The 40,388-nt window shown below is 60.6% G+C and carries 33 protein-coding genes and 3 pseudogenes (1 of these 36 running past the window's edge); 6 read left to right on the forward strand and 30 right to left on the reverse strand.

The annotated features are described in order from the left end of the window. Positions 1-94 precede the first annotated feature (94 nt). A complete protein-coding gene (locus SFLMC1_RS08390) occupies positions 95-1,732 on the reverse strand; it encodes an amidohydrolase (RefSeq protein WP_226814200.1) in 1,638 nt (545 codons plus the stop codon). A gap of 168 nt (positions 1,733-1,900) precedes the next feature. Between SFLMC1_RS08390 and SFLMC1_RS08395 the strand changes: the two genes are divergently transcribed. Then, on the forward strand, positions 1,901-3,364 hold the full coding sequence (locus SFLMC1_RS08395) for a M20 family metallopeptidase (protein ID WP_152073376.1): 1,464 nt from the start codon (positions 1,901-1,903) through the stop codon (positions 3,362-3,364). Between the two features lie 92 nt (positions 3,365-3,456). On the opposite strand, the gene SFLMC1_RS08400 is transcribed toward SFLMC1_RS08395, so the two are convergent. The 13 genes from SFLMC1_RS08400 to SFLMC1_RS08460 form a co-directional block, all read right to left on the reverse strand. Then, positions 3,457-3,957, reverse strand: a complete 501-nt coding sequence (locus tag SFLMC1_RS08400) for a DUF2752 domain-containing protein (protein ID WP_152073375.1) — start codon at positions 3,955-3,957, stop codon at positions 3,457-3,459. Continuing rightward, complete coding sequence (locus tag SFLMC1_RS08405; RefSeq protein ID WP_152073374.1) at positions 3,950-4,558, reverse strand: DUF4234 domain-containing protein; 609 nt, start codon at positions 4,556-4,558, stop codon at positions 3,950-3,952. Before SFLMC1_RS08405 ends, SFLMC1_RS08400 begins: the two co-directional genes overlap by 8 nt. A 194-nt stretch (positions 4,559-4,752) precedes the next feature. Then, positions 4,753-6,072 carry a zinc-ribbon domain-containing protein gene (locus SFLMC1_RS08410; protein WP_187323919.1) on the reverse strand — a complete coding sequence of 440 codons (1,320 nt, stop codon included), beginning with the start codon at positions 6,070-6,072 and terminating at the stop codon, positions 4,753-4,755. Positions 6,073-6,218: 146 nt separating this feature from the next. After that, complete coding sequence (locus SFLMC1_RS08415) at positions 6,219-7,241, reverse strand: YitT family protein (protein ID WP_152073372.1); 1,023 nt, start codon at positions 7,239-7,241, stop codon at positions 6,219-6,221. Between the two features lie 207 nt (positions 7,242-7,448). Beyond that, complete coding sequence (locus SFLMC1_RS08420) at positions 7,449-7,973, reverse strand: Asp23/Gls24 family envelope stress response protein (RefSeq protein WP_152073371.1); 525 nt, start codon at positions 7,971-7,973, stop codon at positions 7,449-7,451. A gap of 44 nt (positions 7,974-8,017) precedes the next feature. Beyond that, the gene (locus SFLMC1_RS11330) at positions 8,018-8,395 is read right to left on the reverse strand and encodes a DUF2273 domain-containing protein (protein ID WP_226814198.1); all 378 of its coding nucleotides are present in this window, start codon (positions 8,393-8,395) and stop codon (positions 8,018-8,020) included. Then, on the reverse strand, positions 8,388-8,933 hold the full coding sequence (locus tag SFLMC1_RS08430; RefSeq protein ID WP_187323920.1) for a hypothetical protein: 546 nt from the start codon (positions 8,931-8,933) through the stop codon (positions 8,388-8,390). The genes SFLMC1_RS11330 and SFLMC1_RS08430 overlap by 8 nt, the downstream gene beginning before the upstream one ends. Positions 8,934-9,098: 165 nt before the next feature. Further along, positions 9,099-9,905: a YebC/PmpR family DNA-binding transcriptional regulator gene (locus tag SFLMC1_RS08435; protein WP_152073370.1), complete on the reverse strand. Its 807-nt coding sequence runs from the start codon at positions 9,903-9,905 to the stop codon at positions 9,099-9,101. Positions 9,906-10,070: 165 nt separating this feature from the next. Beyond that, a complete protein-coding gene (locus SFLMC1_RS08440; protein ID WP_226814197.1) occupies positions 10,071-12,254 on the reverse strand; it encodes a DUF6020 family protein in 2,184 nt (727 codons plus the stop codon). A 142-nt stretch (positions 12,255-12,396) separates the two neighbouring features. Then, the gene (lgt, locus tag SFLMC1_RS08445; RefSeq protein WP_152073369.1) at positions 12,397-13,218 is read right to left on the reverse strand and encodes a prolipoprotein diacylglyceryl transferase; all 822 of its coding nucleotides are present in this window, start codon (positions 13,216-13,218) and stop codon (positions 12,397-12,399) included. Between the two features lie 109 nt (positions 13,219-13,327). Then, complete coding sequence (locus tag SFLMC1_RS08450) at positions 13,328-13,606, reverse strand: NifU family protein (protein ID WP_118377469.1); 279 nt, start codon at positions 13,604-13,606, stop codon at positions 13,328-13,330. Positions 13,607-13,790: 184 nt separating this feature from the next. Beyond that, positions 13,791-14,315 carry a deoxycytidylate deaminase gene (locus SFLMC1_RS08455; RefSeq protein ID WP_117584124.1) on the reverse strand — a complete coding sequence of 175 codons (525 nt, stop codon included), beginning with the start codon at positions 14,313-14,315 and terminating at the stop codon, positions 13,791-13,793. Positions 14,316-14,399: 84 nt separating this feature from the next. After that, complete coding sequence (locus tag SFLMC1_RS08460) at positions 14,400-15,251, reverse strand: type III pantothenate kinase (protein WP_152073368.1); 852 nt, start codon at positions 15,249-15,251, stop codon at positions 14,400-14,402. 229 nt (positions 15,252-15,480) lie between these two features. On the opposite strand from SFLMC1_RS08460, the gene SFLMC1_RS08465 reads away from it, so the two are divergent. Further along, complete coding sequence (locus tag SFLMC1_RS08465; RefSeq protein WP_152073367.1) at positions 15,481-17,184, forward strand: OPT/YSL family transporter; 1,704 nt, start codon at positions 15,481-15,483, stop codon at positions 17,182-17,184. A 200-nt stretch (positions 17,185-17,384) separates the two neighbouring features. Here SFLMC1_RS08465 and SFLMC1_RS08470 read toward each other — a convergent pair whose 3' ends face one another. Further along, on the reverse strand, positions 17,385-20,234 hold the full coding sequence (locus SFLMC1_RS08470) for a CAP domain-containing protein (RefSeq protein ID WP_187323921.1): 2,850 nt from the start codon (positions 20,232-20,234) through the stop codon (positions 17,385-17,387). Positions 20,235-20,381: 147 nt separating this feature from the next. Here SFLMC1_RS08470 and SFLMC1_RS08475 point away from each other — a divergent pair, with 147 nt between their 5' ends. After that, the gene (locus SFLMC1_RS08475) at positions 20,382-20,684 is read left to right on the forward strand and encodes a hypothetical protein (protein WP_152073365.1); all 303 of its coding nucleotides are present in this window, start codon (positions 20,382-20,384) and stop codon (positions 20,682-20,684) included. Here the strand turns inward: SFLMC1_RS08475 and SFLMC1_RS08480 are convergent. Then, positions 20,663-20,854 carry a hypothetical protein gene (locus SFLMC1_RS08480; RefSeq protein WP_152073364.1) on the reverse strand — a complete coding sequence of 64 codons (192 nt, stop codon included), beginning with the start codon at positions 20,852-20,854 and terminating at the stop codon, positions 20,663-20,665. The genes SFLMC1_RS08475 and SFLMC1_RS08480 overlap by 22 nt on opposite strands. A 305-nt stretch (positions 20,855-21,159) precedes the next feature. Here SFLMC1_RS08480 and SFLMC1_RS08485 point away from each other — a divergent pair, with 305 nt between their 5' ends. Further along, complete coding sequence (locus SFLMC1_RS08485) at positions 21,160-22,299, forward strand: DUF389 domain-containing protein (protein WP_152073363.1); 1,140 nt, start codon at positions 21,160-21,162, stop codon at positions 22,297-22,299. Between the two features lie 125 nt (positions 22,300-22,424). Here SFLMC1_RS08485 and SFLMC1_RS08490 read toward each other — a convergent pair whose 3' ends face one another. The 13 genes and pseudogenes from SFLMC1_RS08490 to SFLMC1_RS08535 form a co-directional block, all read right to left on the reverse strand. Then, positions 22,425-22,874, reverse strand: coding sequence for a hypothetical protein (locus SFLMC1_RS08490; RefSeq protein WP_152073362.1), 450 nt, complete (start codon positions 22,872-22,874; stop codon positions 22,425-22,427). 189 nt (positions 22,875-23,063) lie between these two features. Further along, on the reverse strand, positions 23,064-23,285 hold the full coding sequence (locus SFLMC1_RS08495) for a hypothetical protein (RefSeq protein WP_152073361.1): 222 nt from the start codon (positions 23,283-23,285) through the stop codon (positions 23,064-23,066). A gap of 245 nt (positions 23,286-23,530) precedes the next feature. Further along, a pseudogene (locus SFLMC1_RS11335) lies at positions 23,531-23,746 on the reverse strand (3-hydroxyacyl-CoA dehydrogenase family protein); the annotation flags it as partial. Between the two features lie 15 nt (positions 23,747-23,761). Beyond that, positions 23,762-24,490, reverse strand: coding sequence for a 3-hydroxyacyl-CoA dehydrogenase NAD-binding domain-containing protein (locus tag SFLMC1_RS08500; RefSeq protein ID WP_226814195.1), 729 nt, complete (start codon positions 24,488-24,490; stop codon positions 23,762-23,764). Between the two features lie 416 nt (positions 24,491-24,906). Then, entirely contained in the window at positions 24,907-29,676 is a 4,770-nt protein-coding gene (locus SFLMC1_RS08505) for a 2-hydroxyacyl-CoA dehydratase (protein ID WP_152073360.1), read from the reverse strand. Positions 29,677-29,687: 11 nt separating this feature from the next. Next, the gene (locus SFLMC1_RS08510) at positions 29,688-30,398 is read right to left on the reverse strand and encodes a TetR-like C-terminal domain-containing protein (RefSeq protein ID WP_152073359.1); all 711 of its coding nucleotides are present in this window, start codon (positions 30,396-30,398) and stop codon (positions 29,688-29,690) included. A 249-nt stretch (positions 30,399-30,647) separates the two neighbouring features. Beyond that, the gene (locus tag SFLMC1_RS11340) at positions 30,648-30,773 is read right to left on the reverse strand and encodes a hypothetical protein (RefSeq protein ID WP_261981436.1); all 126 of its coding nucleotides are present in this window, start codon (positions 30,771-30,773) and stop codon (positions 30,648-30,650) included. Positions 30,774-31,244: 471 nt separating this feature from the next. Further along, a complete protein-coding gene (locus tag SFLMC1_RS08515) occupies positions 31,245-32,102 on the reverse strand; it encodes an HAD-IIB family hydrolase (protein WP_152073358.1) in 858 nt (285 codons plus the stop codon). A 115-nt stretch (positions 32,103-32,217) separates the two neighbouring features. Then, on the reverse strand, positions 32,218-33,480 hold the full coding sequence (locus SFLMC1_RS08520) for an MFS transporter (RefSeq protein WP_152073357.1): 1,263 nt from the start codon (positions 33,478-33,480) through the stop codon (positions 32,218-32,220). A 100-nt stretch (positions 33,481-33,580) separates the two neighbouring features. Beyond that, positions 33,581-34,243, reverse strand: a complete 663-nt coding sequence (locus SFLMC1_RS08525) for a TetR/AcrR family transcriptional regulator (protein ID WP_187323922.1) — start codon at positions 34,241-34,243, stop codon at positions 33,581-33,583. A 32-nt stretch (positions 34,244-34,275) separates the two neighbouring features. Next, a pseudogene (locus SFLMC1_RS11455) lies at positions 34,276-34,428 on the reverse strand (P-II family nitrogen regulator); the annotation flags it as partial. Positions 34,429-34,547: 119 nt separating this feature from the next. Next, positions 34,548-35,567 (reverse strand): putative ABC transporter permease, encoded by a 1,020-nt coding sequence (locus tag SFLMC1_RS08530; RefSeq protein WP_226814194.1) that lies wholly within the window; start codon positions 35,565-35,567, stop codon positions 34,548-34,550. 3 nt (positions 35,568-35,570) lie between these two features. Beyond that, on the reverse strand, positions 35,571-36,107 hold the full coding sequence (locus tag SFLMC1_RS08535) for an HD domain-containing protein (protein WP_152073355.1): 537 nt from the start codon (positions 36,105-36,107) through the stop codon (positions 35,571-35,573). A 228-nt stretch (positions 36,108-36,335) separates the two neighbouring features. Between SFLMC1_RS08535 and SFLMC1_RS08540 the strand changes: the two genes are divergently transcribed. Continuing rightward, positions 36,336-38,117 (forward strand): 1-deoxy-D-xylulose-5-phosphate synthase, encoded by a 1,782-nt coding sequence (locus SFLMC1_RS08540; protein WP_152073354.1) that lies wholly within the window; start codon positions 36,336-36,338, stop codon positions 38,115-38,117. A gap of 289 nt (positions 38,118-38,406) precedes the next feature. On the opposite strand, the gene SFLMC1_RS08545 is transcribed toward SFLMC1_RS08540, so the two are convergent. Further along, positions 38,407-39,609 (reverse strand): iron-containing alcohol dehydrogenase, encoded by a 1,203-nt coding sequence (locus tag SFLMC1_RS08545; protein WP_152073353.1) that lies wholly within the window; start codon positions 39,607-39,609, stop codon positions 38,407-38,409. A 272-nt stretch (positions 39,610-39,881) separates the two neighbouring features. On the opposite strand from SFLMC1_RS08545, the pseudogene SFLMC1_RS11460 reads away from it, so the two are divergent. Beyond that, a pseudogene (locus tag SFLMC1_RS11460) lies at positions 39,882-40,388 on the forward strand (glutamate ABC transporter substrate-binding protein) (it continues 493 nt past the right edge of the window).

Raw genomic sequence — 40,388 nt, forward strand, 5'->3', positions numbered from 1 at the left:
TTCATGCCCTCCGGTCCGCCCCGGGAGCCAGGTTGACTAATTCGGGCCCGGCATTCAGAAAAGTCAGTGCAGCAAAATGGCGATGCGGATGGGGTTAGCGCTCGTAGATTAAGTTACCTGCCAGGTAGGTGGCCTGAACCTTGGTAGCCTGGAGCTCTTGTGGGGCAACGGTGAGCGGGTTTTGATCCAGGACTACCAGATCGGCGTATTTGCCGGGCTCCAGGCTGCCGAGGTTTCGCTCGTCGCCTGCCGCGTAGGCGCTGCCCAGGGTGTAGTTGCGCAGAGCTGTAGCCGCGTCAATGCGTTCGCTGGGGAGCCAGCCGCCCTCAGGCCAGTGGCTGCGAGGGTCTTGGCGCGTGATGGCCGTGTAGAACACGTTCATGCTGGTAACGGCTGTGATGGGGCTATCGGTACCGAAAGCTTGGCGGATGCCGCGCTGCTTATAGGTCGCAAACGGCCACATGATGCGGCTGCGCCCCAGGCCCAGATCGCGCTCCGGGCCACCCGGGTCGAGCGTGATGTGGCAGGGCTGGCTCGAGGCAATGATATTGAGCTTGTGCAGACGGTCGATGTCCTGAGGCAGCAAATTCTCCAGATGCTCGAGCGTGTTATGACCGTGCGGGGGCAGACCGTAGAGCTCTGCCGCCTCCTCAAAAATATCGAGCGCAGCATGGATGGCACCGTCGCCGATAACGTGGATGCGCACGGTGTGGCCACGCTCGGCTGCCGCCAGAACCAACTTGCGCATGCGCTCGACAGGAACCGTCAGACGGCCCCGGTCACCCGGGAAGCGCGGATTGGTATACGGCTCGGTGAGATATGCCGTGTGTGCACTCGACACACCATCGAAGAATTGTTTAAAACCAGGTGCCGAGAGCAGCGTGTTGTTCGCGTAGCGGGTCTGGAGTTCTTCCAAGCGCGATTGGTCATCCAGCAGCGTGGGGAACAGGTGAGCGCGAATGCCCAGCTTGCCGGCGGCCTGCAACTTGTCGTAAACATCGTCGCGAATAAAATCGCAGCCCGGCATGGGCATGAGCGACATATCGCAGATTGAGGTGATGCCTTGCTCGGCCATACGCTTCATCTGGTCGGCGTAAGCGCTCGCGATGCGGTCCTCGCCCAGCCACTCCAGGCAGCGCGGCAGCAGCTGCATAGCAGCTGCCTCGTGGACAATACCCGTAAGCTCACCGTTTGAGTCTTTGTCGTAACTGCCACCCGCCGGAGGCTCGCTGTCGCGCGTCACGCCGAGGGCTTCGAGCGCGCGGCTGTTGAGCCACAGGGTATGCCCATCGCCCGAATACATAACACAGGGGCGATCGGGAAAAGCAGCATCGAGCGACGCCTTGGTGGGGTGCTCGGGCGGATCCCAACGGTAATCGCGCCAGCCCTGCGTCACGACCCAGGCGTCGTCGGGCAGGCCCTGAGAAAACTCAAGCGCGTGCTGCACCAGCGCCGCCTCTGACGTGCCCATATCCATGAGCATGTACGGCGAGGAGCCAACCGAAGTATGGAAGAAATGCAGGTGCGCATCGTGGAAACCGGGGCAGACAAACTGCTCGCCGTAGTCGACAATCGGCGTGGTGGCAGGGGCGGCGGCAATCACGTCATCAGGCGCGCCGATCGCAACGATGCGATCGCCTGCAATGGCAATCGCCAGTTCGCGGGCGGCATCGATGCCATCTTGCGCGGTAAAAACATTCTTGGATCGGATAATCCGAACGATATGCTGCATGGGCATCCCCATCTCTGGCAGGAAATTCAACACCCCCGAGTGTACTCCCCCACTCCTGTTACAAAACCCCAAGCGGCAAACGGCACCTTTGCCACGCCAAGTGGCAGGTGGCATACTGGAGAGAGCCTGTACGATTTTGCGATCGAGCTAGCAAGGAGCAAATCGACTATGACGAAGACCAAGGCACAGCAGATTATGGCGGCAACCGAAGTTCGCGCGGCAGATGACGTCACCGCAGCCATCCGGGATATCGCCGTCGAGTTTGAACCCTATATCATCAAGCAGCGCCGGCACTTCCACAAGCACCCGGAGCTGAGCCTTGCCGAGGAGCGAACGACCTCCGACATCGCCAACCAGCTCGACGCCATGAATATCCCCTACGAGCGTCCGCTCAAGACAGGCTTGGTGGCAACGCTTCGCGGCACCGCGCCCGACGCCTATCGCGAGGACGGCACGCCGCGCCGCCGTATCCTGCTGCGCGCCGATATCGACGCCCTGCCCGTCACCGAGCAGACCGGCGAGGAGTTCGCCAGCGTCAATGAGGGTTGCATGCACGCCTGCGGTCACGACTGCCATATCGCCATGATGCTCGGCACGCTGCAGATCCTGCGCCATATGACCGACGACATCCACGGCGAGATCCGCATCGTCTTCCAGCCCAGTGAAGAAAACGGCCAGGGCGCAAAACTCATGATCGGCACGGGTGTGCTCGACGGCGTCGACGGCGCCTACGCCGCGCACATCTGGAGCGAGGTCGACGCCGGCACCGTGAGCTGCGAGCCCGGCCCGCGCATGGCCAATACCGACTGGTTCCGCATCGACGTTCGCGGTACCTCATGCCACGGCGCCATGCCCCAGCGCGGCCACGACGCCGTTATGGTGGCGGCAGAGATTGTCAACGCCCTGCAGACCATCGTCTCACGCGAAATCAGCCCCTACGAGCCTGCTGTCATCACTGTCGGCGAGCTGCACGGCGGCACCGCACGCAACGTCATCGCCGGCACAGCCTACCTCGCCGGCACGGTGCGTACCTATGGCGATTCGACGCACGAGGAAATGCCCGAGCTCATGCGCCGCATCGTGGAGCACACTGCGGCGGCCCTGGGCGCCGAGGCCGAACTTACCGACTACACCATCGCCAACTATAAGGTCGAAAACGACGTCGCCTCGAGCGAGCGTTGTCGTCAGGCCGTGGTCAAGTGCCTGGGTGCGGCCGGCGAAGGCCATTACCGTGGCACGCTTTCGGGCGAGGACTTCTCGGAGTACCTGCGCCGCGTACCGGGCGTGCTCGCCTTTGTCGGTACGCGCAATCCCCAGATCGGCGCCACCTATGCCCAGCACTCCTGTTTCTACAAGATCGACGAGAGTGTGCTCGCCAAGGGTTCCATGGTAGCCGCCCAGTATGCCATCGACTTTTTGGTCGAGCCCACGCAAGAGGAGCTCGACGGCCCCACGATCACCGCGGTTGCCGAAACCAACCCCGACTTGGCCGCCAAACTGCGCTCTGCCAAGGCAACGGCCGCTGAGGCGCGCGACGCCATGCACGATGCCCGCACCGCCCGCCATGCTGCGATTAAGGGCATCCATGATGCGCGGGCTGCCGCTCGCAACGAAGAAAAGCCTAACGCGTAACCTGCACGATGCTTTAAACACCCATTCAAAATAATGAGAGGGCGGATGTTGGAACGAGCATCCGCCCTCTCATTATTTGTCAAACGCTATTTCTACCATTTCAACCCTGCCCCCAAATGGCAGAGCCATCGCGGTTGTTCGAGGTGGATGATATCGGTGGGAACTCCAGCAGGTGCGTGACCACCAAAGAGCAGGCCCGCGTCTGCCGGGTTGATAAGGCGCACAATCCACACGGCGATGACCAGCACGCACAGCACGGTGACCGCAATGTCGATACCACGCTTTCGTTTGCTCGATGCCACCTCCTCGCGCACGAACGCGAGCACAAACGCAATCGGCACCACCCAAAACAGCGGATGGTAGGCAAAGGCCGCCGCAAAATCGAGGCGCAGCGCCGCCAGCCACGCCCTCGTCATACCGCATCCCGGACAAGGAATGCCCGTCATCAATCGAAAGATGCAGCCGATGTCGAGCAGGTAGAGCGCGAGCCAGGCGACAAAGAGCGCGCCGGTGTAAGAAAGGGCGCGGCGAAGGAGCTCCGCCGTGCCCTTATGTCCCTGGGAGCTGTTCACGCCGCCTTTATTGTTAGGCATGAGCGCCAAGACGGATGTTGTAAGCCGTTGCCATGGCATTGGTATTATTGATGATGATGTTCATGGCAAAGATGGGGCCAAGACCGCACAGCAGCACGCCGATGATCTGCCACAGAAGAACGGTGGTGCCGTTTTCCTGGAACACCAGGCCGTAGCGAGGAGCGTTGGCCTGCAGGCGGTTGCCAATCTTGTAATACCAGTAGTACGCGTAGAAGCCGCAGGTCACAAATGACAGCAAGATGAATGCCGCCAGACCCGGCGTGGAATCGCCGTCGTCCTGGCACATGACATTGATGTCGCGGGCCAAGCAATACAGGAAGTAGAACGAATAGATACCGCAGGTCACAAGAGAGAGCAGCAGCCAGCCGATCAGGCTGCGGTCAGCCTTGACGGGGCCATAGCCCATCGGAGCGGATGCGGACTGTTGGGCGTACTGACCGGTGTACTGCTGCTGAGGCTGGGGCGCGGGCTGAATAGTCTGGGCCGGAGCGGGCTGGGGCTGCGGGGCCGCAGCGGCAGAAGCGGCACCAACGGCGGATCCGCAAACAGGGCAGAATTTGGCATCATCCGAAATGGGAGAGCCGCAAGTGGGACAGAACATCAACTTCTCCTTTTCCTAAGGCGTCGCACGCCTTCAAACCTTACACGTCTATGTTCTCAACAATAGCCGCGACGTTGTTACGCAACATTGATCAATTTCCGAGAAATATTGCCGCAACCGTTTTCCAGGCATTTTCTTGCTTTCGCCGTAGAAAAAGGCACCCCGGGTTCAGTTGCCCAGGGCGCCTCGACCGACTATTCGGTTTGATTGTTTTCGTCCGCAGGAGCCTCGCCCGACTCGTCAGCCGGCGTGGCGACGGCGGCCCAATCGGACTCCGTGGGCGTGGCCTCGGGCTCCGGTGCCGGGGCGGGTGCCGGGGCAGGCGCGGGCGCCGGGGCAGGCGCGGGCGCAGGCGTAGGCGCAGTACCAGTGGCGGCCGTAGGATTGAATCCCACAGGTGTAGGCTTCTTCTCGCCCGGAAGCACAAACGTCAGGACATCGTCGGAATCCTCGTCGGCCCACTCACTGGCATGACGTGCCGCCCAATAGCCAACGGCGCGATACTTGAGCATCTTGCCAAACACAATGAAAAACACCGAGACAAAGGCAGTGATCATCAGGAACAAGATGAGCACGATGCCGCCGCCCCTAAAAATCGCCTCGAGGCCCGAAGGAGAGTAATAGCCGTAATAGCCATAGCTGCTGAGACCAAGGGCTGCAAAGGAACCAAAGATGACGGTGAAGACCCCCATGATGATATTCGAAACAATGCCCGTCAAAACCTCGGGAAGAATCGAGGCGCAGAACAACTTGCCCAAATTGGCCTTGTAGGGCTTCCAAACCTTCTTGAGCGAAAACGCGCTCTCCATGCGGCCGGCGACCGCAAAGTGCATCACAGCGGCATCGCCAAACATCCTAAAGAAGATGCCCAGCACAAACGAGACGAACAGGGCAAAGACGAGCCACCCCATTGAGGCGATGAGGGTGCTCTCAAGGCCGCTCGAACCATAGAAATAATACGAACCGACAGCACCGATCCCGGTGCTCTCAATCACCGAGAGCACCCCGCCAATCACCGGGATAGCGGCGATGAACTCGAGCACGCCCGTAATGACAGACGAGAAGATGCCTAGTCCAAACGAGGTCGAGCGCAGCAGCGGACGCTCCATACCGTCATCATCCTTGAGCGACAGGTCGCGACCCCACTCGATAGCAAAGCCGGCACCGCACACGCTTGCCACGTAAGCGAGCAAAAAGCCAATGGCCGCCGCAATGCCACCGGTAACGGGGATGAACAGCACCAGCACCGACACGACGCAGATGAGCGCCGGCAAAAAGGCGATCTGGCACACGCGAACCAGGGCGCCGGGAACCTTAATCATGTCGTTGAAAGCCTGTGTCATGCAGCCCTTGGGCACGTTCATGACCGGCTGGGGCGCAACGAACGGCTGGGGCTGAAACTGGGGCTGCGAAGCAGAGGCAGCAGCCCGAGGGGCCGCGGTACTGGGAGCACCGCACACGCCGCAGAACTTATCGTTGTCGCCCATGGGGGCGCCGCACTGCGAACAAAACATCGAAATCATCCCTTCGTATCTTGAGCCAATCCTCAAATCGGAACCAATGTTTTGCACCATTATCGCCCAACATGAGGACAAATGTGCCCGAATGGCCATGAGGCAATGTAAAGGGTCTGTCGCAGCAGTTTAAAGTGAGCCGACCGCTAATTCGTACCGCGGAAGCCCTTACCGACAATCTCGGAACTGTCGACGATCGTGATGAACGAGCCCGGGTCGATCTCGCGGACATAGCGGCGCAGCTGCACGGCCTCGCGACGGCTCAGCACGCTCATGATCACCGTGACGCACTTGCCCGAGAAGGCGCCGTAGCCACGGCTGATCGTTGCCGTGCGGTTGAGATGCTTGACGATAAACTCCTCGACTTTGAGCGGTTCGGCGCAAATAATCGTACAGACCTTGCGCAGGTGAATACCCTCGATAGCCTTATCGACCACGAGCGTCTTGGCAAACAGACCGAGCACGCAGTACAAACCGACGCGCGGGCCGTACAAGAACGCCGCGATGGCCACGATGCCGATATCGACCAGCAGCAGCGCACGGCCAATCTCGAGCGTCGTGCGGCGTTTGAGGATCATGGCGAGGATGTCTGTGCCGCCCGTGGAGGCGCCAATATCGAAGACGATGGCACTGCCGAGGGCCGGTAGGATCACGGCAAAGCACAGGTCGAGCCACATATCGCCCGTCATCGAGACATCGGTCGGAATGAAGAGCTCGAACAGCGAGACATAGGCAGAAAGCGCAAACGAGGCAAAAACGCTCCAAAGAATCGCCTTGCGGTCCAAGAAGATGAAGCCCAAGACGACCAGGACCGCGTTGATGATCCACATAAAGACACCGACGGGCAGGGTCGGAAACAGCGTGGACAGGATAACCGACACGCCCGAGGTGCCGCCAAAGGCAAAGTGGTTGGGAGTTTTAAAGGCCACGATGGCGAACGCCGTGAGAATCAGGCCCAGGTTGAGCTCGGCGAAAAAGCGTGGGAAGCCTGGCTCCTGGCTGCGCTTTTGGCCGGCACGCTCGCCACGCTCGATATCGGCGCGATCGACCACACACTCCATCGGCACCACGGGAGGACGATGCACCTCCTCGGCTGCACGCGATGCCGCCTCTGTCGCGGCGGCCTCAATCGCCCATGCCTCGCTTTCTGTTTCGTGTTCGTCGGCCATTACGGCAACCCCTCGTTAGCAATGTGGAAACAATGCGCCCATTAGGGTAACGCGGAACGCAGCGATTGCAACCCCTAGTTAGATGAGCGGTATGCCTGCATCGGGGGCATACAAATAACGGTCGGCCGCACATGCATCCGTGCGGCCGACCGTTTAGTATTTCCGCAGATAAAACCTGCCAAAATAAACCTGTCCCTTTTTAGTAGGTTACTCATGCTGGTTGGTGCGGTGCTCGTACTCCTCGGGGGTGATGACATCCTCAATGCGCAGGTTGACGCCTGCCACCTCAAGGCCGGTCATTGCAGCCAAGCGCTCGGTGACGCGTGCCTTAACGTCGTCGAAAATTGCGGGCGCATAGGCACCGTACTCGATGATGACCGAAATGTTGACGACCACGCGGTTGTCGTCGGTGACCTCGACCGTCACGCCCTTGGTCAGGTTCTCGGCACCAAACTGTTCCTGCACAAAGTGCATAAGGTTACCCTTCATGCCCAGAACGTGCGGCACCTCGCGGGTGGCCATGGCGACGATCTTCTCGATCACGCCGTTGGAATAGGTCAGCGAGTCCTCGGACTCGTCCGCCCCCTCGTCCATCTCCTCGTTGTCCTCGTCCGCATCGGACTCGGCCTCGACGAGTGCCTCGTCCTCGAGCGTCACGTCCCCAGCATCGGCGATGGCCTCGTTCGCCTCGAGCTCGGTCTCGGCTACATCGACCTTCGTGTTAAAAGCCATGGTTCCTCCTTATGCCTGCCGCGGATGCGACAGTCGAATACGTATTAACGGCCGCTAAACAGGCGCCCGAAGAAGTTGACGATGCCGTTTTCGCCATCACGAATCTGGCCAATCACGGCACCGATGAGCACAAAGAACGCGATGACGAGCGTATCCCACAGGCCCAGCGTAAGCACCAGCACGGCGAGGATAAAGCCAGCAACGGCGCCGAGCGTGGTGTTGGGATGGCGTACGGCGTAGCTCCAGATGGCAGCACCCGTGCCTTTGATGAGACCCATGGCCTCGTCAAAGTCGTTGGCGGCGCTGTCGTGCTGCTCGCCGGCCTCGGGCTTGGGGTCGGCGGACTCGCCTGCCGGCGTAGCGTTCTGGTCGATCGTCAAGCGCGGCGTGCGGGCGGTCTTGTCTTGGTTGGTATCACTCACCGGAAACCTCCACGGTCTGGACGGTAGTCTTGGACGGCAAAAAACGGACGCGCGCGGTCGTGCCCGGCGTGCCGAGCATGGTGTCGCAGGCCTTCTCGATGCGCTGCTGCATCGAGGTGGCAAGGGAAGCGACGTCTTTATCATCGAGCGCGATGGCGTCGACCTTAAAACGGACGCGCGATTCGTCGGAACCCTGCACGCGTGCCTCGACATGCTCGATCATCACACGGTCGTCGCGCTCTGCCGCAGCACGAGCACACGAGGAGAGGGCCGCGAGCGTGACCTCGATATTGCGCTCCCCCGCCGGATGCACGCAGGACGGCTCGCGACGAGCAAACATCAGGCGGAAGAAACCCACGAGCACGCCGAGCGCCACGACACCACCGCACGCCGTAACAACGATACGCGGCGCAGCATCGCGCATCAGCAGCATAAAGCGATAGGTGTATGGCCCCCAAAACTGGCAGATAAGCGTGCCCAGCGCCACGATGGCGGCGGCAAGATACACAATCGCTAGGGCTCGTTTGAGTACGCGCACGCGCGCTCCCTTCAGGTTTCGGTCCACAGAATGCAAAACGATTCGCATCATTATAAAAGAGCCGGGTCCGGTGCTGTACGCACGCGGATCCGGCTCATCTATTCCACGAGACTTGCATGCTCGCATCATTATGCCCAGATATGCACGGCTTAACCCGTGCAGGCGCTACTCCTCCTCGAGGGCAGCGATGACCTCGTCGGTCATGTCCATGGTGCTGTAAACATCCTGGACGTCGTCGAGCTCCTCGAGACGGTCGATGAGGCGCTGAACCTTCTTGGCGTCGGCGCCGGAGACCTCGGTCGGGGTGGTCGGGACCATGGTGGTCTCGGAGCCCTTGACCTGGACGCCCTGCTCCTCGAGCGCCTTGGAAACAGCCATGACGTCATTGGCGGCGGTCCAGACGATCCACTCCTCGCCGGCGTCCTCGTAGTCCTCGCCGCCGGCCTCGGCGATGGCCATCATGAACTCATCCTCGTCACCGGCAGCACCGTTGGCGATCATGATCTCCTTCTTGGCGTTCTCGTCCAGGATCTCCTTGGCGACGACGATCTGGCCCTTGCGCTCAAACTGGAAGGCGACGGAGCCGGAGGTGCCCAGGTTGCCGCCAGCGTGGGAGAAGGCGGAACGGACATCGGCGGCGGTACGGTTGCGGTTATCGGTCAGGCAGTCGACGTAGACGGCAACGCCGGCAGGACCATAGCCCTCGTACACGATGTTCTCGTAGACGGCGGCGTCGGCACCCGAACCGAAGGCCTTGTCGATAGCGGACTTAATCTTGTCCTTGGGCATGGACTGAGCTTTGGCCTTGGCAACGGCAGCGGCGAGGCTGGCGTTGTTCTCGGGCAGCGGGTCACCGCCGAGACGGGCAGCAACGGTGATGTTGCGGCTCAGCTTGGAGAAGAGGGCGGAACGCTTGGCGTCCTGCGCGCCCTTACGATGCTTGGTTGTGGCCCACTTAGAGTGTCCGGACATACGTGTCTCCTATCGGTTTCGGCCTAAAGCCCAGCGCAGATGCCGGGGCAATATAAACAAACGTCGTTATGATATACCTACTGGCCTGCGAGATAAACCCCAAAATGAAGGCGTCGTGATGATGCAACCCCTTGGCGCCAAGTAACCTGTCCCCTTTGCACCACATTAGGACCAGAGGAGGTCGCTGCGGGTGATGGTGGCGCCAATGGCAAAGGGCATGCAGACGATGACCGGATACAGGTAGCGCATGTAGGTCGAGCCGTTGCAGGGACCGATCAGGCACACGGCGAGCACGCCCAGCAGCGGCACCCAAATGGCCAGCCCGCGCCACGAATGACGACGTAACAGATAGACCACCACGGCGATCATGATCCACACATAGGTGGCCGAGCTCATGGTGAGCGAGATAAACGGGACGCGTTGTACTGCCACGCGATACAGGTTGCTCAGGTGGTCGCACCAGCGCACGACCTTGCTATCGACCGGATGGAAGTCGAAGTACTTGAGATTATCGGGGCGTGCCATAATCTCGGCACTGCGCGCCGTGCTGTAGACCCACGCATCGCGGGCACTCGGATAAAAGTAGCCGTAGTAGTTATTGATGAGCGCCGAGATATAGCACTCGGGATCCTTTTTGAACATCTGGGCCCACACCTCAAAATAGGCCTTGATGTCCTCCTGCGAGGCGTACTCGTTAAAGCAATTTTTGACGGCGTCCGACTTATCCGGGTCGTAACGGTGGCCCAGATTGTCGTACTTGAGTACCCGGTCGATCACGGAACGCTCCTCATCGGTCACCAAGCCGTCGCAAGGAGCCTCCACGATGGTGCCGTCCTCCTTAACCGTGGGGTTGACGCCCGAGTTGAGGCCGTCGTGCTTTTGGACGAAACGAGCCGTCTGCTGGAACGGAATCGAGAGGATTTCGCGCTTGGAACCAGGCGTGATGTCGTGTGCCGGCATAAAGACCTTAGTGAAGTACATATTAGAGGCAAGGCAGAGTGCAAGCACCGCAAGAACTCCCACCCAGCGGAAACGCGGGATGGCGCCCGAAGGCGCAGTGCCAGCCTGCTTGTCTGCCCGATGGGCCACATGCGCGTCCCATGCGCAAAACGCCGCCGCGATTATGCATGCTGCCAGGGGAAACACCAGGCCGCCGTTGCGCAGAAACGTGGAACCCAGGGCGCCCAGAGCGAGCAGCAGCCAGTCATGGCGCGCAAAGAGCACGGGCCTGGGATCGCCCGCACGCTCGGCATTGGCATAGCGACGGGGCAGGCCGCAGGCAACGAGCTTCACGGTTTGCACGAGCAAAACCAAAAATGCGTCGGCAAAGAGCACGTCTTTGGTAAGCAGTGCCGCGTAGTTGGAGAACATGGGCATAAACACAAAGAACAGCAAGGTCACGCCGCGGACCGGCAGGCTCACGCCCAGCTTGCGCAGCGACGAGATGGAATAGGCCATGCAGGCGGCCGTAATGACGAACTGAGTGCAGGTGTAGATGGCAAGACCTGCATTGGCGCTGTTGAACAGTGAAAGCCCCAGCTGGACGCACGAACCGATGATAGCCGTGTGCACCACGGGGTGATGACCGTTGAGCAACACATTAGGATTGAGCAGACGCAGATAGTCACTTGTGCCGTTGGGATAGTTGAACCACTGGCGAATCTGCGCACCCGTATCTCCCATAAAAAGGCCGGGCAGCGAAGCGATGAGCGTGGGCGCCCAGGCGATCATAAGCACCAGAAAGGGCCCGGCAAAGGGATGGACCGAGAGCGCGGCGTGAGCCACACGCCATACGCGGCCAAAGTGCGCTTCGGAAAACGGAATGCGCCGAGAGCTCAGCCAATCTAGACACTCAAAGGCAAGGTAGAAGGCAACGACCGCCAAGAGCATCCAGCCCACACCGCCGATCCAGGCGCAGATGATGCGCGCCTTGTCGCCGAGCACGATCTCGGCCGAATCGGTGAGGTCGTAGCTGCGGCCAAACACCATGCAGACGGCAAAGAACAGCGACGGAAGGACCACCGAGGGACGCCAAGCGTCGCCGCGGCCAAAGAATACGTAGCGAAACGGCAGCGTGAGCAGGCAGGCAAGTGCAAGCAGCATGACCGCGTCGGTATGGCCGGCAAACGAGAGGAGCACCTCGTAGCACACGTACAGCGCACCCGTCGCTTTGGGGTCAATCGCCAAGACTGCATTGCTCGACACCGGGGCGGGATCGATGGAAAACGCCGTGGTCGTCAACAGCGCGAGCAAAAATGCGATAAGCGTCTGCTTGGCGGGGTAGCGCTTAAACCAAACGATGCGGGCAGCGTCGCGCGCAGCCGTTGTGGAGAGGTCGGAATCCTTCACAGTCCGAAAGCCTTTCTAGAAACCTGCCAAAAAGGGACAGGTTTATTTTGGCAGGTTTTATCTGGGAAAACGTTACGATTTTGTCATCGTTGCCCAGCGAACCACCACAAAGGTATCTGTCCCCTTTTGATGGTTTTGGTGGTTAGGCATCCAGGTAGATGCGCTGGGGGCGATTGCGGTGTCGGGCGAAGATGATGAGCGCCAGACCGGCGATCACGAGCGGCAAACTCAGCAACTGGCCCATGGTGATGACGCCGCCCAGCAGATAGCCCAGCTGGGCATCGGGCACGCGCACGAACTCAACGAGAAAGCGGACGATGCCGTACCCCATCACGAACACGCCCATAAACGTGCCCTGGGGCAGCAGCGGCTTTTTGCGGCTGAGCACCTGCAGAATGCAAAAGAGCACGATGCCCTCAAGAAATGCCTCGTAGAGCTGGGAGGGATGACGCGGCATATCGCCCGCGGTGCCGCCAAAGACAACACCCCAAGGCAGGTCGGTCGGCTTGCCCCACAGCTCACCGTTGACAAAGTTGGCACAACGGCCCAGGCACAGGGCCAGCGGGGCGCCTATGACGGCAAGGTCTGCCAAAGTCCATGCGTCGAGCTTATACATGCGGCACACGATGATGCCGCCGATAATGCCGCCCACCAAGCCGCCATGGAAGCTCATGCCGCCCTCGTTAGTGGCAAAGATCTCGAGCGGGTGGGTCCAATAGTAGCCATCGCCGTAAAAGACGACGTAGAACAGGCGCGCACCGATAATGAGGCCAAAGACCACGCCGACCACGACACTCGTCAGGTCGTCAATCGTGATGTTAAAGCCCCAGCGACGCTGCGTGCGGTACATGACGACCGCCGTGAGCAGGGCGCCGACCACATAGGCCAGACCATACCAGTAAATCGTGATGGGCCCCGCCGAAATCGCGACAGGATCAAGCATATGGTAGAAGTCGTTGAGCATGTCGACCCTCCTACTCCCTACATACAAATGCGGCCGCGGGCCTTGCGCTCGCAGCCGCATATTTGGACGTAACGTCTATGCGGAGTATGTCGTCCGCAGCCTTCGCATCTTAGAACGGCGCGTACTCGTCGTACAGGTCGTCGGCCTCACCGGAGGCATTGACCTGCTCGACGCGGGTAACGCCGGGCACATGCTCCTTCAGGATGCGCTCGATGCCCATGGACAGGGTCAGCGAGCTCATGGGGCAGCCGGCGCAGGAGCCCTGCAGTTCCAGCTTGACGACGCCCTCGTCGTCGACGCCCACATACTCCATATCGCCGCCGTCGGCCTGCAGGTTGGGGCGAATCTCTTCAAGAACCTTCTTAAGCAGCTCTTCGTTAACAGCCACAGGGGCTCCTTTCTCACAATAACGCGGGCGCGCCCGCGGACAGAAGCTATGTTACTACAGCCATGTACCCGCTCACGAGCCGTCCATGCGCGCAGACGCGACTTTCACGAGCAGTCAATTTGGCAGTCAATTTGGGACGGGGCTCTTTTAGCTGCCTTTTGTTGCCAGCTGGCGTTGCCACGCGCTACTGCCGAGCCTGTCCCCCGGTACCAATCTGGACATCGACGATAACCTGGCGGTAGCTGATGCCGCAGGAGTCGAGGATTCGACGGCTGATACGGCCGTCGTCGGTATCGGCATACTTGTTGTCCAGGTAGACGACCTCGCCTACACCTACCTGTGCCAGAATCTTGGCACAGTCGTGGCACGGGAACAGCGTGACGTAGACCGTGGAACCCTCGAGGTCTTTGAGCGAGCCGCGGTAGTTGAGCACGGCGTTTGCCTCGGCATGCACCACGTAGTTGTGCTTATCCTGCAACGGGTCGTCGCTCGTTCCCCACGGGAAAAAGTCGTCGTTGAGCGCCGAGGGCGTACCGTTGTAGCCCACCGAAAGAATGCGGTGGTTGGTGCTGGCGATGCACGCGCCCACCTGCGTGTTGGGGTCCTTGCTGCGGCGCTGCGCGGCGATAGCCACACTCATAAAGAACTCATCCCAGCTAATAACGTCGCGGCGCTTGCCCGACGCGGTTTGATGAAGATCGTCCGACATGGCAGACACCTCCGAAATCGCAATAGTCTGACCCATTGTAGCAGGTGGAAGGTGGGGGCGTTTGTCCCACCGGCGCCCTCACTTTTACACGCGGCGGGGCTTTTGGTTGATGTGGTAGAGCTCGGCGAGACCCCGCAGTGTCAACGCGTCATCGACCGTCAGGCTATGACCGACCAGGGCCGCAAGCGCCTTGGCATCGTCGCCGGTAATGAGGATGGGCACATCGCCCTCCCCCGCGGTCTTGGTCGCGCGCATCTCGGCGAGCACCATGTCGAGCATGCCGTCGATGCGGGCCACCTCGCCCAAAACCACGCCCGAGCGCATGGCCTCACGCGTGTTGCGGCCGATGACGTGAGTCGGCGCCGAGGGCTCAACCTGAGGCAGGCGCGCCGCAGCGGCCGAGAGTGAACGGGCGCCGAGCGCCAGCCCCGGCGCGATAACGCCGCCGACAAAGGTGCCGCGCGCGTCGATAACCTCGATATTGGTCGTGGTGCCCAGGTCGATCACGATGCACGGCGAGCCGTAGACGGCGCGGGCCGCCACTGCATCGGCGATGCGGTCGGGGCCGATCTCGGCCGGATCGTCGTAGTGCACGGGCATGCCGGTCTTAAGTCCCGGCCCCACCGTGAGCACGCGCCCCGTGCAGGTACGGGAAAGTGCCGCCTTCCACGGGCGCTCGAGCGCCGGGACCACACAGCTCAGCACGGCCGCGGCGGGTGCGAGCACCCCGGGCACACCTGCATCGGCGGCGAGCGCGCCCATGACCTGCACAAGTCGCATGCGCGCCTCGTCGGCCGTAATACGGGACGGCGTCGTGATCTCGCACGTCGCAAGCGGACATTCCTGCGCCGCGGCCGAATCCTCTGCAAACAGGCCAAAGCGAATGAACGTGTTGCCCACGTCGACCGTCAATATATATGCGCACCCATTAAGCATCGTCGGCGCTCCTTTCGTCTGCCCAGCAGTATATCCCCGTCCCAGAATAATCATCCTTTGGCCGAGCCTGGGGCAGCTAAAAAAGCCCCGTCCCAAATGAACTGGCTTGCGGCTATACTGGTGCGCGGTCGCGCGCGAGCTCACGCGGCGGCCCTTGGTAACCCGACTTCCCGCGCCGTATCCGTAGCGGCGCTCCCGGGGGAAGCGGATATACGCAAAGGAGTTCTATATGAGCAATCCCTCGAACCGCACCTCGATGCGCGGTCAACTCACGCTGCGCGGCGTCGTCATCGGCGTCCTTGGCTGCATGATCATCACGGCAAGCTCGGCCTATACCGCCCTCAAGATGGGTGCGCTCCCCTGGCCGATCATTTTCGCTGCCGTCATTTCGCTGTTCTTCCTGAAGCTCATGGGCAACGCCAGCCTCAACGAGGCCAACGTCACCCACACCATCATGTCCGCGGGCGCCATGGTCGCCGGCGGTCTGGCGTTTACCATCCCGGGCGCCTGGATGTTGGGCTATGCCGACCAGATCAGCTGGCTCGACATGTTTATCGTGGCACTCGCCGGCACTATCCTGGGTCTGCTGGCCACGGCACTCATCCACCGTCACTTTATCGTGGACGCCGCGCTGGAGTTCCCCACCGGCAACGCCGCAGCTCAGACCCTGCGCGCCACCGAGGCCGGCGGCAAGACTGGCAAGCAGCTCTTTGGCTCCATGGCCATCGCAGGCATCTACAGCGTGCTGCGCGACGCTCTGGGCGTGGTGCCCAGCATGCTGTGCACGCTCAATATCCCCGGCGTGACCTTTGGCATCTACAACTCGCCCATGTTGCTGTCCATCGGCTTTTTGGTGGGCTTCGCCCCAGTTGCCTTTTGGTTTGCCGGCGCGCTGCTGGGCAACTTTGGCATTATCGTCGGCGGTACCGCTGCCGGCCTCTTCGATGTTGTGACCGCGCAGGGTGTCGTCAAGTCCCTGGGTATGGGCCTTATGATGGGCTTTGGCGTCGCCGTCGTCCTTAAAGACATCCTGCCGCAGGTCGCAGGTATCGTCCGCGGCCTCGCCGCCGACAGCTCCAGCGACACCGACGAGCAGTCGCTCATCTCGGGCTCCCTTAAGCTCGACGCCGGCATCATCGGCCTGGGCACCGCCGCCATCGCCGTGATCGTTGCCATCGCGCTCGACCTCGGTCCCGTCCCGGCTGTCATCGTCACGCTGTTCACCTTTGTCACCACCATCATGAGCGCTCAGAGCTGCGGTCAGACGGGTATCGACCCCATGGAGATCTTTGGCCTCATCGTCATGCTCATCGTGGCAGCCTTCGCGCAGCTCACGCAGGTCAAGCTGTTCTTTATCGCCGGCATCGTTGCCGTGGCGTGCGGCCTTGCGGGCGATGTCATGAACGACTTTAAGGCCGGCGCCGTGCTGGGCACCAACCCGCGCGCGCAGTGGGTCGGCCAGGCCATCGGCGGCATCGTGGGCGCCCTGGTCGCTGCCGCTGTCATGGTCGCGCTCGTCACCGCCTATGGTCCGGACGCCTTTGGCCCCGACAAGAGCTTTGTGGCCGCGCAGGCAAGCGTGGTCGCCACCATGGTCTCGGGCATCCCGAGCGTGCCGTGGTTCGTAGGCGGCTTTATCGCCGGCATCGTCATGTACTGGCTCGGCATTCCGGCCATGATGATCGGCCTGGGCGTGTACCTGCCGTTCTACATGTCGCTCACGGCCTTCCTGGGCTCCTGCATCAAGCTCGCCTACGACAAGTGGGCCGCACGCCGCGACGCCGCCGCCGGTCTTTCGGACGAGGAGAAGGCCGCCAAGGATGCTGCCTTCCAGGAGCAGGGCCTGGTCGTTGCCAGCGGTCTGCTGGGCGGCGAGTCCATCGTCGGCGTTATCCTGGCGTTTGTCTCCGTGGGCTTGAGCCTGCTGGGCTAAGCTGAGCGGCTGCTCGGCAGCAACTATATTGCCTACGATTTGCCCGGTCGATAGCTTTCGCGGCTGCCGACCGGGCTTTTTGATACCAACGCAAAAAAAGGCCGGCGTGCTGTGATACGCAGCGCGCCGGCCTTATCGTTTGGCTATCGAGGCAGTCCTGCTATGAACCGAAGTTCGTTGCAGAATCTACGCTCGAAACGCTACATCTGCTTGCGACGACGATCACCCAGCGTCACGCCCGCGGCCACGAGCGTAATACCGCCGATAACGAAGACCTCGCCCGCAAGCGCGGAGTCATCACCGGTCTGGGCAAGTGCTCCCGACTCAGCCTTCTTCTTGGCGGCAGGGGCCTTGGCGACAGGAGCCTTTGCGGCAGCCTGCGCAACCTGAGGCTTGGCCTGCGGCTCAGCCTTGGGATGATACTTGTCGTACTCGGCCTGCGCGGCAGCAAGGGCATCCTTGGCATCGCCAAACTCGGCAAGCGCGGCGGCATAGGCGTCGTTGGCGTCGGACAGCTTGGCATCGGCATCGCTCAGGGCAGCCTTGAGACCAGCGGCGGCATCGACGGCAGCCTTATAGCGAGCGTAGGCGGCGTTCAGCTTGACCAACTTCTCGTTGCCCGTCGTGCCCGCGGCAAGGGAGGCCTTGTGGTCGACGGCCTCAAGATCGGCCTTGAGTGCCTCGTCGTTGGCAAGCTCGGCCTTGGCCTTGACGATCTCGAGGTTCGCATCGACGACGGCCTCGTTGGCGGCCTCGAGCTGTTTCTGGGCATCGGCGACACCGGCGACGGCAGCGTCATAGGCGGCCTTGGCGTCGTCGACCGCCTTCTGGGCGCCGGCGAAGCGCTCGAAGGCCTTGTTTGTGCCGGCCAGCTCGCCCTCGGCAGCCTTGGCCTTGGCCTGCGCGTCGGACACAGCCTGCGCCTTGGCGGCAACTGCCTGCTTGGCGTCCGAAAGAGCGGTTGCGGCCTGGACATCTGCGGCCTGGGCCTTGTCTACACCATCCTGGGCGATGTCGTCGGCCTTCTTGGCCTTGTCAAGGGCGCCCTGCTTGTTCGTAAGGTCCGTCTTGGCAGCATCACGCTTGGCGGTAAGGTCCTTGACCGAAGCGGTGGCATCGTCATAGGCCTTATTGGCCTTGTCGGACTTTGCCTTGGCGGCATCGCGGGCGCTGCGAGCCTTTGCCTTGCGAGCAGCGGCCTCTGCCGCCTTCGTCTTGCTGTCGGCCAACGTGGCATTTGCCTTATCGAGAGCCGCCTGGGCAGTAGCCGCCTTGCTCTTGGCGGCATCGAGCTTGGCCTGAGGCGTCATGACATCGATGCCCTTAAGCTCGGCTTCGGCAGCGTCATAGGCGGACTTGGCGGCAGCAGTAGCGGACTGAGCCTTCTCGTATTCGCCCTTGGCGGTGTTCATATCCGTGTCGGCCGCGGTATAGGCGTCTTGCGCGTCCTTCTGATTATTGAGAGCGGCGAGATATGCCGTATCGGCCGTGCCCAGCGTCTTCTGCGCCTGGGCGAGCTTGCCCTGAAGCTGCTTCAGCTGTTCCTTCTGCTCCTGCGTGCCGCCTGCGTTGTAGGCGGAATCGATGTAGTCGTTGACGAGCTTCTTGAACTCGGAGACAGTGAAATCAGCCTGAGTGTCATCAGCGCTGTAATCGAAGATGGTTACCTCGGAATCGGTGTTCTTACCGCTACCGGTCGCGATGCCGATAGCCTTCATACCGGCATCGATGATGTTGAGATAGTGCCCGCACTCATGGTAGATGCTGTTGTAGTGCTGGTAGATATAGTAGGAATCATATCGATGGCTTCCAAGTGCGTCGCCATACTGCGCGACGTACTTATCGAATGCCTCCTTCTCCTGGGTATAGAGGCCGGTGTAGGGCCAGCCGAGGGTATCCTCGGTCTCGCCACCGGTGTATGCGCCGCCTCCGCCGGCAAGATTTTCACCGTTATCCCAGTAACAGCCCGAGTGTCCCCAGATGTTCGATGAATATGATGTATTAAGGGCGGCTGCCACAGTCATGCGGAGGCTGACGCTGAGCGCCGACTGACCGTTCGCCTTGCGGAGGTTGTTCTGGGTGTCGAGATATGTCAGGGCGTTGCGCATCTGCTCCAGGGAAAGCGGGTTGGTGTCGCGAGACATGTCCTGATCGACGTACTTGTCATACCATTCGGCCTTGTCATCGGCGCCGGTCAATGTCGATACGGCATCCTGGGCGTTCTTTTTCTGCGTGGCCGTGAACTGGCTGCCGCCGATGATGTAGTTCATGAAGCCGAACATACCCTGGCTGATGACATTCTGGTCTACGGTCATGTTTGACTTGAGGTCGGCAATCTGCTGGTTAAGCTTGTCGACCTCGGCGTTCGCGGCATCGTATGCCTTCTTGGCGGTATCGGATGCGGCGCATGCCGTCTCCCACTCGCTGTGCTTCTGCTTGCGAACCTCGACGAGCCGGTCGTACTCGGCCTTCTTGTCGCCCTCGGTCTGCTGCGCTTGCTCGTATGCGGTCTTAGCGGTGGTGTACTTGCCGGTCGCATCGCTGAGCTTCGCGTTCGCCTCGTCGTATGCAGCCTGCGCGGAGGACACAGCAGTATTGGCGGAGTTGACACGCTCCTGAGCAGCAGGAACGGCAGCCTGGGCGTTTTTGAGATTTGACTGTGCGGTAGCGTCGGCAGCAGTCGCGGCGTCAAGGGCGCTCTGCGCGGTAGCAAGCTCGTTGGCGGCGGTGTTCTTAGCAGCCTCGAGCGCATCCAGATCGACACCCGTGCCAGAAGTAGCGGCATCGAGCGCGGCCTGCGCCTGATCCAGCTTCTGCTGGGCGTTGTCACGTGCGGTGGTTGCAGTAGCGAGGGCAGCGGCGGTCTGCTGTTTCTTTGCCTGAGCGGATGTCAGAGCAGACTCGGCATCCCTCTTTGCCTGCTCAGCATTGGCGGCGGCGGTCTTAGCGGCATCGAGCTCACCCTCGGCAGTCTTCACATCGGCGTTCGCTGCATCGAATTTTGCCCGCGCGTCCTCGACGGCCTTCTTGGCGGCCTCGTATTTATCCATGCCCATGGCCTCGAGCTTGGCCTCGGCGTCATCGAGGGCTTTCTTAGCTTCGTCGCGCTTTGTGTTGGCATCCTTGAGCGCCTGGGTCTTGTCATCGACCCTCTTATTGGCCTGATCGAGCTGGTCGTTCAGGTCGCCCAGCTTCTTTTGCTGTTGCTCGGCCTTGTCGACGGCCGCCTTAAGCTCGTCGATCTTCTCCTGAAGCGCGGCGACTTCTGCCGCGTTCTGCTCGGCCGTGTTGTCGCTCAGGGCCTTAGTAGCATGGTCTCTGTGCTGCTGGGCCTGCTGCTGAGATTGAGCCGCGGCATCAACCTTCTTCTGGGCGGCATCGTAGGCCGTCTGAGCGTCCTTGAGCTGCTTTGCCGACTCCTCCGCCAGCTGGGCAGCCGTCTTTGCGACCGCTTGGTTACCGGCGGCAACGGTGTTCTCTACAGAACTACCCCCCCCTGAACAGAATCGCCGTTATCGGTTGACGGTGCGGCGATTGCCGCCAGCGGCGACATGAGCGGCTGAGCGATGAGGCCCGCCGTCAAAACGGTTGCGACGGCATGGTTAGCAACGCCCTTGACGTTGACGGCCTTTGCCCGAGGCTCAAAGTGTTGTGGACTGTAGTTTGCCATGGCTTTCTCCCTTTGACACGGATGTATCCATACGCATCAAAATGTAGGAGCTGATTTTTGAATTCTGTTGCGCAACATTGGTCACCGGCGAAGTTTTTGAAACTAACACCTCATGACATCACAATTTCGACACATATGAGGGCGTTCGTAAATCATATTTTCATGAGGCAGCGTCCAGTTTGCCATGTACGCTTGTTCTTACGTCATCCGCCCTGCCAGCCGGCATCCAACTAGCACCCCGCCCGCCACGGTGTAGAGTAAGGGCGACGGGCGGGATATGCGGCCCGTGCCAGAATGGGGTAAACATGGAGCTCGACAAACAACAGATCAAGCGACTGCGCGAGCGCCATCATCGGCGCCATGGCATCCGCCCCGCCCATAGCGAGGCCATGGAGAACGCAAGCCGCTTTCTAAAGCAGGCATTCAACATTCGCGAGGGTCGCGCGCCCTACCACGTGATTCGCAAGCGCTTTGTAAACGGGGCGCGGCTGACCGGCTCTCACCTGTGCATCCTCATCATCGCCATGCTCATCGCGAGCATCGGCCTCGATATCGACTCGGACATCGCCATTGTAGGCGCCATGCTCATCTGCCCGCTCATGGGCTCAGTCCTTGCCATGGCATACGGCATTGCTACGCTCGACCGCGAGATTACCGTCGAGGCCATTGCCGGCCTCGCGCTGCAGATGGTCCTTTGCCTGGTCACGTCCACACTATATTTTAAGCTCTCGCCCCTTGGCACCACCACGGCCGCCATCATCGACAACTCGACGCCCACCGTATGGGACCTTGCCGTCGCGCTCGCGGGCGGCTTTGCGGGCGGGCTGGGCAACTCGCGCGATCAGGAGCCTTCGACGCTCATTGCTGGCGTAGCCGTGGCGACCGCGCTCATGCCGCCCCTATGCGCAGCGGGTTACGGCATTGCCATCGCGAGCGGGTCGCTGTTTCTCTCGGCGCTTTATGAGTTTGGCATCAACGTGGTCTTTATCGCACTGGCTACCGAAGCCGTGCTGCTTCTTTTGCGCGTGCCGCTCAAGCGCGACCTGAACGGCGACGGTATTGTAACTGCCAAAGAAAACGCCGAGGTCAACGAGCTATCGCGCAAGGTGCGCCGCCGCATCATTGTGGGCACGGTAGTCTTTGCCATCCCCTGCATCGTTATGACCGCGGGGTCCATTGGCTCGGCGCAGGCCGGCGTGCAGGACGGCTACGGCGTCACCGAAACCACGCGCGAGCTCGCCGCGGTGCTTCCGGGCTTTAAGGATTACACCATCGCCGTCGAGACCTCGGCTACCGAGGGCGACAAGGAGGGCCTTGTCGAGCGCGAGATTGTCGCCCACGTGACGACAAGCGAGGCGCTTGGGGCACACGACCGTCATGTCGCCCGCAAGCTCATCGACCTCAATGTGCCCGAGCTCGATCGCGTGGAGTTCGATGTGAAGTGATGCCGACGCGGGATGAATGCCCGCACGGATGCAAGCTACGACGAGGCGCAGACGTGCTACGGACACGAACAAAGAGCGGGGTGCAGTTCATACCCGCGCCCCGCTCGCGGTTTTATTGCCGTGAATCAACTGTCCGGATCCACATCGCCAGACTCCACCGTAAACGCAGGTTTGGTGCTCACCAGATAAAATCGCGTCACTTTGCTATCTCTAGATAGATAGAGCTGGCCCTGCTCGCGTCCACGTGACATATACGCCACGTGGACCGTACCGAATTCTTCGCCGTTTTCCTTCTTTAATATCAGGATGTTGGGATCATCCGTACGCTTAAACTGCCCGTCAACGCTGCTTCCGTCTTTGTTGACCAGTTGCCATCGACAGCCATCCTCCTCATGAAAGGCAAGGATTTCCAGACTCGTTTTGTCATCCCGATAGAAACCATCAATGGCAAACCCTTCGGAAGCGCATTCCTGCATATAGGATGTTTCTCGACTTATAGCAAGCAGCCCTATAGCGCCCAAGAGCACAGCTAGGCAGACCACTGCAAGGGTCATCGAAATAGCACGGCGACCCATGTTAGCCCAACCGATAGTCGTTTAACGGAGCGCGAAACATACTTGGCACCTCCGATATCAGAGCAAGCGTCACCCGCAGCCCAGTGGCAGTCATATGTTTGCAATATCAAACCATATGACTGCCACTCGCGGGGAGAGCATCGGCGAGCGGCGCGTTTTCGCACTCCATCGGTCAAAAGTAGGCGCGCGCTACAATTCGTACTTGTACACGCGGTAGATGTACTTCTCGGCTTCCATCTCGTAGGTGGCGATGGGCAGTCCATAGCGGTCGTACTCGGTAAAGGTCTTGGCTTGGCCCGATGCCACGAGCATGCTGTTCGAGTCGCCGACGCGCTGCGCACTGCTCACGTAGCCCGAGAACGGCACTGCGATCTGCTCCTCCAGCTCATAGGTGCGCGCCGTCTCGTCCACCGTAAAGAAGCGCCCAAACGAATGCGTGCCGTGGTCGTAGTCGGTAACATCGAACGCCTTCGCTTCTCAAACCCATATCGTTACCGTCTTTGAATGCCACCGTCGTTTCCCTCATATACCATGGCGTTTGCCCAGCCCTGTCCAATTATGGTCCGCAGCTTAGCAAACACCCCTGAGCGGTAGCTTAAGCTTGCAACGGCGCAGAAACACGGCTTTGGGGGCGCGGTCCGCCCCCAAAGAATCGTTTAGTACTTGAAGAAGCCCTCACCCGCGCTTTCGCCCAGCTTGCCTTCGTCGAGCATTTTCTTGAGGACGGACGCCATGGCCTTAAAGTTATAGGGCATCATCATCTTTTTGAGCAGCGGGCTCACCAGGCCCGAGACCTTCTGATACTGCATAACGATGTTGTAGGCCGTCTGGATGCCCACCGTGTCGAATACGCGGAACGGGCCCTTGGGTGCACCGGTGCCGCGCGTCTATGCGAGGTCGATGCTCTTGGGGTCACTCACGCCCGAGACATACAGGTCAAGACCCGAAAGCAGCCACGGCACCAACATGGAATTGAGCAGATAGCCGTTCTTTTCCTTGTTGACGGGAAGCGCCAGCATGCGAATGTCGTTGGCAAAGTCGACGAGCTCATCGAAGTAGCGCTTGTCGGTTTGGTCCTGTGCCATGACCTCGGTCATGTTGTTCTTCCAGATGGAGTTGGCAAAGTGCAGCGACAGGTACTTCTCGGGACGGCCGGTGTACTTGGCAAAGGTACTCGGCAGCAGCGTGGAAGAGTTGGTGACGATGACGGTCTTTTGCGGCAGAACCGGGGCGAGTTTCTTGTAGAAGTCGATCTTTGCCTGAGTGTCCTCGGCCATAGACTCGATGACCAGGTCGGCGTCGGCCACTGCCTTGGCAAGATCGAGCTCCAGCTTGAGTGTGGCGTAGGCACGCTCGACGGCGGCGAGCGCCGCCTCCTTGTCGAAGGGCTGGGTGCTATCGGCGATACCGGCGCACCACTCGCCCGTGCCGTCCGCCATGCCCTCGATTGCCGCGATGTACTCCTCGCGCACATGATCGATCTTGGGCTGGGTGCGGCCGATGCTGCCCTCGCTGCGCAGCCAGATCGTCACATCAAAGCCGCAGTAGGCGGCCTGGAAGGCAATCTGGCTTCCCAGTACGCCGCCACCGGCAACGCAAACGGTCTTGTAGCTCATAGGAACAGTCCTCTCTTACGTAATTCCATAGATGTGTATTTATTCAACCGTAAGAGGGCTGCACGCTGGAGGTGGGTTCTATAAACGGACGGTTACTCGCGGCGAACGGCTACGCCTGTTCATTATCTCAGGGCTTTACAGGCCATTTTTCGTGCCGCAGGACCGTCGTTTTCGGAAGTGCGGTGAAAAATTGAGCTTCGCCGACCAGACCGACTTTTTTAGCAACAAAACCGCAGGTAACGAGAGCTCAAAAGAGCAGTGTGCTCGGAGGTTTGGAGTTTTTCCCCGCACTTCTGAAATACGAGTCCGCTGAAGGCGTCAACAAGCCCATTTACGCAACATATGTCCAGTAAAAACGGGTGGTAGCCGGTACAGCTACCACCCGTTTGTCTCATATCTGGTCCATAGCAGGCAAGCTACTTCTTAATGCCGCGTCCCAGGCGCTCAGCGACCGACGCCACGGCGCTCTCGTCGACCGAGCCGCAGCTCACGCAGCCATCGTGGGCACGCATCTGGCCGGTGACCTCGTCCATCGCGAGCGGCGCCACCTTCTCGAGCTTAAAGCCCTTGCCGGCGCGCATGTTCTCCTTGGCCACGCTAATCATGAGCTTAATGCGGTTGAGCTGGTTGACCTCGGACGCACCGGGGTCGTAGTCCACCGCGACAATGTTGCTCTCGGGGTGCTGACGGCGCAGTTCCTTGATCACAGCCTTACCAACCACGTGGTTGGGCAGGCACGCAAAGGGCTGCGTGCAGATGATGTTGGGCGCACCGTGGTCGATCAGGTCGAGCATCTCGGCCGTGAGCAACCAGCCCTCGCCCATGTTGTTGCACACCGAAAGCACCGTGCGGGCCTTGTCGGCCATGGTGCTGATGCGCTCGGGCGCCTCGAAGCGGCGGGACTTCTCGAGCATCTCCTCCACCGGCGTGCGCATCCAGTCCACAAGCTTGATGAGCGCTTGCATGCCCGCGCGCGTCGTGGCAGAGCTTCCCAGCTCGTCCTTCTGCAGCTCGGCATTGCTCATGGAGTACAGGAAGAAGTCGAGCAGACCCGGCACCACGGCCTCGCAGCCCTCACGCTCGATGACATCGACCACGTGGTTGTTGGCCGTGGGGTGGAACTTGACCAAGATCTCGCCGACCACGCCCACGCGCGGCTTGGTGCCCTCGCCCACAAGCGGCATGGTATCGAACGCGCGGATGGCCTCACGCGCAAGCTTGGTGTAGTTGTGACGGTTAAACTTGGGCGCCAGCTTGCGGGCACGCGCCATGTACTCCTCGTAGAGCGCGTTGGCGGCACCGGGCGTGGCCTCGTACGGGCGACAGCGGTAGAGCATCTGCATCATCACGTCACCAAAGAGCACCGCGTACACGGCCTGCTTAAGCAGCGCCGGCGTAATCTTAAAGCCGGGGTTGTCCTCGCCGAGCGCCACGGCCGAAAGCGAGATCACCGGAATCTCGGGGTGGCCGCTCTCGCGCAGGGCCTTGCGGATGAGCGCGATGTAGTTGGTGGCACGGCAGCCGCCGCCGGTCTGGCTGATGACCACGGCCGTCTTGGACAGGTCGTACCGACCGCTCTCGATGGCCTCCATGATCTGGCCCGTCACCAGGATCGACGGATAGCAGATGTCGTTATTCACGTAGCGCAGGCCGGCCTCGACGGCATCGTGGTCAGTCGAGGGCAGCAGCTCCAAGTTGTAGCCAGCACCGCGGAACACCTCTTTGACCAGGTCAAAGTGGATCGGCGCCATCTGCGGGCACAGGATGGTGTAGTCCTCCTCGCGCATCTGCTCGGTAAAGGGCACCTTGGGCCACGCGGTCGAAGCGCTCTCGCGCTGCGCCTCGAACGTGTACTTGCGGCTCGCGAACGCGGGGGCATCCGTGGAGGGCGCCACCGGCGCGGCAACACCCTGCTCGTAGGCCTCGCCCGCGGCCGTGGCCTCGGCCAAGCGCTCGGCCTCCTGGTCCTTAAGCGCGGCCATGAGCGAGCGGATGCGGATGCGCGCGGCACCTAGGTTGGATACCTCATCGATCTTGAGCACGGTGTAGATCTTGCCGCTGGCCTCCAGAATCTCCTGCACCTGGTCGGTGGTCAGGGCGTCCAGACCGCAGCCGAAGGAGTTGAGTTGGATCAGGTCCAGGTCGTTGCGCATCGTCACAAAGCGGGCGACGGCGTACAGGCGGCTGTGGTACATCCACTGGTCGACGACGCGGATCGGGCGCTCGGGCTTCACGAGATGCGCGAGCGAATCCTCGGTAAAGACCGCAAAGCCAAAGCTCGAGATAAGCTCGGGCAGGGCATGGTTGATCTCGGGGTCGTTGTGGTAGGGGCGGCCGGCGAGCACAATGCCGTGGCCACCATGGTCCTCGACCCACTTAAGGGCCTCCTCGCCCATGGTCTGGATGTCCTCGTGGAAACGCGCATCGGCCTCAAAGGCAGCGTTGACAGCGGCATCGACCTCGGAGCGCATGATCTTGGGTCCACGCACGCGACCGCGACCGGCTTGCGAATCGGCCACACGGTCGACGGCGAGCACCTGGTACAGGCGGCGCTTGAGCTCGGTCTTGTCGTGATAGGGCACAAACGGATACAGGAACTCGATGTTCTGCTCGCGAATCTCGTCGATGTTGAGTGCCAACGCCGTGGGGTAGCTCATAACGATGGGGCAGTTATAGCAGTTGCCGGCCGTCGGATCCTCCTTGCGCTCCCAGCGCACGCACGGCATCCAAATGAAGTCGACATCGCGGTCGATGAGGTTCATCACGTGGCCGTGGCTCATCTTGGCCGGATAGCACACGCTCTCGGACGGCATGGACTCGATGCCCGCCTGGTAGGTCTTCTTGCTCGACTGGTCGGACAGCTGCACGCTAAAGCCCAGGCGCGTAAAGAACGCGTGCCAGAAGGGGTAGTTCTCGTACATGTTGAGTGCGCGCGGGATGCCGACGGTGCCGCGCGGGGCTTTGTCGGGGCTCAGCACCTCGCGGTTAAAGAGCAGCTCGTTTTTCTTTTTGAAGAGGTTGGGGGCCTCGGTCTTTTGCTTTTTGTGGCCGGCACCCTTCTCACAGCGGTTGCCGGTAATGAAGCGCCTGCCGCCGCCAAAATCGTTGACGGTGAGCTGGCAGTTGTTGGAGCAACGGCCGCAGCGGACGTGTTTTTGCGTCACGGTGAGGTGCGCGATGTCCTCGGCGGAAAGAATGGTCGAAGTGCCGTCGGCGCCGGCGCGATCGCGGGCGAGCAGGGCCGCACCGTAGGCGCCCATGCAGCCGGCGATGTCGGGACGCACGGCATGCACACCGGTGAGCTGCTCAAACGCGCGCAACGTGGCATCGGACATAAAGGTGCCGCCCTGGACGATCACCTGGCTGCCGATCTCCTTGGGGTCGCGCAGCTTAATGACCTTGAACAAGGCATTCTTGATGACGGAATAGGACAGGCCGGCCGCGATGTCGCCCACCGTGGCGCCTTCCTTTTGCGCCTGCTTGACGCGCGAGTTCATAAAGACCGTGCAGCGGCTGCCCAGGTCGACGGGAACCTTGGCATGGATGGCGGCATCGGCGAACGCGCGCACATCCATGTTCATAGACACGGCGAAACTCTCGATAAAGCTGCCGCAGCCCGACGAGCAAGCCTCGTTGAGCATGATGTGCTCGATGACGCCGTCCTTGACGCGCAGGCACTTCATATCCTGCCCGCCGATGTCCAGGATAAACTCGACACCGGGCAGGAATGCCTTGGCGCCGCGCAGGTGCGCAACGGTCTCGATCTCGCCGGAATCGGCCTTGAGGGCCTCGATGAGCAGCGCCTCGCCGTAGCCCGTGGTGGTCACGTGGCCGATGGTGCAGCCGGCGGGGATGTGGTTGTAGAAATCGGCCATGATGACCTTGGCCGTGCCCAGGATGTCGCCGTTGTTGTTGCCGTACCAGGTGTGCAGCAGCTGGCCGTCCTCGCCCACGAGCGCGGCCTTCATGGTGGTGGAGCCAGCGTCGATGCCGATGAACACGCGGCCGGTGTAGCCGTCGAGCTTGCCCTTGGGGACGACCTCGGCGTCGTGGCGGGTCTTGAACTCGGCAAAGTCCTCGTCGGTGGCAAAGAGCGGATCCAGGCGCTCGACCTCGGCACCCTGCGTGTCACCCAAGCTGTCGATGGCCTCGATGAGCTGCGGGAACGTGCTGAGCTTGTTGGACTCGTGCGCCATGGCGGCACCACTCGCCACAAACAGGTGAGCGTTTTGGGGCACGATACGGTGCTCCTCGTCCAGATTGAGCGTGAGGTAGAAGCGGTGGCGCAGCTCCGAGAGGTACTGCAGCGGGCCGCCCAGGAAGGCGACGTTGCCGCGAATGGGACGGCCGCACGCCAGGCCCGAGATGGTCTGGGTCACGACGGCTTGGAAGATGGAGGCCGCCACGTCCTCGGGGCGGGCGCCTTCGTTAAGCAGCGGCTGCACGTCAGTCTTGGCAAAGACGCCGCAGCGGCTGGCGATGGGATAGATGGTGGTGGCGTTGGCCGCGAGCTCGTTGAGGCCGCTCGCGTCGGTGTGCAGCAGGGTTGCCATCTGGTCGATGAAGGCGCCCGTGCCGCCGGCGCAGGTGCCGTTCATACGCTGCTCGATACCGTTGTCAAAGTAGATGATCTTGGCGTCCTCGCCGCCCAGCTCGATGGCGACATCGGTGGCCGGGATGAGAGTCTCGACGGCGCGCTTGCTGGCAATGACCTCCTGGACAAACTCCAGGTCGAGCCACTGGGACAGCAGCAGGCCGCCCGAACCGGTGATGGCGCAGGTCATCTGGGCCGTCGGCAACACGGTCGCAGCGCCCTCGAACAGGTCGCGGGCGCAGGCACGGACGTCGGTGTGGTGGCGCTGGTACTTGGCGTAGACGATCTGGTTGTCGTCGTTGAGCACGGCGAGCTTAACCGTGGTGGAGCCCACGTCGATGCCCAGGTGCAGGTTGCCACGAGCGTTCTCGGGGTTGAAGATCGCGCCTTCGGGGGCGTGGGCGGCGGTGGCGGCTACGGGCTCGCTAACGACGGACGTCTCCCCTGCCGCGTTCTTGGCATCGGCAACCGCCTCAGCGACTTTCTCGGCAGCCGCGGTCGCGGCCTTCTGCGCGGCGTCCACCACGGCGGGCGCGGCCTCGCGTGCGGCAGCGACCATACGGTCCTTAATGCCTTCGACGAGTTTGCTCATTGTCTCTCCTCTTAGTTGTTGGACTCGACGGTTGCGGCGGTGTCGGCCGCGTCCTCGAGCTGCAAGTTCAATAGCTTCATGCCGTATTCCGGCACGTTGATATCGATGGGTTGGCCATACAGGTCACCAGGGCGCACAAAAGCGAGCACCGTCATAATGCGTGCCATGGCCTCGGGCGATTCGGTGAGCCCACGCTCAAACCAGCGCTGGATCAGACCGACCTCGGCACTCACGACGTAGGTGACGTAGTAGTCAAAGAATGTGCCCAGCGCCAGGCCCAAAATGCCCGTCTGCGCACGCGGCACCACGGCCTCGCGGGCGGTGTCGATGATCTTTTTAATGAAGGCCTGATCGCCGCCCGGGCCCAGCAGCGCACCGATTAAGTCGCGGTTGGCCGCAAGATAACGCAGCAGCTCAACCGAACCGGGCGCCGGCTCGAGCTCATCGATGTTGTGATAGAGATCAGGCAGCTGAGCTGCGGTGATGAGCTCAATGCGCTCACGGATCTCGGCCAGCAAGCCGTCCTCGATTTGATTGATAAAGTCGGGGATATCGCAGTAGTGCGAATAGAACGTGCGGCGCGTAAGACCAGCGCGCTCGGTGAGCGACGCGACATTAATGCGCGAAAGGTCGCCGCTTTCGGCAAGTTCGCTGGCAAGCGCCTGGCGAAGGGCACGCTGCGAGCGAAGGGACCGGCGATCGCATTTCTCGAGCTGGGACAAGCGTCCTCCTTGTTACTCAGCCTGTGCGCTATTGCACAGTCCGAGTATTATTGCACACCGTGTGCATCAACACGTAAAGGCAATATTTGGGTTGTGATAAAGGGACTATCCCTTTATCACAACCCGCCTGGCTTTTGGAGCGGCATTACCGATTGTCCAAAATGTCGTTCGTGGGTAGAATAGTGTCGACGGCAGCCCAAGTTCTGCTAAGCTGGGCAGCGCCGTTGCTTGGATTAAGGGGTCAACGCCTTAGCGGCGGCGACCCCTTCTGTTGCGCTTCGAACGCTGCTTGAGTGCCTCGGAAAGCCCGATAAGCATCGTGAGAAGCGAGACCAAAGCGGTCAGAAGCCTCACGAAATCAATCAAATCGGTCATGGGCATCACCTCCCATCAGATGGAGGGCGCTGCCCGGCACATGGAACTGCCGTCAACGATACCGATTCTATCAAAGCGCAGTTAGATATGCGAATGTTTGTTCGCATTTCAGAAGATCGGAGCTCGGGTATGGCGAAGGAACAGTTCCTTTGCCATACCCGAGCTTGTCGCCGAACTGCTACCTGCATTTTTCGAGTTATTCGGCCACGCTGCTGGTTCTGTATAAATGCACCGCCGGGATTATCTGAGAGTTTTTGTCCTTATTTGAGCGCATACATGCCCATTTGCTCACTTACGTCACCGAATCAAACACCATTAGAGGTATGAATGTTCCTGAGAGGGCATCTTTAGCCATTTAACGACCTCCGACAGGCCGAATAACTCGAAATTTGTTGGTGGCGAAAGCGTAACAGCCCCATACGCCAAAAGCCGGCATCTCCCATGCGACAAAGGGACAGTCCCTTTGTCGCATTATTCGATGATGGTGCGAGAGTTCTGCTTATGCATGGTAGCGAGCATGTGTTTGGGGACGGCGTGGACCATGCAGCTGCCGATGGTCGCGCTCGCGGCGGCCTTTGCCGCGTCACTGCCATTCTTGGTGGCATAGCTGTGACGGAAGCGCTTGAGCATGGCTATGTCATTGCCGCCGTCGCCGTAGACCGCGACCTCATCCTCGGCAATACCGTAGTAGCCCGCCAGCCAGGCCACACTCTCGCCCTTGTTGCACGCCACGTCCGTGATCTCGAACATCACCGGATCGAACGGCGCGTTGACCACGCGGTCCGAGCGCTCGGCAAGATATGTCTTGAGGTCGCGCTCCAGCTCGGGCGAGGTCACGCGGCAGTTGATCTTGCACACATCGTGGCGCAGGATGTCACCGATCGACTGGTCGAAATACTGCTCCTCGTGGTACCCGCCACGTGCACGCATACCGCGCATCACGATGCGCTTGATAGGGCTGTCCTTCTTAAAACCCGCCTGGTGCATCTCGAACGAACCGCTCGAGAACATGCCATCGGGCGTGGAGCAGTCAAAACAAATATCCGGGAACTCCTTGAGTAGCTCCTCGGTAATCTGCGGGTCGATGGTCCAGGTCTTGAGCACCTCGCCATGGCTGTCGCGCACGATGGACCCATTGGAGCAGCAGGCGTCAAGCGCCAGGCCCGTAAAGCCATGCTCGCCGATCGGCAGCGTCGAGCGTCCGGTCGCGGGAACCACATGCAGGCCAGCCTCGGTCAGCTCGCGAATGGCACGGCGGATGGTCCCATCTGCCTCGTGCAGGGCGTTCAGCAGCGTTCCATCTAAGTCACTCGCAAACATCTTGATCATGGGCGTGCCCCTCCTTCGTCTGCACGATATTGTAGACGAAGGAGGGGCACGCCCAAACAATGACATCCCGGCGCGGCGAGACAATGCTTCCGCTCATTCACGGTGCCCCAGCGCCTTAAGACAATCGCCACAAGCGACTTTTCAGCCGATAAAACAGCACCGTCGTCAACGTCAGCACCGCCAACATGCCTGCGAATACAATCGCCGGAGTCCATCGATCGTATGCGAGCCCGTAAACCAATTGGCCAATAGGCGTTGCACAGGAAAGCGTCATATAAACGAGTGCCAGCACTTTTCCGCAGAGTTCCTTTGGCGCTGACCGCTGAACGAATGAAACGATTTCGACCGATGTAATGCTTGCCCACGCCATAACCCATGCCGAGCCGGCCGCAAGCGCAGCAAACGCTAATTCATCAGGACCGCTCAGTAGCGTGACAATAATCGGCACGACTCCAAAACAGATCATCGCAACATATCGACATATGCCCTTGAAAGAGAAACGATGCGGCCTCATACCGACCACACCACTGCCGACAAGACCACCTAAGCCCATAGCCACCTCAATAATCCCAACGCAGGACGATTGCATGCCGAGATGCTTTGCAACAATAACGGGGGCACCAATCGTTAACCCAACTAACGCAAGGTTTAAAACAGCCGCAAGTAAAAATACAACGAGCAATGATGCGTTTTGAAACAGGTACCAAATCGACTCCCGAAAATCGTTTCGACATGTCGTACGAGTCGCGCCGTCTCCCATCGTTTCAGATGAGGCATTTCGCTTGAGTGCGCCCCCGAACAGCAGGGCTGGCATCGCAAACGTCACCGCCGCGGTTTCGCATAGAGCATCGATGCCAAAGCACCCATAGACCGCCGTCCCGACTACAGGCCCCAAGATATTGCTCGCCATGGTTATCTGCGAGACCAACGCAGTGGCACGCTCAACCTTTTCTTGGCCCGTCATGCGCACCGTCTCAATTTGAAGCATCGGTTTCAGCAGCGATTGGATGCCATATTGGACGCAAAGCGTTGCTACCACGACAACGGTAAGAGGCAGCGAATGCTTCATGGGGATAAACAACAGTGATGAAACCATCAGAACAATGCCGAGCACCACAAGAACCCCGCGATGTCTCCCGCGATCCGCCAAGATTCCGCCAGCCGGAGTCGCAAGCACGCCCGGCACGAACGCTATCGCCGCGACGGCGCCATATAACGTTGACGATCCGCTGCAATCGAACAAGTACAGCGGATACGCAAAGCACAGCGCCGACAGCATCGAATACGCGCAAAGCTGCGCAACCAGAAGTTCCGTGAGTCTAATTGACCACACTGTTTTTGATTCCAACGAGACGATGGCGTCTCTCAGTCCATCCATAAGTCCGCCCCCTAAACATACCGATAGTATGTATTTATCAACTTGAAAAGGGCAGCCGGAGCTGCCCGTTCAAATCTATTACATACTATCGGTATCTATTTTACCACCCGGCACGGTTCCATACGTCCCAAATCTGAGCCGTTGTCTGGAGCACTTCATTACCCAAATCGAGCCCCACCGCGGCCGCCATCTGCGCCAAACATTGCGCGCGAGCGAGCATTCGATCCTTGGTCTCAAGCGGACGGAACAGCGGCAGCAGCCAAAGATTCGCCAACAACGATACGGCCTCCGCAGCTTCGCGCGGGCATTCGCACGCAATGGAGCCGTCGGCGATGCCCGCCTCGATCACTGGCAGGAGATAGCCATCGGCCGACTCGTCAAACGAACCCTGGTACTGCATCGCCAGCAGCCGCGAGCTTTTTACCGGATCTGCCGCAGGATGCATGCGAGCCCATAGCTCAATTTGTGGAATAACGGACTCGGGCGCGTACAGTCGCTTGAGTTTTTGAGCTCCGGTCATATTACCGACACCAAGCGTTGAGCGACGGCGCTCAACAATCGGAGCCATTCCCCGATCAAATGCGGCGTTGAAAATCTCCTCTTTGCTCTTAAAGTGATGATAGACAGCACCCTTGGTCATGCCATCGAGGCGATCGACGATATCTTGAATGCTCGTCCCCTCATAACCCTGCGCGCAGAATAGCTCCAGCGCCGCGTCGAGAATCTTCGCGACCGTCTCCTCGGGATATTTATTACGACCCATAATCTGCCCATCCACAACGCAAGTCCTGTGCCTCATTGCAGTATTTTAACGTTGCGAATGGCAGGCGGTCGATTCGACACCGCGGTGGGGCCTTGTTCGCCGGTACGGATGCGGATAGCCTCCTCAACCGGCTCGACCCAAATCTTGCCGTCTCAGACGGCACCGGTGCGAGCGGCGTTGGAGATAAGTTAAACGCTGCGTCGTCGAATGGAGACGATGCCGCAATCTTGGAAACGGCGCGGCAACGGGCGCGAACCGTACGGGAAATACGCGAGCAAGGGAGCCGCGAGGGCGCTCGTCCCGGCTAGCGCCGAAACAGCTCGTGGGCGCGGTCGCGAAGGTCGGTGGCACGGATGACGCCCTCGTAGCGGTTGATGCGCAAGCGCGGGAAGGCATTGAAGAAGCGCAGGTCGCGACGGCTGAGCGACACACTCGGCACCGGACGGCTTGCGCGCATGCCGGCACGGAGACGGGCGAGCGACGGACGAGGCACGCTCGGCGCGGCATCGGCCACGCGGCGAGCAGCGAGTGCCAGGCCGCGAGCACCATCCGAGATAAACGTCGGCATCGAAGCCTTCTCACGCAGGGCATCGAGCGCCGCATCGCCCAGTTCCGCCAGCCACGCGTTAACGGCGCGGCTTCGGATATGCGTCTGCGCCACCGAGTCAATCGTCGAATCGGGAATGCGCTCGAGCATGGAGTCGGACGCGTCGGCAAGCGACTCATTGATGCGGTCGGCAAGGTCGGCACGCACACGCTCCAGCTGATCGGACAGGCGGCGCCAGCTGGCCAGCGAGCAAATCGCATCGACGATCATTGCAACTGCAACGACAAAGGCGGCCAAACGAACAATCAAGACCGGCAGATGGGCGAGCAGGCCCAACACCGCCGGTTCCACTACGCGACAAATGCACAACGAACCCAAGCCAAACGCGCAGGCCCAGTACAGACAGATGCGGCCATGCAAATTAAACGGCAGGTGCGAATAATCCCAAAAGCGCGCGCCTGTTGTTTTTTCCAACAGCACGCCTACGCTGTACTCAATCACGCTGCATACAAGCGCTGCAGCGACAAACTGGCTCGACGCGTCAGGAATTCCGCGCAACAGCAGCCAGCAGGCAATGCCGCCCGCGCCATAGATGGGGCAGCACGGCCCCAGCAAAAAGCCGCTATTGGCAAATCGTCCGTGATTGAGCATGGCGCAGACCGTCGACTCCCACACCCAGCCGCAAAAACCGTAGAAGGCAAACGAGAGTACCAGTGCCGAAAGCGGGCAGGCAGCAAGCGTCGCGCCGCCAAATGCCATGTCGATCGTGGTTCCCAACGTCTACCCTCTCCTCTTTTCGCTCGATTCGCTGCTCGCGCCATCGGCCGCCTCGCCCTTGCGCCGCAGACGGCCGGCGACCGTCTCGCGCAGCGCGCACCATTTATCTGCCAGGCACACAATCCATGCCTCACGACACGTCGGTGGCACGGGCACCAGCGGAAACATATGCCGCACGATAATATTCCGCTCGCGCGGCGTCAGCTCAAAATCTTCCTCCGCACGTGCCAGGGCAAAAAACGGGTGGCGAAAGCCGTGCAGCCGATGGCTTGGGTCGGGATCGTGCCAGTCATAGAGAAAGTAATCGTGCAACAGGGCTCCGCGCAGCAACGAGGCACGGTCGACCGAAATGCCAGCACGGCCCAAGTGCTCGGCAAAGGACAGGCTCGCCCGCGCTACCGAAGTCACGTGCGCATAGACCGTCACGTCACCATGCTGGATAAACTCGCGTGTCAGATCCAAACGGCCCACCTGGGCCAGCTGACGGGCGGCACAGTCGACCTCGTGCGCGATTCTCTCGGCACGATCGGCATCGGACATGCTGCCTCCTTCCAGCGGCTCACGGTGGCAATCCACGGTCTGCACGCATTGAATAGAATCATCATTGAATCTATCAGTATGGCATCGGACAAAACGTTTTGCCCCACCAGTTGGCGAATTACCGCGCCGCCGTCACATATCAAACGCCAAAATGTGCGAGACTGTCTTGTGCAATTGTGCCGGCCGAGGGAGCGCCGGCGCTCGATTCGCATGGAGTAACCCACAACGATGCTGCTTACGCAAACGACAACGCCCGAGGACGTCAAGGCTCTCAATCGCGCCGAGCTCCCGCAGCTCTGCAGCGAGATTCGCCACGCCATCCTCGAAAGCTCCGCCGCTGTCGGCGGACACGTTGCCCCCAACCTGGGCGTCGTTGAGCTTACGGTCGCGCTCCATCGCGTGTTTAACTCCCCCACCGACAAGATTGTCTTTGACGTGTCGCACCAGACCTACGCCCACAAGGCGCTAACCGGGCGCGCGTACACCTATATCGACCCGGAGCGTTATGGTGAGGCCTCTGGCTTTGCCAATCCCGACGAGTCCGAGCATGACCTGTTTGCCATGGGTCACACCTCGACCTCGATAAGCTTGGGCTGCGGCCTTGCCCACGCGCGCGACCTGGCGGGTGACACATATAACGTCATTACCGTTATTGGCGACGGCTCGCTTTCGGGCGGCCTGGCGTTTGAGGGCTTTAACAATGCCGCCGAGCTCGACAGCAACCTGATCATCATCGTCAACGATAACGACCAGTCCATCGCCGAGAACCACGGTGGCCTCTATCGCAATCTGGCCGAACTGCGCGCCAGCAACGGCACCTGTGAGCGCAACGTTTTCCGCGCGATGGGGCTCGACTACCGCTATCTGGACGCCGGTAACGACGTGTTGGCCCTCGTCGACGCGCTGCAGGAACTGCGCGATGTCGATCGTCCCATCGTGCTGCACGTCTCCACCGCCAAGGGCAAGGGCTTTGAGCCGGCCCAGAGCGACCCGGAGCACTGGCACCACGTGGGTCCGTTTGACATGGCAACTGGGCGCAAGCTCTGCCCGGGCCATCCGAGCGAGCCTGCGCCGCGCACCTATGCCGACATTACGGGCGAGGCGCTCAGCGCCGCCATCGAACGCGATCCGCAGGTCGTGGGCATCACGGCCGCCACGCCCTACATCATGGGCTTTACACCCGAGCTTCGCGCTGCCGCCGGCAAACAGTTCATCGATGTGGGCATTGCCGAGGAGCACGCCGTGACCTTTGCCACCGCGCTTGCGCGCTCGGGCGCCAAGCCAGTCTTTGGTGTGTACGGCACGTTTTTGCAGCGCGCCTACGACGAACTGTGGCACGACCTGTGCCTCAACGATATGCCGGCGACCATCCTGGTATTTGGCGCGTCGATCTTTGGCACCACATCCGAGACGCACCTCTCGTTCTTTGATATTTCCATGCTGGGCGGTCTTCCCAACATGCGCTACTTGGCGCCGACCTGCATGGAGGAATACCTGTCCATGCTGAGCTGGTCGCTCGACCATCGCGAGCATCCCGCGGCGATCCGCGTACCGGGCATCGGCCTGGTAAGCCGCCCCGATCTGGCGCCTGCCGAGGACACCGATTACAGCGTTGCGCGCTACAACGTTGTGCGTCAGGGCCGCGATGTGGCCGTGCTCGCGCTCGGCGATTTCTTTGAGCTGGGCGAGCGCGTGGCAAACCGCTTGGCCGCCGAGTACGGTATCGAGGCCACGCTCGTCAACCCGCGCTTTGCAACCGAGCTTGACCGCGAGTTCCTCGACAGCCTTGCCGTCGAGCATCGCGTTGTCGTCACCCTCGAGGACGGCATCTTGGACGGCGGCTGGGGCGAGCGCGTGGCATGTTATCTGGCATGCACGCCGTTGCGCGCGCGCACCTTCGGCATCGCCAAGGGCTTCCCCGACCGCTACGACCCCAACGAGCTGCTCGCTCAGAACGGCATGACGGTCGAGAACATGGCCGCCGAAACCGTGAAACTACTCAACGCGTAAGAAAGCCTCCGCAAGGAAAGCACCCCTGCGGAGGTTTTTGTTTTCGCGGCGCGATTATCTCAATCTGTAACATCTAGGGCCCGAATTCCCGTCTAACTGTTACAGATCGAGACAAGACGTCTTAGTCCCTGACCTTTGTCTCAATCTGTAACAGATAGAGACCTTTTGGCCGTCCAGATGTTACAGATTGAGACATTCAAATCCCCCTAAGGAGATAATCTCAATCTGTAACAGTTACTCGGCAAAAACGGCTGCAGATGTTACAAATTGAGACAAAGCAGCAAGGTAGTTAGCGGTAGCTGTTCTTGAGAATTTCGACGACGTCGGGGTCGGTCAGCGTCACGGGGTCGTGGCTGAACAGGACGCCGTTGGTCGTCAGGGCGTTGCGCGCAATGGCCGGCAGCTCTTTGTCCGTAATCCCCCACTCACTCATGGCAAGGTCGGCCACATGGCAGGCCTCCATCAGGCGCGTGAGCTCAACTACAAAATCGTGCGGAGCGCTGGCGGTAGCATTGCCCATCAGGCGCGCCATGTCGATATAGCGCTCGGGTGCGGCGCCGTGTTCGATCATCCACGTGTGATAGGCGCGGGCGATCATAATGAGGCCGGCGCCGTGCGGCAGGTCGTGATGATGCGCGCTCATGCCATGTTCAAGACCATGCGAGCCCGTGGTGCCCGAGGCATCCATGGCATAGCCGCCGAGCGTGTTGGCAAACGCGAGGCTCGAGCGCGCCTCCAGGTCATCGCCATTATTGACGCACGTAGGCAGTGCCGCGGCGGCACGGCGGATGCCTTCGCGGCAAACCATGTCACCCATGGGCGTGTTGGTATTTGAGATGTAGCACTCAACACAATGGAACAGGGCGTCGAATCCCTGATAGGCGGTCAGACGCGCTGGGACGCTCACCATGAGTTCGGGATCGACGATCGAAAGCACCGGGAACAGGCGCGGATCGCCCAGACGAAGCTTCTCGTCATTGTCCTCGCAGGACAGGACACCGCCCGCATCGACCTCGGAGCCGGTACCCGCCGTGGTGGTCACGCAGACAAGCGGCAGCGGATCGTTGGGGATCGGCAGGCCGAGCGCAGTGCCCCCATTCACAAAGTCCCAGATGTCACCGGGGCACTCGTTGCCCTCGGCATCGGTATGCGGGTTGGCCGCCACTGCGCAGATGCCCTTGCTGCCGTCCATGACCGAACCGCCGCCGAGTGCCAGGACAAAGTCGCAGCCATGGGTATGCGCCATCCAGCCACCCGCATTGACGGTCTCGCGCAGCGGGTTGGGCTCAATACGGTCGAACAGCTCGTGCACCACGCCGGCGCGGTCGAGCTCCGCCTCCACGCGCTGCAGATATCCAAAGCGCTTAACCGAATTGCCGCCGGTGGTAACGATGAGCGCTTTGGTGCCGGGCAGCTTCTGCGCACCCAGCTCGCCCAACTTGCCCGCGCCAAACAAAACCTTGGTCGGTGCGAAAAACGAATAACCGTTCATACGCGATCTCCTTACTTATATATGATATGCGTCGCGTTGCCGCCATTATAGCGACCGCTGCGAGCGCCTGCCCCAGCTAAAAGGTAGCGTCCTGTCTGCAATAACCGTCGTTTGCCCAGATAAAACCTGCCAAAATAAACCTGTCCCTTTTTAGTAGGTAGAATAACCCATAAGGTAAGTATGTTTCTGAGTTATTTCGTGTTGACCCATCTGAGCGCAATAGGGTATAACTCTACTCAACCACTAGGATTTTTTGAGAAAGGTGTTCTCCTATGAGCAAGAACCTCTCCCAGCAGGTCGTTCTCGACCGCCGCGGCTTTGTCGCCGCCACTTTCGCAACCGTTGCCGGCCTTGGTCTTGCCGGCTGCTCCGACACCAGCGCCGAGGCCGACAAGGGCTCCGCCGCCTCTTCCAAGAGCTCTGATGACACCAAGGCTTCCACCACGCTCGACGCCAAGGCATTCGACAAGCTCGTCGACAACGGCCCCAAGGCCGACGACACCGCCATCGCCGCCAGCACCTGGGCCACGGCCGTCAAGAATGCCGGCGTCTTTAAGATCGGCAGCGTCCAGACCTCCACGCTCTTCTCCCTCCTCAACGAGAAGGATGGCAAGACCCGCGGCTTCGATGCCGGCATCGCACAGCTCCTGTCCAACTACATCCTGGGCGAGAACAAGGTCGAGATCACGCAGGTGACCTCCGACACGCGCGAGTCCGTGCTGCAGAATGGCCAGGTCGACGCCGTCTTTGCCACCTACACCATCACCGATGAGCGCAAG

Source organism: Collinsella aerofaciens (assembly GCF_901212495.1).
Taxonomy (GTDB): domain Bacteria; phylum Actinomycetota; class Coriobacteriia; order Coriobacteriales; family Coriobacteriaceae; genus Collinsella; species Collinsella aerofaciens_H.

What these genes read in the sequence shown, in the direction of transcription:
- SFLMC1_RS08400 (WP_152073375.1), bottom strand. Translation starts at nt 3,957, where the DNA reads ATGCCTAACAATAAAGGCGGCGTGAACAGCTCCCAGGGACATAAGGGC.
- SFLMC1_RS08405 (WP_152073374.1), bottom strand. Translation starts at nt 4,558, where the DNA reads ATGTTCTGTCCCACTTGCGGCTCTCCCATTTCGGATGATGCCAAATTC.
- SFLMC1_RS08415 (WP_152073372.1), bottom strand. Translation starts at nt 7,241, where the DNA reads ATGGCCGACGAACACGAAACAGAAAGCGAGGCATGGGCGATTGAGGCC.
- SFLMC1_RS08410 (WP_187323919.1), bottom strand. Translation starts at nt 6,072, where the DNA reads ATGTTTTGTTCGCAGTGCGGCGCCCCCATGGGCGACAACGATAAGTTC.
- SFLMC1_RS08470 (WP_187323921.1), bottom strand. Translation starts at nt 20,234, where the DNA reads ATGGATAAATACGAGGCCGCCAAGAAGGCCGTCGAGGACGCGCGGGCA.
- SFLMC1_RS08500 (WP_226814195.1), bottom strand. Translation starts at nt 24,490, where the DNA reads ATGAGCTACAAGACCGTTTGCGTTGCCGGTGGCGGCGTACTGGGAAGC.
- SFLMC1_RS08420 (WP_152073371.1), bottom strand. Translation starts at nt 7,973, where the DNA reads ATGGCTTTTAACACGAAGGTCGATGTAGCCGAGACCGAGCTCGAGGCG.
- SFLMC1_RS08545 (WP_152073353.1), bottom strand. Translation starts at nt 39,609, where the DNA reads ATGAACGGTTATTCGTTTTTCGCACCGACCAAGGTTTTGTTTGGCGCG.
- SFLMC1_RS08435 (WP_152073370.1), bottom strand. Translation starts at nt 9,905, where the DNA reads ATGTCCGGACACTCTAAGTGGGCCACAACCAAGCATCGTAAGGGCGCG.
- SFLMC1_RS08460 (WP_152073368.1), bottom strand. Translation starts at nt 15,251, where the DNA reads ATGCTTAATGGGTGCGCATATATATTGACGGTCGACGTGGGCAACACG.
- SFLMC1_RS08505 (WP_152073360.1), bottom strand. Translation starts at nt 29,676, where the DNA reads ATGAGCAAACTCGTCGAAGGCATTAAGGACCGTATGGTCGCTGCCGCA.
- SFLMC1_RS08395 (WP_152073376.1), top strand. Translation starts at nt 1,901, where the DNA reads ATGACGAAGACCAAGGCACAGCAGATTATGGCGGCAACCGAAGTTCGC.
- SFLMC1_RS11340 (WP_261981436.1), bottom strand. Translation starts at nt 30,773, where the DNA reads ATGACCGATTTGATTGATTTCGTGAGGCTTCTGACCGCTTTGGTCTCG.
- SFLMC1_RS08480 (WP_152073364.1), bottom strand. Translation starts at nt 20,854, where the DNA reads ATGGCAAACTACAGTCCACAACACTTTGAGCCTCGGGCAAAGGCCGTC.
- SFLMC1_RS08485 (WP_152073363.1), top strand. Translation starts at nt 21,160, where the DNA reads ATGGAGCTCGACAAACAACAGATCAAGCGACTGCGCGAGCGCCATCAT.
- SFLMC1_RS08520 (WP_152073357.1), bottom strand. Translation starts at nt 33,480, where the DNA reads ATGGATGGACTGAGAGACGCCATCGTCTCGTTGGAATCAAAAACAGTG.
- SFLMC1_RS08525 (WP_187323922.1), bottom strand. Translation starts at nt 34,243, where the DNA reads ATGGGTCGTAATAAATATCCCGAGGAGACGGTCGCGAAGATTCTCGAC.
- SFLMC1_RS08535 (WP_152073355.1), bottom strand. Translation starts at nt 36,107, where the DNA reads ATGTCCGATGCCGATCGTGCCGAGAGAATCGCGCACGAGGTCGACTGT.
- SFLMC1_RS08540 (WP_152073354.1), top strand. Translation starts at nt 36,336, where the DNA reads ATGCTGCTTACGCAAACGACAACGCCCGAGGACGTCAAGGCTCTCAAT.
- SFLMC1_RS08515 (WP_152073358.1), bottom strand. Translation starts at nt 32,102, where the DNA reads ATGATCAAGATGTTTGCGAGTGACTTAGATGGAACGCTGCTGAACGCC.
- SFLMC1_RS08465 (WP_152073367.1), top strand. Translation starts at nt 15,481, where the DNA reads ATGAGCAATCCCTCGAACCGCACCTCGATGCGCGGTCAACTCACGCTG.
- SFLMC1_RS08390 (WP_226814200.1), bottom strand. Translation starts at nt 1,732, where the DNA reads ATGCAGCATATCGTTCGGATTATCCGATCCAAGAATGTTTTTACCGCG.
- SFLMC1_RS08490 (WP_152073362.1), bottom strand. Translation starts at nt 22,874, where the DNA reads ATGGGTCGCCGTGCTATTTCGATGACCCTTGCAGTGGTCTGCCTAGCT.
- SFLMC1_RS08455 (WP_117584124.1), bottom strand. Translation starts at nt 14,315, where the DNA reads ATGTCGGACGATCTTCATCAAACCGCGTCGGGCAAGCGCCGCGACGTT.
- lgt (WP_152073369.1), bottom strand. Translation starts at nt 13,218, where the DNA reads ATGCTCAACGACTTCTACCATATGCTTGATCCTGTCGCGATTTCGGCG.